59 protein-coding genes, 1 tRNA gene and 1 pseudogene (2 of these 61 only partly in view) are annotated in these 56,897 nt (G+C 48.9%); 38 read left to right on the forward strand and 23 right to left on the reverse strand.

Annotated features, from left to right (window positions below):
• Positions 1–160 carry the beginning of a DUF4126 domain-containing protein gene (locus tag IQE94_RS02355; protein WP_212715911.1) on the reverse strand. It extends 449 nt beyond the left edge of the window, so the window shows 160 of its 609 coding nt (coding positions 1–160); the start codon lies at positions 158–160; its stop codon lies beyond the left edge, outside the window.
• An 85-nt stretch (positions 161–245) separates the two neighbouring features.
• On the opposite strand from IQE94_RS02355, the gene IQE94_RS02360 reads away from it, so the two are divergent.
• From IQE94_RS02360 to urtD, 5 genes are all read left to right on the forward strand, one after another.
• On the forward strand, positions 246–1,271 hold the full coding sequence (locus IQE94_RS02360) for an ABC transporter ATP-binding protein (protein WP_212715912.1): 1,026 nt from the start codon (positions 246–248) through the stop codon (positions 1,269–1,271).
• A gap of 152 nt (positions 1,272–1,423) precedes the next feature.
• Positions 1,424–2,308, forward strand: coding sequence for an ABC transporter permease (locus tag IQE94_RS02365; RefSeq protein ID WP_212715913.1), 885 nt, complete (start codon positions 1,424–1,426; stop codon positions 2,306–2,308).
• A gap of 87 nt (positions 2,309–2,395) precedes the next feature.
• A complete protein-coding gene (locus IQE94_RS02370; RefSeq protein ID WP_223342641.1) occupies positions 2,396–2,755 on the forward strand; it encodes a hypothetical protein in 360 nt (119 codons plus the stop codon).
• 27 nt (positions 2,756–2,782) lie between these two features.
• On the forward strand, positions 2,783–3,466 hold the full coding sequence (locus IQE94_RS02375) for a DUF4340 domain-containing protein (RefSeq protein ID WP_223342642.1): 684 nt from the start codon (positions 2,783–2,785) through the stop codon (positions 3,464–3,466).
• 181 nt (positions 3,467–3,647) lie between these two features.
• Complete coding sequence (gene urtD, locus IQE94_RS02380) at positions 3,648–4,769, forward strand: urea ABC transporter ATP-binding protein UrtD (RefSeq protein ID WP_223342643.1); 1,122 nt, start codon at positions 3,648–3,650, stop codon at positions 4,767–4,769.
• A gap of 302 nt (positions 4,770–5,071) precedes the next feature.
• Here urtD and IQE94_RS02385 read toward each other — a convergent pair whose 3' ends face one another.
• Together IQE94_RS02385 and accC are read right to left on the reverse strand one after the other, a co-directional pair.
• A complete protein-coding gene (locus IQE94_RS02385) occupies positions 5,072–5,236 on the reverse strand; it encodes a hypothetical protein (RefSeq protein ID WP_212715917.1) in 165 nt (54 codons plus the stop codon).
• Positions 5,237–5,254: 18 nt separating this feature from the next.
• On the reverse strand, positions 5,255–6,601 hold the full coding sequence (gene accC, locus IQE94_RS02390; protein WP_212715918.1) for an acetyl-CoA carboxylase biotin carboxylase subunit: 1,347 nt from the start codon (positions 6,599–6,601) through the stop codon (positions 5,255–5,257).
• Between the two features lie 118 nt (positions 6,602–6,719).
• Here accC and IQE94_RS02395 point away from each other — a divergent pair, with 118 nt between their 5' ends.
• The 4 genes from IQE94_RS02395 to IQE94_RS02410 all read left to right on the forward strand — a co-directional run bounded on the left by IQE94_RS02395 (position 6,720) and on the right by IQE94_RS02410 (position 8,326).
• Positions 6,720–6,893, forward strand: coding sequence for a hypothetical protein (locus tag IQE94_RS02395; RefSeq protein ID WP_223342644.1), 174 nt, complete (start codon positions 6,720–6,722; stop codon positions 6,891–6,893).
• A gap of 3 nt (positions 6,894–6,896) precedes the next feature.
• Positions 6,897–7,301: an IS630 transposase-related protein gene (locus IQE94_RS02400; protein ID WP_223341982.1), complete on the forward strand. Its 405-nt coding sequence runs from the start codon at positions 6,897–6,899 to the stop codon at positions 7,299–7,301.
• 7 nt (positions 7,302–7,308) lie between these two features.
• Positions 7,309–7,791, forward strand: coding sequence for an IS630 family transposase (locus tag IQE94_RS02405; protein ID WP_249214025.1), 483 nt, complete (start codon positions 7,309–7,311; stop codon positions 7,789–7,791).
• Between the two features lie 184 nt (positions 7,792–7,975).
• Positions 7,976–8,326 (forward strand): hypothetical protein, encoded by a 351-nt coding sequence (locus IQE94_RS02410; RefSeq protein ID WP_223342645.1) that lies wholly within the window; start codon positions 7,976–7,978, stop codon positions 8,324–8,326.
• Positions 8,327–8,350: 24 nt separating this feature from the next.
• On the opposite strand, the gene IQE94_RS02415 is transcribed toward IQE94_RS02410, so the two are convergent.
• Positions 8,351–8,830: a nucleoside deaminase gene (locus IQE94_RS02415; RefSeq protein WP_212715920.1), complete on the reverse strand. Its 480-nt coding sequence runs from the start codon at positions 8,828–8,830 to the stop codon at positions 8,351–8,353.
• Positions 8,831–9,044: 214 nt separating this feature from the next.
• On the opposite strand from IQE94_RS02415, the gene fmt reads away from it, so the two are divergent.
• Positions 9,045–10,052, forward strand: a complete 1,008-nt coding sequence (gene fmt, locus IQE94_RS02420) for a methionyl-tRNA formyltransferase (RefSeq protein WP_212715921.1) — start codon at positions 9,045–9,047, stop codon at positions 10,050–10,052.
• 3 nt (positions 10,053–10,055) lie between these two features.
• Here the strand turns inward: fmt and IQE94_RS02425 are convergent, their stop codons facing one another.
• Positions 10,056–10,499, reverse strand: coding sequence for a DUF29 domain-containing protein (locus IQE94_RS02425; RefSeq protein WP_212715922.1), 444 nt, complete (start codon positions 10,497–10,499; stop codon positions 10,056–10,058).
• Positions 10,500–10,580: 81 nt separating this feature from the next.
• Here IQE94_RS02425 and IQE94_RS02430 point away from each other — a divergent pair.
• From IQE94_RS02430 to rpsD, 3 genes and pseudogenes are all read left to right on the forward strand, one after another.
• Positions 10,581–10,709: pseudogene (locus tag IQE94_RS02430) on the forward strand (methionyl-tRNA formyltransferase); the annotation flags it as partial.
• A gap of 35 nt (positions 10,710–10,744) precedes the next feature.
• Positions 10,745–11,548: an ABC transporter ATP-binding protein gene (locus IQE94_RS02435; RefSeq protein ID WP_212715923.1), complete on the forward strand. Its 804-nt coding sequence runs from the start codon at positions 10,745–10,747 to the stop codon at positions 11,546–11,548.
• Between the two features lie 236 nt (positions 11,549–11,784).
• Positions 11,785–12,393: a 30S ribosomal protein S4 gene (rpsD, locus tag IQE94_RS02440; RefSeq protein WP_028947099.1), complete on the forward strand. Its 609-nt coding sequence runs from the start codon at positions 11,785–11,787 to the stop codon at positions 12,391–12,393.
• 335 nt (positions 12,394–12,728) lie between these two features.
• Here the strand turns inward: rpsD and IQE94_RS02445 are convergent, their stop codons facing one another.
• The 3 genes from IQE94_RS02445 to IQE94_RS02455 are packed head-to-tail and all read right to left on the reverse strand — an operon-like array spanning position 12,729 to position 15,287.
• Positions 12,729–13,808, reverse strand: coding sequence for an AI-2E family transporter (locus IQE94_RS02445; protein WP_223342646.1), 1,080 nt, complete (start codon positions 13,806–13,808; stop codon positions 12,729–12,731).
• Positions 13,805–14,014, reverse strand: coding sequence for a hypothetical protein (locus IQE94_RS02450; RefSeq protein WP_194014722.1), 210 nt, complete (start codon positions 14,012–14,014; stop codon positions 13,805–13,807). The genes IQE94_RS02445 and IQE94_RS02450 overlap by 4 nt, the downstream gene beginning before the upstream one ends.
• A 10-nt stretch (positions 14,015–14,024) precedes the next feature.
• Positions 14,025–15,287, reverse strand: a complete 1,263-nt coding sequence (locus IQE94_RS02455; RefSeq protein ID WP_223342647.1) for a gamma-glutamyl-phosphate reductase — start codon at positions 15,285–15,287, stop codon at positions 14,025–14,027.
• Between the two features lie 431 nt (positions 15,288–15,718).
• Between IQE94_RS02455 and IQE94_RS02460 the strand changes: the two genes are divergently transcribed.
• Positions 15,719–17,965 carry an ATP-binding protein gene (locus IQE94_RS02460; protein ID WP_212715926.1) on the forward strand — a complete coding sequence of 749 codons (2,247 nt, stop codon included), beginning with the start codon at positions 15,719–15,721 and terminating at the stop codon, positions 17,963–17,965.
• A gap of 14 nt (positions 17,966–17,979) precedes the next feature.
• Positions 17,980–18,423: a response regulator gene (locus IQE94_RS02465; protein WP_212715927.1), complete on the forward strand. Its 444-nt coding sequence runs from the start codon at positions 17,980–17,982 to the stop codon at positions 18,421–18,423.
• A gap of 284 nt (positions 18,424–18,707) precedes the next feature.
• On the opposite strand, the gene bchE is transcribed toward IQE94_RS02465, so the two are convergent.
• Positions 18,708–20,204, reverse strand: a complete 1,497-nt coding sequence (bchE, locus tag IQE94_RS02470; protein ID WP_223342648.1) for a magnesium-protoporphyrin IX monomethyl ester anaerobic oxidative cyclase — start codon at positions 20,202–20,204, stop codon at positions 18,708–18,710.
• Positions 20,205–20,255: 51 nt separating this feature from the next.
• A complete protein-coding gene (locus tag IQE94_RS02475) occupies positions 20,256–21,380 on the reverse strand; it encodes a quinone-dependent dihydroorotate dehydrogenase (RefSeq protein WP_212715929.1) in 1,125 nt (374 codons plus the stop codon).
• Between the two features lie 252 nt (positions 21,381–21,632).
• Between IQE94_RS02475 and nuoH the strand changes: the two genes are divergently transcribed.
• The 4 genes from nuoH (at position 21,633) to nuoK (ending at position 24,604) form a co-directional block, all read left to right on the forward strand.
• On the forward strand, positions 21,633–22,751 hold the full coding sequence (nuoH, locus tag IQE94_RS02480) for an NADH-quinone oxidoreductase subunit NuoH (RefSeq protein ID WP_212715931.1): 1,119 nt from the start codon (positions 21,633–21,635) through the stop codon (positions 22,749–22,751).
• 127 nt (positions 22,752–22,878) lie between these two features.
• The gene (gene ndhI / locus IQE94_RS02485) at positions 22,879–23,460 is read left to right on the forward strand and encodes an NAD(P)H-quinone oxidoreductase subunit I (RefSeq protein WP_212715933.1); all 582 of its coding nucleotides are present in this window, start codon (positions 22,879–22,881) and stop codon (positions 23,458–23,460) included.
• A 94-nt stretch (positions 23,461–23,554) separates the two neighbouring features.
• Positions 23,555–24,151, forward strand: coding sequence for an NADH-quinone oxidoreductase subunit J (locus IQE94_RS02490; protein WP_194014733.1), 597 nt, complete (start codon positions 23,555–23,557; stop codon positions 24,149–24,151).
• Between the two features lie 147 nt (positions 24,152–24,298).
• Positions 24,299–24,604, forward strand: a complete 306-nt coding sequence (gene nuoK, locus IQE94_RS02495) for an NADH-quinone oxidoreductase subunit NuoK (protein ID WP_197525966.1) — start codon at positions 24,299–24,301, stop codon at positions 24,602–24,604.
• 55 nt (positions 24,605–24,659) lie between these two features.
• On the opposite strand, the gene IQE94_RS02500 is transcribed toward nuoK, so the two are convergent.
• The gene (locus tag IQE94_RS02500) at positions 24,660–25,832 is read right to left on the reverse strand and encodes an RNA-guided endonuclease TnpB family protein (protein ID WP_212715935.1); all 1,173 of its coding nucleotides are present in this window, start codon (positions 25,830–25,832) and stop codon (positions 24,660–24,662) included.
• Positions 25,833–26,151: 319 nt separating this feature from the next.
• Positions 26,152–28,884, reverse strand: a complete 2,733-nt coding sequence (gene valS, locus IQE94_RS02505; protein WP_212715937.1) for a valine--tRNA ligase — start codon at positions 28,882–28,884, stop codon at positions 26,152–26,154.
• Between the two features lie 214 nt (positions 28,885–29,098).
• On the opposite strand from valS, the gene IQE94_RS02510 reads away from it, so the two are divergent.
• From IQE94_RS02510 to IQE94_RS02530, 5 genes are all read left to right on the forward strand, one after another.
• Entirely contained in the window at positions 29,099–30,361 is a 1,263-nt protein-coding gene (locus tag IQE94_RS02510; protein ID WP_223342649.1) for an FIST N-terminal domain-containing protein, read from the forward strand.
• Positions 30,362–30,408: 47 nt separating this feature from the next.
• Entirely contained in the window at positions 30,409–30,570 is a 162-nt protein-coding gene (locus IQE94_RS02515) for a hypothetical protein (protein ID WP_223342650.1), read from the forward strand.
• Between the two features lie 119 nt (positions 30,571–30,689).
• Positions 30,690–32,021, forward strand: a complete 1,332-nt coding sequence (locus IQE94_RS02520; RefSeq protein ID WP_190596088.1) for an adenylosuccinate synthase — start codon at positions 30,690–30,692, stop codon at positions 32,019–32,021.
• 46 nt (positions 32,022–32,067) lie between these two features.
• Positions 32,068–32,364 (forward strand): 50S ribosomal protein L25, encoded by a 297-nt coding sequence (gene rplY, locus IQE94_RS02525; protein ID WP_041425930.1) that lies wholly within the window; start codon positions 32,068–32,070, stop codon positions 32,362–32,364.
• Between the two features lie 254 nt (positions 32,365–32,618).
• On the forward strand, positions 32,619–33,209 hold the full coding sequence (locus tag IQE94_RS02530) for a short chain dehydrogenase (RefSeq protein ID WP_223342651.1): 591 nt from the start codon (positions 32,619–32,621) through the stop codon (positions 33,207–33,209).
• Positions 33,210–33,232: 23 nt separating this feature from the next.
• Here IQE94_RS02530 and bfr read toward each other — a convergent pair whose 3' ends face one another.
• Positions 33,233–33,706 carry a bacterioferritin gene (gene bfr, locus IQE94_RS02535; RefSeq protein WP_212715939.1) on the reverse strand — a complete coding sequence of 158 codons (474 nt, stop codon included), beginning with the start codon at positions 33,704–33,706 and terminating at the stop codon, positions 33,233–33,235.
• Positions 33,707–33,895: 189 nt separating this feature from the next.
• On the opposite strand from bfr, the gene sipA reads away from it, so the two are divergent.
• From sipA to IQE94_RS02570, 7 genes are all read left to right on the forward strand, one after another.
• Entirely contained in the window at positions 33,896–34,141 is a 246-nt protein-coding gene (gene sipA, locus IQE94_RS02540) for a regulatory protein SipA (protein WP_212715940.1), read from the forward strand.
• A gap of 36 nt (positions 34,142–34,177) precedes the next feature.
• A complete protein-coding gene (locus IQE94_RS02545) occupies positions 34,178–34,603 on the forward strand; it encodes a hypothetical protein (protein ID WP_212715941.1) in 426 nt (141 codons plus the stop codon).
• Between the two features lie 209 nt (positions 34,604–34,812).
• Complete coding sequence (gene acpP / locus IQE94_RS02550; protein ID WP_190596080.1) at positions 34,813–35,046, forward strand: acyl carrier protein; 234 nt, start codon at positions 34,813–34,815, stop codon at positions 35,044–35,046.
• Positions 35,047–35,221: 175 nt separating this feature from the next.
• Positions 35,222–36,472 carry a beta-ketoacyl-ACP synthase II gene (gene fabF / locus IQE94_RS02555; RefSeq protein WP_212715942.1) on the forward strand — a complete coding sequence of 417 codons (1,251 nt, stop codon included), beginning with the start codon at positions 35,222–35,224 and terminating at the stop codon, positions 36,470–36,472.
• A 122-nt stretch (positions 36,473–36,594) separates the two neighbouring features.
• Positions 36,595–38,607, forward strand: coding sequence for a transketolase (gene tkt, locus IQE94_RS02560; protein WP_223342652.1), 2,013 nt, complete (start codon positions 36,595–36,597; stop codon positions 38,605–38,607).
• A 156-nt stretch (positions 38,608–38,763) separates the two neighbouring features.
• Positions 38,764–39,591, forward strand: coding sequence for a TPM domain-containing protein (locus IQE94_RS02565; protein WP_223342653.1), 828 nt, complete (start codon positions 38,764–38,766; stop codon positions 39,589–39,591).
• Between the two features lie 161 nt (positions 39,592–39,752).
• Entirely contained in the window at positions 39,753–40,865 is a 1,113-nt protein-coding gene (locus IQE94_RS02570) for a TRAP transporter substrate-binding protein (RefSeq protein WP_212715944.1), read from the forward strand.
• Here the strand turns inward: IQE94_RS02570 and IQE94_RS02575 are convergent.
• Positions 40,862–42,952, reverse strand: a complete 2,091-nt coding sequence (locus IQE94_RS02575; protein WP_212715945.1) for an EAL domain-containing protein — start codon at positions 42,950–42,952, stop codon at positions 40,862–40,864. The genes IQE94_RS02570 and IQE94_RS02575 overlap by 4 nt on opposite strands.
• A gap of 347 nt (positions 42,953–43,299) precedes the next feature.
• Here IQE94_RS02575 and IQE94_RS02580 point away from each other — a divergent pair, with 347 nt between their 5' ends.
• Entirely contained in the window at positions 43,300–44,253 is a 954-nt protein-coding gene (locus IQE94_RS02580; protein ID WP_223342654.1) for an orange carotenoid-binding protein, read from the forward strand.
• A 155-nt stretch (positions 44,254–44,408) separates the two neighbouring features.
• A complete protein-coding gene (locus IQE94_RS02585; RefSeq protein ID WP_212722170.1) occupies positions 44,409–44,738 on the forward strand; it encodes a fluorescence recovery protein in 330 nt (109 codons plus the stop codon).
• An 11-nt stretch (positions 44,739–44,749) separates the two neighbouring features.
• On the opposite strand, the gene ribBA is transcribed toward IQE94_RS02585, so the two are convergent.
• Positions 44,750–46,405 carry a bifunctional 3,4-dihydroxy-2-butanone-4-phosphate synthase/GTP cyclohydrolase II gene (gene ribBA / locus IQE94_RS02590; RefSeq protein WP_223343188.1) on the reverse strand — a complete coding sequence of 552 codons (1,656 nt, stop codon included), beginning with the start codon at positions 46,403–46,405 and terminating at the stop codon, positions 44,750–44,752.
• A 272-nt stretch (positions 46,406–46,677) separates the two neighbouring features.
• Between ribBA and IQE94_RS02595 the strand changes: the two genes are divergently transcribed.
• Entirely contained in the window at positions 46,678–47,409 is a 732-nt protein-coding gene (locus IQE94_RS02595) for a glycoside hydrolase family protein (protein WP_212715948.1), read from the forward strand.
• Between the two features lie 30 nt (positions 47,410–47,439).
• Here the strand turns inward: IQE94_RS02595 and hisF are convergent, their stop codons facing one another.
• Positions 47,440–48,237: an imidazole glycerol phosphate synthase subunit HisF gene (gene hisF, locus IQE94_RS02600; protein ID WP_212715949.1), complete on the reverse strand. Its 798-nt coding sequence runs from the start codon at positions 48,235–48,237 to the stop codon at positions 47,440–47,442.
• A gap of 156 nt (positions 48,238–48,393) precedes the next feature.
• Here hisF and IQE94_RS02605 point away from each other — a divergent pair, with 156 nt between their 5' ends.
• From IQE94_RS02605 to IQE94_RS02615, 3 genes are all read left to right on the forward strand, one after another.
• On the forward strand, positions 48,394–49,827 hold the full coding sequence (locus tag IQE94_RS02605; protein WP_223342655.1) for a YdiU family protein: 1,434 nt from the start codon (positions 48,394–48,396) through the stop codon (positions 49,825–49,827).
• 126 nt (positions 49,828–49,953) lie between these two features.
• Positions 49,954–50,160 (forward strand): twin-arginine translocase TatA/TatE family subunit, encoded by a 207-nt coding sequence (locus IQE94_RS02610; protein WP_212715951.1) that lies wholly within the window; start codon positions 49,954–49,956, stop codon positions 50,158–50,160.
• A complete protein-coding gene (locus IQE94_RS02615; protein WP_223342656.1) occupies positions 50,160–51,401 on the forward strand; it encodes a glycosyltransferase family 4 protein in 1,242 nt (413 codons plus the stop codon). The genes IQE94_RS02610 and IQE94_RS02615 overlap by 1 nt, the downstream gene beginning before the upstream one ends.
• A gap of 114 nt (positions 51,402–51,515) precedes the next feature.
• On the opposite strand, the gene IQE94_RS02620 is transcribed toward IQE94_RS02615, so the two are convergent.
• From IQE94_RS02620 to IQE94_RS02645, 6 genes are all read right to left on the reverse strand, one after another.
• A tRNA-Leu gene (locus tag IQE94_RS02620) sits at positions 51,516–51,596 on the reverse strand.
• Between the two features lie 73 nt (positions 51,597–51,669).
• Positions 51,670–52,668, reverse strand: coding sequence for a permease (locus IQE94_RS02625; protein ID WP_223342657.1), 999 nt, complete (start codon positions 52,666–52,668; stop codon positions 51,670–51,672).
• A 23-nt stretch (positions 52,669–52,691) separates the two neighbouring features.
• Positions 52,692–53,234, reverse strand: a complete 543-nt coding sequence (locus tag IQE94_RS02630; protein WP_223342658.1) for an anti-sigma factor — start codon at positions 53,232–53,234, stop codon at positions 52,692–52,694.
• Between the two features lie 186 nt (positions 53,235–53,420).
• Positions 53,421–54,092 (reverse strand): sigma-70 family RNA polymerase sigma factor, encoded by a 672-nt coding sequence (locus IQE94_RS02635; RefSeq protein ID WP_212715955.1) that lies wholly within the window; start codon positions 54,090–54,092, stop codon positions 53,421–53,423.
• A gap of 234 nt (positions 54,093–54,326) precedes the next feature.
• The gene (locus tag IQE94_RS02640) at positions 54,327–54,578 is read right to left on the reverse strand and encodes a hypothetical protein (protein ID WP_223342659.1); all 252 of its coding nucleotides are present in this window, start codon (positions 54,576–54,578) and stop codon (positions 54,327–54,329) included.
• A gap of 108 nt (positions 54,579–54,686) precedes the next feature.
• Positions 54,687–54,899, reverse strand: a complete 213-nt coding sequence (locus IQE94_RS02645) for a chlorophyll a/b-binding protein (protein ID WP_010872099.1) — start codon at positions 54,897–54,899, stop codon at positions 54,687–54,689.
• Positions 54,900–55,238: 339 nt separating this feature from the next.
• Here IQE94_RS02645 and crtR point away from each other — a divergent pair, with 339 nt between their 5' ends.
• Positions 55,239–56,180 (forward strand): beta-carotene hydroxylase, encoded by a 942-nt coding sequence (gene crtR, locus IQE94_RS02650; RefSeq protein ID WP_212715956.1) that lies wholly within the window; start codon positions 55,239–55,241, stop codon positions 56,178–56,180.
• On the opposite strand, the gene gntT is transcribed toward crtR, so the two are convergent.
• A protein-coding gene (gene gntT / locus IQE94_RS02655) for a guanitoxin biosynthesis MATE family efflux transporter GntT (protein ID WP_223342661.1) crosses the window boundary here: on the reverse strand, positions 56,173–56,897 show its 3' portion. It continues 643 nt past the right edge of the window; only the last 725 of its 1,368 coding nucleotides appear in the window; its start codon lies off the right edge, out of view; its stop codon occupies positions 56,173–56,175. The two genes, crtR and gntT, sit on opposite strands and share 8 nt — an antisense overlap.

The raw sequence follows: 56,897 nt of genomic DNA on the forward strand, positions 1-56,897 counted from the left end.
AGACCGCTACCACCACTTGGGGATTGACTCTCCAGAGTAGGGGCACTTCCGACCACAGATCACCCTGGATCAGGCCAACCATCAACAACGGTAGAGCAATGCGCATCCCAGCCGCCGCCGCCGCTGACAAAATTGCAAGGATTCCAAGGAGAGTGCTCATTAAAGTTCAAACCGAGAGGGCAAAACCGACCATATCAGGGATAATGTTAAGAAAAGTTGCAGATTAAACGGGAAGGAGTTACCTCATGGGCGTTGCTGTTCAAGTCAAACAACTCCGAAAAAACTACGGTTCTATCCCTGCGGTAAAGGACATTTCCTTTGCGGTGCCTAGGGGAGAAATATTTGGTTTACTTGGTCCCAACGGTGCCGGTAAGACCACCACGATCCGCTGTCTATGTACCCTCGCCAAGCCAGACGGAGGGGAACTATGGATTGATGGCGTAAACGTATTAAGCGATCCCCGCCAGGCCCGTCGCCGTTTAGGTTATGTGGCCCAGGAAGTTGCCATAGATAAAATCTTAACAGGTCGAGAATTGTTGCAACTACAAGCCTCCCTCTACCATCTGGATGCTAGTGGAACTCAAAAACGCATCGACCAACTTTTAGATATTTTAGGCTTAACAGCCTATGCAGATCAGAAAACTGGCACTTATTCCGGCGGACTACGGAAACGTTTGGATTTAGCAGCAGGTTTACTCCATCAACCGGCCGTGTTGGTGCTGGATGAACCTTCAGTGGGGCTAGACATTGAAAGTCGCTTTATTCTCTGGGAATTTTTGCGGCAATTACGAGATGCGGGCACCACCGTGGTGATCACAAGCCATTACCTAGAGGAAATTGACGCCCTAGCCGATCGCCTAGCCATCATTGACCAAGGCACAGTGATTGCCACCGGCACTCCCACGGAACTCAAAGACCGGGTGGGAGGGGACAGGGTAACCTTGAGAATTAAGGAATTTACGGAAGACCAGGAGGCGGAAAAAGCTAGCCAAATTCTCCGTTCCCTAGCTTTTGTCCAGGAAGTAATTGTTAACCACGCCCAGGGGAATTCCCTTAATCTGGTGGTGACGCCCCAGAGCAATCCCCTCAGTCAAATAGAAAAAGCCCTGCTTGCTGACGGTTTGCCGATTTTCAGCTTGGCCCAATCCCGGCCTAGTTTAGATGATGTGTACCTGGCAGCCACGGGCAAAACCCTCATGGATGCGGAGTTAGCCGCCGCTGCCCAACGGGATCTAAAAGCGGAGAAAAAACAAGCAATGAAAGCCAATTAACTGCGACGTTGATAAATCTCCTGGCAACTTTTCCGGGGCGATGAAAGCAAGGGTGGAAAAAATTTCCTACCATGGTCTCCAAGGCAAAACTTCCCCTCAGTAAATGCAAAGTTAAGCAAAATTAATTTAACTGCCGTCAACCCCAAAGTCTTATGAGCCAAACCCTCACCCCTCCAAAAATCACCTCCCTGCTAGCTCCCCAGGCCGCCCCAGCCAATCCCCCCAGCCTAGCAGCGGAGTTTTTCCAAGAAACCATTGCCCTAACCAAGAGGTTATTTATCCAATTGCAGCGGCGCCCCACTACCCTAGTGGCGGGCATCATCCAGCCCTTTATGTGGCTAGTACTCTTCGGTGCCCTATTTCTCAATGCGCCCCAGAGTCTATTTGGTAATGACCTCAACTATGCCCAATTTCTAGCACCGGGAATTATCGTTTTTACTGCCTTTTCTGGAGCGCTGAATGCCGGTCTGCCGGTGATGTTCGACCGGGAATTTGGTTTTTTGAACCGCCTACTGGTGGCCCCGCTGGCCTCTCGCTACTCCATTGTGGTCGCCTCCACGGTGTATATCATCAGCCTGAGTCTGATCCAAGCGGCGGTAATTGTGGGGGCCAGTGCCCTACTAGGGGCCGGCTTGCCTAATGGCCTTGGTCTGGGGATGATCGCCCTGATTGTTTTTCTGATTGTGTTGGGGGTAACGGCCCTAAGTTTAGGCTTAGCTTTTGCTTTGCCGGGACATATTGAATTGATTGCGGTGATTTTTGTCACCAATTTACCCCTACTCTTCGCCAGTACTGCCCTGGCGCCCCTGGACTTCATGGCCCATTGGTTGCAGGTGGTGGCCAGTTTAAATCCCTTAACCTATGCCATCGAGCCCATCCGATATATCTACCTCAATGGTGACTGGGGTTTGGGGAGTACGGTTTTAACGGCCCCCTGGTTCAGTTTGAATTTCGCCCAGGTGCTAGGGGCGTTAGTTCTGTTTGATGGTTTAGTATTGTTATTAATTCAGCCCTTGCTCAGACGTCGCTTTTTATGATTTTGGCTATCTTTGCCCAAATTCCAAACCCCGACGATTTTGAGTTGTAGAGTCGTAGACCAATTAATCACCTGGAGCCTGATGACTATGAAGACAGCCCAGCTAACCCGCTGTTTAACCCTCAGTGCCCTCGTCACTGGCCTATGGGGCATCAACCTAGCCCCAGTTCAAGGTCAGTCCACCGGCACCACCCCAGGGGAAGATCCCTTTGTTTCTAACAACGTTGACCCTAGTAAACAGGGCTTGGGGGGAGGTTTTGACCCCATGTCGTTGATTCACAATGCCAATTTGAGCCGCACCCGCAATGGGGCAGATTTTGCTGAGGATACCCAAAGAAATATCAATAAGGCCGCCGACCAATTCAAGCAACTGCAACAGCAACGGCTAATGGAAATGCAGCAACAACAGACCGATCCGGCGATCGCCCCTGTACCCGGATCTCCCTAGGTTAATTGATGGTTCTGGGCTTGACCTATGGTACTGAAACTAAAGCCGGGCACTCGGTTGCTCTGGGCCGTGGCGTTAACTATGGCGTTAGGGGTAGTGGCCTGGGAAATGGGTCGTCACTCCCAGAATCAGGCAACTGTTATAGAAAGCCAACCGAAAGCCCGTCATTTCGACTTCGGTGCTGATTTGGTGCAGTCGGTCACCATTACCCGCTCTGACCCGACCCCGACGAACGTCAAAATCTACCGCCAGTCCAAAGCCAACCATGGCAAGTCTGTTTGGTTGATGGATAATCCCGACCCAGTGGCCGTGAGTACCCCGGGAGTGGATTTTCTGCTGAGTGTAATCTTAGGCAGTCAGAATGGCCGGGATTTTGAGGTGCCAACAGTAGAGTTGAAAGACTATGGCCTCAGTCCTGCCGAGATAGAATTAACCATTCAATTGGTCAATGGCAAAACCCACCGCCTCCAACTAGGTAACCCGGATTTTGCGGGGGATTCTCTCTACGCCCTAGTTGACCCAGTGGAGAATGCTGACATTCCGGTAGAAAAGCAAAAAGTTAGCCTCGTACCCCGTTCCCTAGAGGAATTAACCAGGCGATCGCCTACGGATTGGCAACAAGCAGATTTAGAAACTGATAGCCAGAATGGGGAAAATCAAGATGGCGATGGCTCTGAAGGTGGCGTTTCCTCAGAATCCCTGGAAAGATAACTAGGTGATTTTTTCTCTTCGATGGCGGCCAAACTGGCCAAATTAGGCACCAGAATACGGCAGTGCAAAAAATTTCGTTCCTGGTAAACAGTTTTCCACCCCGGCCCTTGTTTGAATTGACAAGCAGGAATGTTTGCCCCGGCTTTGTCCCGCCCCAACTTTTAGGTTGTCCCCATTGCCCATGACCAGCAAAATCTTAGAAATTCAAGACCTGACGGTGAGCTTTGACGGCTTTCGGGCCCTCAACCATTTAACTTTTTCTATGAATCCAGGGGAGTTGCGGGTCATTATTGGCCCCAACGGCGCAGGAAAAACCACTTTTTTGGACGTGATCACCGGCAAAGTTCAACCAACGGAAGGCCGGGTTTTATTCCAGGGCAAGGACATTCGTAAAATTCCGGAATATCGCATTGCTCGCCTGGGGGTGGGGCGGAAATTTCAAACGCCGAGGGTCTATCTGAATCTGACGGTGGCGGAAAATTTAGACTTGGCAGTGAATCGCAACAAATCGGTTTGGGGTACCTTGATGGGACAAGCGACCGGAGCTGAACGACGTAGTGTGGGAGGACTGTTGGAAACCGTTGGTCTGACTCCCAAAGCTCACTTGGCGGCGGCCCTGCTCTCCCACGGGGAAAAACAGCGGTTGGAAATTGGTATGTTGGTGGCCCAGTCCCCTACGCTGCTATTGGTGGATGAACCGGTGGCAGGATTGACCGATGAAGAAACTGAAAATGTGGGAGATTTGCTCTTGGCTTTAGCAGAAAGCCATTCCATCATTGTGATCGAACATGATATGGAGTTTGTGCGCCAAATTGCCCGCAAGGTGACGGTGCTCCATCAAGGTTCTGTATTGTGCGAAGGCAACATGGATCAAATTCAGAATGATCCCAAGGTAATTGAAGTCTACTTAGGAGAAGCTCCCAGCCTTTCGCCCCAACAGTTTAAAATTCTCCGCACAGTGGCCGCTGTGGCTGCCGCCGATGGCAAAATTTCAGAGACAGAAATGGCCATTATTTTGGATAATCTTAGTCAGGTGTTCAAAGGTACCGTATCCGATCCTCAACATTTGCGACAGGAGTTGCAGGATTACTTGTTGCAAGGGGTTGAAGTGGACTTTGCTAATTTAACCGAAGAGATTCCTAAGCAGGAGGATCGGGAATTGGTGTTGCGGCTGAGTCGAGAAATTGTAGCGGTACACCGACAAGAACCAGAACCTTTTTGGGAGTGGCAGGCCTATCAGGAATTACTGCGGGGTCTAAATTTACCCATCACTGCTATCAGTATTGATGAAGATGGAGATTAGCGGACTCAAACTGTTGAAGTTCGTAATCAGTGAAACAGTAGCAGTAGCCACTGGGTGCAATCGGGCAAGCACCAAATGAGTAAAAGATTGGGCTTAGGGGTTGGGCGTAAAGCCAAACTTCACAGCGGCAGCTAGGCAGCTATCATCGCCCCAATAATGGCCACAATATAACGCCCATATCTGATGGTTTTAACTGTCCTCTAGGCGATTAACTCGGCCATTCGAGTCTTCCAACTTTTCTTCTATGCGGGGAAGGGCTTCTAGCTTTTGCTCGATCCGGTCTAGTCTCTCATCAATTTTGGCTAGAATGTCTTGTCAGGATCACTATCGGAAATAGTAAGATAGCGCCAATCCCACCACGGATAAGTATCCTGGGCTGGGGTGACGTAATAACCCTCGTCAAAATCCCGCAGGAGCTCATTGCTCAAACCGGCGATCGCCAAGCAAATTGCCGGCAAGGGTTCCATGGCCGCCCTGGTTTAGCATTAGGGCGTTAAATGCTCTTCAATAAAATTGGTGTACACATCCCCGGCCAGAAAAGCTGGGGTTTGTAATATGCGCTGGTGAAACTCCAACGTGGTGGGCACTCCAATGATGGCACATTCCCGCAAGGCCCTCTGCATTCTTTTGATGGCCGAAGGGCGATCGCCAGCCCAGACAATTAATTTGCCAATCAGGGAGTCATAATAGGGGGGAATTTCGTAGTCGGTGTAAACGTGGGAATCGATCCTTACCCCAGGACCGCCGGGAGGAAGATAGGCACTGATTTTGCCTGGATGAGGTCGGAAATTTTGTTTGGGATCTTCAGCGTTAATACGACATTCGATGGCATGACCCCGGATTTGTATATCCCCTTGACGGAAGCGGAGTTTTTCCCCCATGGCAATGCGAATCTGCTCCGCAATTAGGTCATAACCGGTAATCATTTCCGTCACCGGATGTTCCACCTGAATACGGGTGTTCATTTCCATAAAGTAGAAATTGCCGTTGCCATCCACCAAAAATTCCACCGTGCCGGCTCCAACATAGTTAATAGATTTGGCCGCTTTCACCGCCGCTTCCCCCATTTTTTTCCGTAGGGAGGGGGTCAAAAAGGGACTGGGGGCTTCTTCTAGTAACTTTTGATGCCGCCGTTGAATGGAACAATCCCTTTCCCCTAGATGCACCACATTGCCGTGGCTATCGGCCAAAATCTGGAACTCGATATGGCGGGGTTTTTCGATGAATTTTTCCAGGTAAACTCCTGGGTTACCAAAGGCCGCCCCCGCTTCCCCCTGGGCCGCATGGAATAGTTTAAGAAAATCCTTTTCCTCCTGCACCAGGCGCATACCCCTACCGCCCCCCCCGGCCGTAGCTTTAATAATCACCGGGTAACCAATTTCTGCCGCAATTTTTAGAGCTGTGGCTTCCGATTCAATCAATCCAGGACTACCGGGCACACAGGGTACCCCGGACTTTTGCATGGTTTTCTTGGCGGTGGACTTGTCCCCCATGGCCGTAATGGCTTCGGGGCTAGGGCCAATGAAGGTAATTTGATGGTCAGCGCAAATTTCGGCAAAGCGAGCATTTTCCGCCAAAAAGCCATAGCCTGGGTGAATGGCAGTGGCATTACGGGTTAAAGCGGCCGCAATAATGTTGGGAATGTTGAGATAGCTTTTGTTGCTGGGGGGCGGCCCAATGCACACACTCTCGTTGGCTAGTTGCACATGGAGGGCATGGCGATCGATGGTGGAGTGGACTGCCACGGTGGGAATGCCCAATTCTTCGCAACTGTGAATGATGCGTAAGGCGATTTCTCCCCGATTGGCAATTAAAATTTTGGCGAATTGCATTGGCCCACCCAGCTCTAGCGTTGGTAAAACGATGTGTTTAGTCTTTTAGTAGAATATCGGGTTTTGTTGACTAGGCGATCGCCGATATACTGACCCCGCGCCCCCATCCCCATTGCCCATGACCTCTCCACCTACCCCAGACCAGGCCGCTGATGAATATTTTGAATACCATTTTGCCCACCGGGTAGCCCCAGACCACCACCCAATTTTTCTACGGTGCCAGGAAGAATTAAGGGCACTGATCAAACAATCCCCAGGTTATATAGCAAAGATTGCTAAGATTAGGACATAATGTATGGAAAGAGTTAGGAAAAAAGCGATGCCAGCCCCCTACAGTGTAGATCTAAGAGAGAAAGCGGTAAGTGCAGTAGAAAAAGGAGAGAAGAAAAGCCATGTCTGCCGAACACTGAACATTAGTCGCAACACCTTAGACCTATGGATAAAAAAGAAGAAAGAAACAGGAAGTGTAGCCGCGAAGAGAGATTATGAGCGTGGTCCACGACCGAAAATAGATGATTTGGATAAATTCAGAGAATTTGCGGAGGAGAACGGTCATTTAACGCAAAAACAAATGGCAGAAAAATGGCCAGAGCCTGTAAGTAGAATAAGAATAAGTAAGGCTCTAAAGAAAATAGGGTTTACTAGAAAAAAAAACTTATATTTACAGGGAAATAGAAGAGGAAGAGAGAAAGGCATTTGAAGATGAAATCAAGCAATATGCGGCAGAAAAACTGATTTATATGGATCAAGCCGGTCTAGATGACACTCTAGACTACCCCTATGGGTACTGTCATAAATCAGAGAGATTAAAGGCGAGCAAATTAGGACATAGAACCAAGAGAGTCAGCATAATAAGTTGTTGGTGGAATGGAACAACAATAGCTCCAATGATATTTGAAGGATACTGTAACGCTCAAGTAGTATGCACGTGGATAGAAGAAATGTTATTACCAGAGTTAATACCAGGTCAGATACTAATCATGGATAATGCAAGCTTTCATCCGAAAGAAAGAATAAAGGCATTGGTAGCAAAAGCTGGGTGTGAGGTTATATTTTTACCACCATATTCACCAGACTTGAACAAAATTGAGAAGTTCTGGGCGAGACTAAAACGTTATGTTTCCCAACTTGTTAGTAATGGAGAATCGCTGATTTCTGCATTGGATATAGCGTTGAGAGAACTGTCCTAACTATCTCGTCCTTTGCTATATCTATGAGCGGTCCACCGAATTACGCCTCGAAGAAGGTATTTTTGTCGGAAAAACGGTTATTAGGTTTGATACCCTAGAAAATTTAATTGGTTGGCTAGATAACCCAGAAAGAAGAAGGGTAATTCATTTAGAGGAGAATGCGGGCTATAAGTTTCAAGGCCAAGTGAGTACGGAAGGTTACAGCCGTTGGCTAAAACAAAAACTGAGCCAGCCATCCCCCGTATGGAAAATAAACTTGTTGGTTTTATTGGTACTTTACCCCACTGTTATGGGGCTGAATTTGTTGCTCCATAAACCAGATTTGATTGATTTTCCCACCTGGATGCTGTTCAGTAACTTTTGTAGCGTGGCTATTACGGGTTGGTTTGCGGTGCCCTGGGTGAGTGGCATTTATCAACGTTGGCTAGAGGGGCAAGGTACAAAAAAAGAGCAATCTTTGGCGTTGGCGTCCATTATCCTTGCTCTACTTTTGCTATTACAGTTTTTTCGGGTAATTTTCAGTCAAGTGGGATAGGAATTGAATAACTTACACCACTGGCTAGTAGCGAGCACCATCCGGTAACTGACGAAATTCCTCCCAAACTACTTGAGCTTCTTCCTGTAAAATTTGCTCCGGTGCCAATAGTCTTTCTGGGTAAGGTTTTTCCAAATCTTTACTGATATTGCTGTCATCAAAAAGATCTTCAAAATCGCTCCAACCAGCAGCGTAGTAAATTTTGTCAATCCTGGCCCAGTAGCTGGTGGCGTAGCACATGGGGCAACATTCGCAACTGCTATACATCACCGCTCCTTCCAAATTCCAGGTGCCCACTGTTTTACAAGCTTCCCGGATGGCATTGACTTCCGCATGGGCAGACGGATCATTATCTTTAATCACACTGTTCCCCGCCGCCCCAATTACTTCTCCATCCTTGACTATGACTACGCCGAAAGGGCCGCCAGTCTTATTGACCACCCCCGCATCCCTCATAATGGCGATCGCCTGGCGCATGTATTCACGGTCTTGTTCGGTAACCATTCTGGCTATATCCTCGAAAAAGGTATATTTAGTTCAATGAACTATTATTGTACTTGATTGTGATTTGCTTAACTATCGGCCCGAATTGTACTTTTAATTAACTAGAAGGATTAATGTAGAGATGCCGTTTCTCACAATTCTTTACATTATTAAGGGGAATTAAGACCATGGTCGTTAAAGGTGTAATGAACTGGATAGACTTTTTAGATATTTTGTGATGAAAATTATTTTCTTTGGTACACCAAACTTCGCTGTTCCCACCCTGCAAGGTCTTTTGGGACAAGGAGATATTGATGTGTTGGCAGTGGTAAGCCAGCCTGATCGCCGACGAGGGAGAGGCAGTAAATTGATCCCTTCTCCGGTTAAGGAAGTGGCAATGCGGGCAGGGGTTCCTGTGTGGCAACCGGAACTGGTGAAAAAGTGTGGGGAAACTTTGGCTAAGTTAAAAAATTGCCAAGCGGACTTTTTTGTTGTGGTGGCCTATGGGCAATTACTTTCCCCGGAAATTTTAGCCATGCCCCGGCTGGGCTGTGTCAATGTCCACGGTTCTCTACTGCCCAAATACCGAGGAGCGGCCCCCCTGCAATGGGCGATCGCCAACGGAGAAACGGAAACTGGCGTCACCACCATGCTGATGGACAAAGGCATGGACACCGGAGCCATGTTACTAAAAACTTCCACCCCCATTGGTCTCATGGACAATCTAACGGCGATCGGCGATCGGTTGGCCAGGTCAGGCGCAGAATTGTTGGTGCAAACCCTCCGGGAATTAGATGGAGCCCAACTGCAACCCACTCCCCAGACTGAAATGGAAGCCACCTATGCCCCCCTGCTGAAAAAAGCCGATTTTGTTATTGACTGGCACCGGAGTGCCCTAGAAATCCATAACCAAGTGCGGGGTTTTGCACCAGCATGCCACACAGCTTGGGGCGAACAGATTTTGAAAATAATTAGCACTGTTCCCCTCGGAGCCGATTTTTTTCCCCCTTTACCGGAAAAGTATCAAGATTTAGCCACCGCCTACCTAAATTGCTCATTAGATGCAGGGGAACCAGGCAGCATAATCACTATTATCAAAAATTGGGGTCCCGTGCTACAAACTGGCGACGGCTACTTATTGTTAGAACAAGTCCAGCCCCCAGGCAAAAAGCCTCAAAGCGGTTGGGATTTCATCAACGGCAACCGGGACACCACAAGTTTTGGTCTGCCCAATGCCCCTTAATAATCAATCAGTTAGGGAAACAGCACGATTCAACACTTCCCCAATATCGTAGGGACACTCCGCCGGAAAATCTAACCCCGTTTCCTTAAATGCTTCTAGCTTGGCATTGCCATAAATTTCCCCCAGCCATCCATCCGTCAAATACCGCCGCAGGCTAGGACTGTCCTTAAGGTAAAAACTGATATTATTTCGTTCCCGTTGAATGGTTACTAGCCAACTGCGGGAGCGTCTCTGGGGTTGATAATCCCACTTCAGCAAGTGATGAACAATCAGCCGTAGACTACTCAACAGGCGGTCCCTTTCCCGCTTGGACAAATCCCGCACCTCCTCCACCAAGTTTTCGATATCAAGTTCTGTAAACTTACCTGATTCGAGTAAATCGGCCATAGTTTCCGCCCATTGGCTATAGTCCCGCTCGTATAGTCGTTTTGTCTTGACCTTATCCATGGCAATCTATCGCTGAATCTTGGCGGAATTCAATTTCTGGGCTGAGCAAGGAGAGATTCGATCTTATCTTCGTGTAAACCAAATTGCCATCCCGTCTGGCAAACCGGCAACGGCCATTTATTATTGGAACAAGTTCAGCCCCCAGGCAAAAAAAACCAAAGCGGTTGGGATTTCATCAACGGGAACCGGAGCACCATTAGCTTCGCCTAAATCACAGTAATTGAGCGGTAATTGACACAGTTTCCATGAGCGATCGCATCACCCCGGCAGAAAATCTCGGTAGTCCAGATAGTTCTTTACTCCTCGCCCAGGGGCTATGTAAAAATTTTGGCGGTCTGCGGGCGGTAGATCACGCCGATATTGTGGTTAAAGAAGGCAGTATCACCGGCTTAATTGGCCCCAACGGTGCCGGTAAAACCACCCTATTTAATCTGCTCTCTAACTTCATTCGTCCCGACCAAGGGGAAGTGCTTTTCAATGGAGATTCCATCGGCCAGCTTGCACCCCACCAAATTGCCCTGCGGGGTTCCGTGCGGACTTTCCAGGTGGCTAAAGTACTTTCCCGCCTCACAGTACTGGAAAATATGCTACTGGCGGATCAACATCAAACTGGGGAAAAATTTCTGCCCCGACTAATTAATTTTCAACGGGTAAAAAAGGAAGAAAGGGCCAATCGGGAAAAAGCTATGGCCATGCTGGAATCGGTAGGTTTAGGGGCTAAAGCCCAGGATTATGCTGGAGCCTTATCCGGGGGACAACGGAAATTGCTAGAAATGGCCCGGGCCTTGATGAGCAATCCGAAACTAATTTTGCTGGATGAACCCGCCGCTGGGGTTAACCCCACCCTAATTGGACAAATTTGTGAACATATTGTCAATTGGAACCGCCAGGGCATCACTTTTCTGGTCATTGAACACAATATGGATGTGATCATGACCCTCTGTCATCATGTTTGGGTATTGGCGGAAGGGAGAAACTTAGCCGATGGCACTCCCGAGCAAATTCAGTCTGACCCTAGGGTTTTGGAAGCTTATTTGGGCGATTCCTAGCTCGTTAGTCGTTAGAGAGTCTTGTCTGAAAACTGATGTTAGTCAAGGGGTCAATTCAAGTCCTCACCGTTGTCTTCATCTTAAGCAAATCGACCGGAAGACATTGATCATTGATGATCCATCGTAAAGTTCTTCAAGATGCCCGATGGAGAGGACTCCACTGGGTAGCGGTAACGCACCTCACTAACCTATAATGGGACGTTTGGGAATTATTGATTAGGAGATGACCAACTAAGATGTCTCGTTATAGAGGACCTCGTCTGCGGATCGTCCGCCGCCTTGGGGAATTACCCGGTTTAAGCCGTAAATCCCCTCGCCGTGCCTACCCCCCCGGCCAACATGGCCAAGCCCGTCGCAAACGTTCTGAGTATGCCATTCGGCTAGAAGAAAAACAGAAACTACGGTTGAACTACGGCATTACGGAAAAGCAATTGGTCCGTTATGTGAAAAAAGCCCGTCGGGCTACGGGTTCCACCGGACAAGCTCTGTTGGAACTGCTGGAAATGCGCTTGGATAACACTGTGTTCCGCTTGGGCATGGCTGGCACCATTCCGGGGGCTCGGCAGTTAGTCTGCCACGGCCACATCACCGTTAACGGCCAAGTAGTGGATATTCCTAGCTACCAGTGCCGTCCTGGGGATGTTGTCAGTGTCCGTGATCGGGATCGTTCCCGTAAATTGGTGGAAACCAATATGGAATTTCCGGGTTTGGCCAATGTGCCTTCCCATCTGGAGTTCGATAAAAATACGTTTACTGGCAAGGTCAACAGCGTTATTGACCGTGAGTGGGTGGCGTTGCAGATCAATGAACTGCTTGTAATTGAATATTATTCTCGGAAAGCGTAGATCTGTCTGGGGAAATGGGGGAGGTTTTACTTTCCCTTTCCCTAACCACGGAAGGGTGGCATTTTTTTGAACAAGTATAGAGTTAAAAACTGCGAGATTTCTTTGGAAGTTAATTATTTAGCATTTCCTGGCTGATTCAACTTAGATCGAGTTGATGTAAACTTCATGGGAGTTTGCAGGAATATTATTCTCGTCTTCGAGTTTATTTCACTATTACAGCAAATTCCAAATCAGCTTGATACAAGCAAAGCAGTCGTAACACTCATTTTGCCAGGATTTTGTTGTGCCACTTAGATACAGAAACCGCTGTAACTTAATCTACTGTGACTATTTCCCTAGGATTCTGGTAATGCAGGGGAAGTTTGTGTTGGTTTTTCTCCCCCAACTTCTTCTGAGTTTTGGCAACGATCAAGAATGTCTTTGATCAATATTTCTTGCACTAACACTTGGGCAACTAAGGTTAGGGGCACGGCTAACCACAGCCCAAAAAGTCCAAATACACTGACAAAAAACACCTGGGCTAACAGTAAAACTCCCCGCAAAATTGGCCGAGGTTTGCCCATGCAGTGCAGAGTGATCCAATGAAATTCAAAGTAGTTGATCACCCCATAGAGCACCAACACCACAAAGGGTTTCCAAGCATTGTCCAACAGGGCGATCGCCATGGCGGGGACGAGACTAATCAGGGGGCCAATGTTGGGAATAACGACGAAAATACCGGCAACAAGGGCTAGGGCCAGGGGAAGCCGCACCTGGAGCAAAACTAAACCTAGCCAAGTAGTGGCGGTGACCACCACAGCACTGACTACCATTAGCCGTAGCCAATCCTCCAATAAAATTTCCGACTTACTAAGAATTAGATCAACCCGGGCTCGGTAAAAAGCGGGAAAGCAACGGATGAAACCCTGACGGTAGGCTCTGGGATTGGCTAAAAACATTAAACTGAGCACGATCAGCAGTAAAAGGGTGAGGGGTAAACCCAGGGTGCTGTAAAACAATCCCAAACCGTTGCCGGCCAATTCCTGCAAAATAGGTCTAATCTGCCCGGCGATTTGTTGCCAATTGGGGAGGAGGGGCGTTAATTCGGGGTCGATCGCCCTGGCTATTTTCCGGAGCCATTGTAGGGTGACATCAATGCTGGTGGGGACAAGGGTCAGGAGTTCCTGGAATTGCTCCACAAAGGGGGGAATGATCAGGGCCACCACTACTACGAGGGCAAATAGTAGAATGATCACCGCCAAGGGAATGGATAATTGTTTTTTTACGCCCCGCCGCTGGAACCATTGGGAAAGGTGGTTTAAACCATTGGCTAGCACCACAGAAGCAAACAACAGTAACAATAATTGGCGGATCTGCCACAGCACCGCCCCCATCAGCAGGAGACTGATAAAGCCAGACCATTGGGCAAAGGTCACGGTGTTTTCCTCCCCTGCCATTCCTGTAGCCCCAACCAAACGGCGATCGCCAGCACTGGAGTGAACACCAATAGCAAGGCCCAGGGTAACTCCGGTGGAGGAGCAAAGGCCGGCACAATAAATTTAATGCCCCAGGAGATAAAGAACGAAGGGAGCAATACTTTCAGGGCCAACAATGCCAAACGACCTAACTGTGACTGTGACATGGGCAATGGCTCAACTGCGACTTTCCCCCTGGACAATTTGCTTGGGAGTCATAAATGCTTCTAAGCCAATTAGGCCCCGCCGTTGACCTTTTTGGCTCGATACCCCCAAAAATAATGATTCCCCCTGGTGGGGATTGCGACAGAAAGAGGGCGGAATATTGACATAAACTAGGGCGCTGTCCACCCCCATGGAAAACTGTCGACTTTCCTGGTAGGAGTCGGTGGCAATACAATCCCCGTGGCCACTGCTATGGCTATTGATCCAGGCGATCGCCGTTTTCAGGTTCTGGGTGGTGCGGAAGGCCACTGTCCGGTCTAGGTAAGCCTTACCCCATTCGTTCTCCTTGGCCAGGGTAAGGTGGTCGGGAAATTGTTCACAGAGTTCACTGTCTCCCCGGAGCTTGAAGCCCTTGGCCTGTAGGTTATTCAACAGTCGTACCAACGGCGCTGGATTTTGCCCCGGACTAACCAGGACTTTTTCAATGGCATTGACCGGATCTGGATGTCCCACATGGCTGTCGATGATCATTTGCCGCACCATTTCCAGATCCCCCTTACTAGACCAGTAGAGGTAACAGTTACCCATGGCGGCCCTCAACACCGGGGGGGTACATTGTTGGCTAATTTGTTCCACAAAACTGGGGCGGCCGTAGGGAATAACCAAATTAAGCTGGCTGGCACTGCCCACTAAATCCTGCACATTAGGTAGCGTTTCGCTGGCAATATGGTTAACACTGTCCACCGGTAAATCTGCATCCAGTAAACCTTCCCGCAAAATTTCACAAATGGCCGCGGCGGAATGGCTAGAGGCACCGCAACTCCTCAAAACTAGACTGTTCCCGGTTTTCAGGCAAAAGCCTGCAGTGATCGCCGCTAATTCAGGAAAAGCCTCATAGACCAGGGCCACTACTCCCAGGGGCATCAACTGGCAATAGGTCTGGGCCAGGTTAAATTGGTAGGGGGAAGCCATCACCCGCTGGAGGGGATCAGGCAGGGCAGCTAAACGCTTCAGGATAGCCACCGTATTTTGTAACCTTTCCGGGGTGAGCTTGAGCCATTCACAGAGACAATCCGCCACGGACATTTCCCGACTAACCACCAAATCCAAGGTATTGGCTTCCAAAATTTGGGCAAAGGAACGCTCCAATACCTCCGCCATGGCCAACACTGCCCGACTCCGGTCATTGCCGCCATAGGAATCGAGGGCAAGGAAAGCTCCCTGGGCAGAATCGAGAACCCTTACTAAACCGGCCGCGGCATCGTCGCTAGTCATCGAAAATTCTAGGGGGCAAAGCCCGCCTGCAAAGATGGGTTTATTTCAGACAGGTTGTTTGACGGAGACCCAGCCAAGGTAACCAAAGGGCCAGGGGGAGCCAATTACTAGATTGACAGTTACAGACAATTAAACAATCAAAGCTCAGATTTAGTCAAAATGGCGATTGCCAAGGGCCAGTTCGAACCGTTGATTATCTAGCTAATCATTAAGAAAAATTGCGAAACGGTTTCGTTGTGTAACGTTGCGGTTGGGAAATAAAAAAGCTCCGTTAGGATAAAAGCACCCAGAATATTCAGTCATTATTACTCCAGTGACGGAGATGGAATTATCAGTTAGTCCAGCATTGTTGCAAGCCAGTTAAAGCCAAAGTCGCGGCCTCGGTCGTGATTGACATCAGCCTCACCCATAGATGGAAAAAGAAAAAGCCCATGGCCACTACCCTACAACTCAGCGACCAGTCCCTCCGTCAGCTCGAAACCCTTGCCATCCATACCGCTCACCTAATTCAGCCCCACGGTTTAGTGGTGGTCTTGCAGGAACCGGATCTGATCATCAGCCAAATTAGTGCCAACTGCACCGGTATTTTGGGGCGATCGCCAGAGGAACTGTTGGGCAAAGGCCTAGGGGAAGTATTTGATAGCTTTCAGATTGAGCCCATCCAGAGTCGCCTAACGGCCGGACAAATCAGCAGCCTCAACCCCAGTAAATTGTGGGCACGGGTAATGGGGGATGACTTTGTCATTTTCGATGGGGTTTTTCACCGCAACAGCGACGGTCTATTGGTGTGTGAACTAGAACCAGCCTACACCTCCGATAATCTACCGTTCCTCGGTTTTTACCACATGGCCAACACCGCCCTCAATCGGTTGCGCCAACAAGCTAATCTGCGGGATTTCTACGATGTCATCGTCCAAGAAGTACGTCGTATGACCGGCTTTGATCGGGTGATGCTATACCGCTTTGATGAAAATAACCACGGTGACGTCATTGCCGAAGATAAACGGGATGATATGGAACCCTATTTGGGTCTGCATTATCCTGAATCGGACATTCCCCAGCCCGCTCGTCGGTTATTTATCCATAACCCCATCCGAGTTATTCCCGATGTTTATGGCGTGGCAGTGCCCCTAACCCCCGCCGTTAATCCCCGCACCAACCGAGCGGTGGATTTAACAGAATCCATTCTCCGCAGTGCCTACCATTGCCATCTCACCTATCTGAAAAATATGGGGGTGGGGGCTTCTTTGACCATTTCCCTAATTAAGGACGGCCATCTCTGGGGCCTCATTGCCTGCCACCATCAAACGCCCAAGGTAATTCCCTTTGAACTGCGTAAAGCCTGCGAATTTTTTGGTCGGGTAGTGTTTAGTAACATTTCTGCCCAGGAAGATACGGAAACCTTCGATTACCGGGTGCAATTGGCGGAGCATGAAGCGGTTTTGTTGGACAAAATGACCACGGCGGGGGATTTCGTCGAAGGATTAACTAATAACCCCGATCGCCTGTTGGGACTAACGGGCTCCCAGGGGGCTGCCATTTGCTTTGGAGAAAAATTAATTTTGGTTGGGGAAACCCCGGACGAGAAGGCAGTACGGTATTTACTGCAATGGCTGGAAAATCGGGAAGTCCAGGACGTGTTTTTCACCTCCTCCCTGTCACAAATTTACCCCGATGCCGTTAACTTTAAATCCGTAGCCAGCGGTTTATTGGCCATTCCCATTGCCCGCCATAACTTTTTGCTCTGGTTCCGCCCCGAAGTATTGCAAACGGTTAATTGGGGGGGAGATCCTCACCATGCCTACGAAGCCACCCAGGAAGACGGAAAAATCGAACTCCATCCCCGGCAGTCCTTTGACCTCTGGAAAGAAATTGTCCGACTGCAATCCCTACCGTGGCAAGCGGTGGAAATTCAGAGTGCTCTGGCCCTGAAAAAGGCGATCGTCAACTTAATTTTGCGCCAGGCGGAAGAATTGGCCCAGCTAGCCCGCAACTTGGAACGATCCAACGCTGACCTCAAGAAATTTGCCTACATTGCCTCCCATGATTTGCAAGAACCTCTCAACCAAGTCAGTAACTATGTGCAACTGCTAGAAATGCGCTACAGCGAAGCTTTGGACGAAGACGCTAAGGACTTCATTGACTTTGCCGTAACAGGGGTTTCCCTGATGCAGACCCTGATTGACGATATTTTGACCTATGCCAAGGTGGATACCCAGTATGCCCAACTAACTTTCACCGACGTGCAGGAAGTGGTGGATAAAGCCCTGGCTAACCTGACGCAGCGGATTGAAGAAAGCGGAGCGGAAATTGAAGTTGGTTCCATGCCCGCAGTAATGGCAGATCAAATCCAGCTCATGCAGGTGTTCCAAAACCTGATCGCTAATGGGATCAAGTTTGCCGGGGAGAAGTCACCCAAAATTAAAATCTGGGGCGATCGCCGGGAGGATGCCTGGGTATTTGCGGTCCAAGATAACGGCATTGGCATTGATTCCCAATTCTTCGAGCGCATTTTTGTTATTTTCCAACGACTCCACACCAGAGACGAGTATAAAGGCACCGGCATGGGTCTGGCTATTTGCAAAAAAATTATCGAAGGCCATCAAGGAAAAATTTGGGTAGAGTCCAACCCAGGGGAGGGCTCCACATTCTACTTCTCTATCCCCATTGGCAACTAAAAAGGTATTGAACCATGTCCGATGAATCTAATCCCCCCAAGGTCATTCTGCTGGTGGAAGACAGCAAAGCCGACAGTCGCCTTGTGCAGGAAGTCTTGAAAACCAGCACCATTGACCACGAACTGATCATTCTCCGGGACGGTTTGGTGGCCATGGCTTTTTTACAACAAGAGGGGGAATACGAAAACTCCCCCCGCCCCAACCTAATTTTGTTAGATTTAAACCTTCCCAAAAAGGATGGCCGGGAGGTGTTGGCAGAAATTAAGCAAGACCCGGCCCTGAAAAGAATTCCCGTGGTGGTATTAACTACTTCCCACAATGAGGATGATGTAATCGCCAGCTATGAACTTCATGTCAATTGTTATCTCACCAAATCGCGCAATTTGAAGGATTTATTTAAAATGGTGCAAGGTATTGAGTCCTTTTGGCTGGAAACGGTTACCTTACCGGCCAGTTAACCCCAGCGCATTGTCATTGGTGGCAAAAGACATAATTAACCGTGTGCTTTATCTAGAAATGGATAGGTCACTCCGTTTTGAAACGATGCCAAGCTCAGACGCGGGCCAATAAAAATTAGACCAACCAATCAATAACTTGCGAAGATTGACTACGGGTTAATCCAGGAGAAAGAATCAGAGCTAAATTCATAACAACATCATCTCTCGACCTTGAAAGGCAATTGCTCTTAGTACTTTTTGTTGTATCCTAAATCTGCTTAAGCTTGACAAAAACTCAGTCTCCCCTAACGAGATATGCTGAGGGGAATTTCTTGGTGGTCCTGGGGGGCACCCCAGAATTGTTCCAGTGTTGGCCCGTTGCTAACCCGAAAATCGCCGAAGAAGAAGTTTCGCAATTCATGGATTAAAACGCGCCGTCCCATACGGGTAAACCAACCCATTCCATGGCGTGAAGCCCGATCTGGCTGGAAGAATGATCTCCATAACGCTATAGGGCGAGTTTGCAAAATAATTTCAATGAATTTCACCCATAGAAAAATGCGCCAAGCCGGTATGTAACGGTTTTCTAACACTTGGTGCTTATAGTCCCACTTACTCTGATTGAGTTGAATGACTCGCCTTTCAGAAGCGATGCGATAATACCCAGTCCAGCGATGGGGCGTCACATACAACGACATAATTTGGTCTGGATCGTACCAAAGCAACTGTCTGAGGGCATGGATGAAGTCCCGGTCGGTGACCTCTTCAAAATCAGTTACCCACGTAGCGAGGGAAAGAATGCCGTGTTGTCTCAGTAGGCGGATAGCTTCACGGTCGGTGGTTGTCTTACTTCCTTTTCGAATTTTTTTGAGTGTGGATTCATCGGTATTTTCCATACCCAGTAAAAACCTCTCTACCCCTGCTTGGCGGTACAAATGTAAGATATCTGCATCCCTTACAATGTCATCTGCACGGGTCGAACCGATAATGGTGACCGGTAGGTTTTCGGCAATGATAGCTTTGCATAGTTCCCGCCACACGGCCTTATTGACTGTTGGATTTTCGTCGGCCAAGTTGAACAATTCGACGCCATGGGTGTGATGGAGCCAGGCAATTTCCTTGGCAAATTTCTTTGGGTCACGGTGTCGCCAGCGAGCCCAGAAACCCCTTTGTCCACAGTAATTGCATAGATGCGGGCACCCTCGGGAAAACTGCATAACAACGGCCTGCTTGCCACCGTAGTAGCTATATTTTTTTAGATCAACGAGTTCCCAACCAACTCGATAGGCATCTAAATCTTGAATCATCGGAGCAGGTAAGGTCTCAACAATCTGATCATGGGAGCGGAAAGCAATGCCTTCTACGTTGGCAAGGTTATCGCCGTTCTCAATGGCAGCTATCAGCTTAGGAACGGTGGCTTCGCCTTCGCCACGAACAATGACATCAATCTGGGGTTCTTGGGTGAGTATGTCGTGAAAATGATAGGTCGGAAAAACTCCACCGTAGACAATGATGAGGTTTGGTAATTCCCTGCGGAAGCGACGGGTCAATTCGACCACGATTGGATGGGCTGAGGTGGAACCGGAGTGGCCGATCAGGAGAATCTGGGGCTGGTGGGTAAAAACTTTTCCAACAATCTCACCATGGGAAAGGGGGCCAAGTTCGGCATCAACCAGAGTGACATCATGGCCAGCATCCAATAAAGAACCGCCCACTAACAAAAGTCCGAGGGGGGGAAGTTGCTCCTGCGGAATACGGCTGCCAATGGCTGGATGGGGTGGATTGACAATGAGGATGCGCATGTAAGGTCTACATTAACGACAATGCAAAATCTCTGTCTAGGTTAGGTATGTCTATTCTGATCCCACTACTTGGCTGATATGGGAAAAACCCTCTGCCGCTAACTTTTCCCCCAAGCCCTGCAAGATATCCGGGACTACCCAGGGACCCCCATAAATCCAGCCCGTATAAAGCTGTAACAAACTTGCCCCTGCTTGAATTTTTTCCCAGGCATCCTCAGCGGTGAAAATGCCCCCCACACCAATGATGGGAATGGTGCCGCCGGTTTGTTGATAAATATAGCGAATTACCTCTGTGGCCCGGTCTCGGATTGGTTGACCACTCAGTCCTCCGGCTTCCTCTTCTATGGGTTGGCCGGTTTGGGGCAAAATTTTTGTCTTTAACCCCGATCGCCGGGTGCTGGTGTTGGTGGCCACGATGCCCGCTAAGTTATGTTCTTTGACTAAATCAATGATGACGGCGATCGCCTCCCAGGAAAGATCCGGAGAAATTTTCACCAAAATTGGCTTTTGCCAATGATTCGCTGATTGCAAGCCAGCAAAAATGCGGAGCAACTCATCGGATTCCTGCAAACTACGCAACCCAGGGGTGTTGGGAGAACTGACATTGACCACAAAATAATCCGCCACTGGGGCCAAAGTCTGGAAGCTGAAAACGTAATCATCCACCGCTTGGTCGAGGGGGGTAATTTTTGATTTACAGAGATTAATGCCAATGGGAATGGTGCGGGGATAGTACTCCCAGGTACGTTTCAACTTCGCCGCCATGGCCACAGCCCCTTCATTATTGGCTCCCAAACGGTTAAGCACCGCTTGGTCTTGCGGTAGACGAAACAGGCGGGGACGGTCATTGCCCGGTTGGGCATGTTTGGTCACAGCTCCCAATTCTGCAAAACCAAAACCCAATGCAGGCCAAACAGCGGCGGCCTCTCCCTCTTTATCACAGCCGGCGGAGAGACCGAGCACGTTGGAAAAATTCAAGCCCCAACAAGTTTGTTGTAAACGGGGGTCTGAATGGGTAAAAGCTTGCTCCAGTTGTTCCATGGTCACAGCAAAGCCATGGCGATGCATGATATCCACTTTTTTTAAAATTTGGATAAGGCGTTGATGACCCTTTTCCGGATCATTTTTGGTTACCCATAAAATCAGGGGATAGAGAGAACGAGCAAAACGCAACATAGGCCGGCAAAAGGGAGTTTTGATGGGGACAGGACTGGTTACTAGATGCCTTTCAATGGTAGGAAAGCCCCTAGAAGCATCAAAGAACTAGAGCACCATTGCCCGAAAAATAGCGACACACTTCAAGAATCCCAATCATAACCATCAAAGCTATTGGGACTATACTAAGCAGGTAAATTTCATTACAATAATCGGCAAGCTTGCTGAGTTGAGACTCAGTTACTCATTTCAACCCTCCCAGCGGACGGCACCATGACTTCAGGCATTGATCTTCAGAATAGTTTTCTTCAGTCACTGCAAGGTTTCGGCCTGCCCCCAGGATTAGCGAAGCTGTTTTGGATTCCCCTTCCCTCCATTTTGATGATCATCGGAGCCACCGTGGGGGTGTTAGTGGTGGTTTGGCTAGAAAGAAAAATTTCCGCCGCCGCTCAGCAGAGGATTGGGCCAGAATACGCCGGTCCCTTGGGGGTGTTACAACCTGTGGCCGATGGCATCAAGCTGGTGTTTAAGGAGGATGTGGTGCCGGCCAAGGCTGACCCTTGGTTATTTACCATTGGCCCCGTGCTGGTGGTACTACCGGTTTTCCTTTCCTATCTCATTGTTCCCTTCGGCCAGAATTTGGTCATCACCGACATTAACGTTGGTATTTTTCTCTGGATTGCCCTGTCCAGCATTGCGCCCATTGGGCTGTTGATGTCTGGTTACGCTTCCAACAATAAGTACTCCCTTTTGGGGGGGCTAAGGGCGGCGGCACAGTCCATTAGCTACGAAATTCCCCTCTCCCTAGCGGTGTTAGCGATCGTGATGATGTCCAACAGCCTCAGCACCATCGATATTGTTGAACAACAGTCTGGCTACGGCATTTTGGGGTGGAATATTTGGCGTCAGCCAGTGGGCTTCCTAATTTTTTGGATTGCGGCCCTGGCAGAATGTGAACGCCTACCCTTTGACCTACCAGAAGCTGAAGAGGAATTGGTGGCAGGTTATCAGACCGAATATGCTGGGATGAAATTCGCCTTGTTCTACCTTGGTTCCTACGTTAACCTTGTACTTTCTGCCCTGGTATTTTCGGTACTCTATCTGGGCGGTTGGGATTTCCCCATTCCCCTAGAAAATGTGGCTGATTGGCTGGGGGTTGTACCCACCACTTCCTGGTTACAGGTGATAATGGCAGCCCTAGGTATCACCATGACGGTATTGAAATCCTATTTTCTGATCTTCATTGCCATCCTACTGCGCTGGACTGTGCCCAGGGTGCGGATTGACCAATTATTGAACCTAGGCTGGAAATTTTTACTGCCCGTTGCCCTAGCAAACCTTCTAATTACCGCTGGACTGAAGTTGACCTTTCCCATGGCCTTTGGCGGTTAGTTTCGACGGGGCGGTGCAGATGGGTTTCGAGATAACTGATATTGCTTGATTCCGGCTTCTAACTTTTTCCAACTGCCTCTAGGTTTGTTTGACTTTTTACCCTCTACCCTTTTCCCTTCTGAAAGCTATGTTCAACAATATTCTCAAGCAGGTTGGCGACTACGCTAAAGAGAGTTTGCAAGCGGCTAAGTACATCGGTCAGGGGTTAGCAGTTACCTTCGACCACATGAGTCGTCGGCCCGTCACAGTGCAATATCCCTACGAAAAGCTAATTCCTTCGGAGCGGTTCCGGGGCAGAATTCATTTTGAGTTTGATAAGTGCATTTCCTGTGAAGTTTGTGTGCGGGTCTGTCCCATTAACTTGCCAGTGGTGGACTGGGAATTTAACAAGACAGTTAAGAAAAAAGAACTCAAACATTACAGCATCGACTTCGGAGTTTGTATTTTCTGCGGCAACTGTGTGGAGTACTGTCCCACCAACTGTCTCTCCATGACAGAGGAATATGAGTTGGCGGCCTACGATCGCCATGATCTGAATTATGACAACGTCGCCTTGGGCAGGTTGCCCTATAAAGTAACTGAAGATCCGATGGTGACCCCCCTGCGGGAGCTAGGCTATTTGCCCAAAGGAGTGCTAGAACCCCATGATTTGCCTAAAGACAGTCAACGGGCCGGACAGCATCCGGAAGATTTGGTGAAAGCGGAATAAATTTGTGCTTTATTCCTTGGCTTTACCCGTTAAAGTAAACTCGTTGTGACCTGATTTTGTTCTTCCACTATCCCTACCTAGGAGATTAACCACTGTGAATTTAGCTGAAGGTGTTCAGTACATATCCTTCTTAATACTGGCTTTTTTAGTCATTGGGGCGGCCCTGGGGGTCGTACTGCTCTCTAATATTGTTTATTCTGCCTTCCTGTTGGGGGGGGTCTTCCTTAGTATTTCGGGTATTTATATCCTGCTCAATGCGGATTTTGTAGCGGCGGCCCAAGTGCTGGTTTATGTGGGAGCGGTTAGCGTACTTATTCTTTTCGCCATTATGTTGGTCAATAAACGGGAAGATTTTTCCAAAATTCCCGGTCGTTGGCTGAGAAATCTTTCCACCGCCCTGGTCTGTGCCGGCATCTTTGCCCTGTTGAGCACCATGGTGTTAATTACTCCTTGGCAAATTAATGAAACGGGGCCTTTTGTGGAGAACACCCTGGTCACCATTGGGAAACACTTTTTCAGTGATTACCTCCTGCCCTTCGAGTTGGCTTCCGTTCTGCTCTTGATGGCTATGGTGGGGGCAATTATTTTGGCCCGTCGGGACCTAATTCCCGAACTATCCCAGGAAGATAAAACCTCCACTGCACTCACTTTGCCAGAGCGTCCCCGGGAGTTAACTTCTGCCTCCAAATAGGCGTTGGCTAACGAAGGTTAGTGGGAGTTTTTTGAGCCCGGCCGGTTGATTGGGCAAAATTTAAGCAAAAATCTTCCTCTCTAACCTAATTTTATTTACGATTTTATTCATTAACTCTAGTTAAATTTCCCTTACCCCACTATGCATTTGCAACTCCAATATTGCTTGATTCTAGCGGCCGCCCTGTTTTGCATTGGCATTTATGGTCTCATCACTAGCCGTAATGCCGTGCGGGTGTTGATGTCCATTGAATTGTTGCTGAACGCAGTTAACCTCAACTTGATGGGCTTTTCCAATTACCTTGATCCCAGCAACATTCGGGGCCAGGTATTTGCTATTTTTGTCATTACCATTGCCGCCGCTGAAGCTGCTGTGGGTCTGGCGATCGTGCTGGCCATTTACCGCAACCGGGAAACAACCGATATGGAACAATTTAATCTACTGAAGTGGTAGAAGATATCAGGATTTTGACATCCTCCCCGCCGCAAGGGACGGGGATTCCTAAGACTCACGACTTAGGTTTCTGCTTCATAGCACCTACCTTCACAGACTTACTCTGTTCGGGTCTTACGGTCGCTCCACAGACTGAAACGGCAAGCCCTGCCGCCAAAATGTTCTTCCCAGCATTGATGTCACGATCATGGGTTGTCCCACAACTTGGACATTGCCAAGAGCGAATATTCAAGGGCATCTTATCGACGATATGCCCACAGGAACTACATCGCTTGGAAGAAGGGAACCAACGGTCAATCTTGACCAGATTCCTTCCATACCAACGACATTTATAGTCCAATTGACGAACAAACTCGCCCCAGCCACTATCGCTAATGGAGAAGGCGAGTTTTCTGTTTTTGACCATATTTTTGACGGAGAGATCCTCAACTGCAATCGTTTGGTTTTCACGAACGAGTTGAGTAGTCAATTTATGGAAGAAATCTTTACGGGAATCAGTAATTTTAAGGTGAATTTTGGCAACTTTACGTCGTGCCTTCTCCCTATTCTTAGACCCCTTTTGTTTACGGGCAAGGCGTTTTTGCGCCAGATTCAAACGACGGTGATGCTTCCTGAATTGTTTAGGGTTGGCAATCTTGTCACCATTACTGGTAGCAATCAAGCTTGTTACCCCTAAATCAATACCAATGGCATTGCTATTAACAGGTAATGGTTTGATGGTTAAGTCATCAAAACGAACGGCAATATGCCACCGGCCTGATGGATGGAGCCGCACTGTTAGACTGGTTGGTTCACACCCTTTCGAAATCTGCCTTGACCAGCGAATATCCAGAGGTTCGGAACACTTGGCTAAGTAAACTTGCCCATCCCTAAATCGGAATGCGGCTTTTGTGAATTCTGCACTACCTCCTTGATGTTTCTTCTTAAAGTTGGGGTATTTCGCCCGACCCGCAAAGAAATTAGTGAAAGCAGTTTGAAGATTCCGCAGACCTTGTTGAAGAGGAACGGAGCTCACTTCATTAAGAAAGTCTAATTCTTCCTCTTTTTTCCATCCAGTCAACATTAAGGATGTTTCGTTATAGCCGATGCGTTCTTGACGCTCGTACCACCCCTGGGTTCGTTCATGGAGAGCCTTGTTGTACACCAACCTTACGCAACCCAACGTGCGGCGCAAGAGATTCTCTTGTTCCGGTGTCGGGTAGAAGCGGTAGCGGTGTGACTTTTCCATACCTTACAGTTTAACACCTTGCTTGTAATATTGGGTGGCATGAGTCTGACTAGCAAGGAATTAAGGCACTCGGCGCATCCCAGCCCTAAAGGACTGGGTTTTCCCGTGCCATATGTCGATAAAGTGTTTTACCCCCCCTAGCCTCCCAATTCTGGGGTCAATAGTGTTCAAATTCCCCCAAACTTGCCGACGCTTTAGTGAGGATATTTAGGGGGCGGATCATGACTTTTTAAACAAGCTCTTGGATAACGATAAATAAGCTGAAAGTGGTGCTCTGTTTTGATCCAAAGATTGATCTGAAAGGGCACCACAAGCTTTTTTAGCCCAACATTTTCAGTCGTTCCTGGAGCATTTGCCGTTGAACAGCAGCGGCGTTGAGGGATTCCCGAGCTCCGGCAATTACTTCCTCCGGTGCTTTATTGACAAAACCGGGATTGCTGAGGCGTTTTTCGATGCTTTCATATTCTTTGCTGACTTTGTCCAAGGTTTTTTGGATTTTATTGCGGAGAATATCCAAGTCCACTAGTCCGGACAGGGGAATCAATACCTGGACTGTGTCCACCACTCCGGCGATCGCCTGGGTTTGTTCTGGGGGGAGTTGGGGCACAACCTGGAGATTTTCCACTTTGCCGATGTCCTGAATATAGGTTTCCCCTAGTTGTAGGGTTTGTCGTTCCTGGTCATTTTCACTTTGGAGGATAACTGTGACTATGTCCCCTGGTTTAATGCCCGCTTCCGCGCGGAGATTGCGGATGGTGCGGAGGGTATTGATCAACAGGTCGAACTGAGCTTCCAACCCTGGATCGATTAGGGACTGAATTACCTCTGGATAGTTTTGCAACGCGAGAAATTCTCCCTCGGCCTGGTGCAGAGTTTGCCATAGTTCCTCGGTAATGTGGGGCATAAAGGGATGGAGCAACTTAATAATGCTGTCCAACGTGTGGGCCAAAACTTGGCGGGCTACCTGTTGACGTTGTTTACCAATTTCGCCCCCTTCCTTATTCCAGAGTCTGGGTTTAGCTAGCTCAATGTACCAGTCGCAAAAATCGCCCCAAATGAACTCGTATAGACCTTTAGCCGCTTCCCCTAAGCCATAATTTTCTATTTGCCCACGGGTTTGCTGAACAACTTGATTTAGACGGGAGAGGATCCACCTGTCCGCCAATTCCAGATTTTCCACGGCGGCTAGACCCAATTGCTGCGGAGTTTGACCATCCAGGTTCATCATCACAAATCGAGCCGCATTCCACAGTTTATTGGCAAAGTTACGGGACGCTTCCACCGACTCCGATTCGTCTTTTTGGCGATCGTATTGCAGGCTAATGTCCTGACCTGCCCCGGCCACTTCCCGAATCAGAGTGTAGCGCAGGGCATCGGTGCCATATTTATTGATTAGCAACAGGGGATCAATGCCGTTATTGGCAGACTTAGACATTTTTTTGCCATTTTCATCCCGCACCAAGCCGTGGATATAGACATCCTTAAAGGGCATTTGTCCAGTGAAGTGGCCCGCCATCATGGTCATCCTGGCCACCCAGAAAAAGATAATGTCAAAACCCGTTACTAGGGTGCTGGTGGGGTAATACTTAGCTAAATCATCGGTCTGTTCGGGCCACCCCATGGTGGAAAAGGGCCATAGCCCCGAAGAAAACCATGTGTCCAACACATCGGGGTCCTGTTGCAATTGCACCGTCGGGCCATATTCTGCTTCCGCTTTAGCTAAGGCTTCCGCCTCATCATAGGCCACAATGAAAGAGGTATTATCGGCAATTGCTCCATTGGTTTCACTGACAACGTACCAAGCGGGAATTTGATGACCCCACCACAGTTGCCGGGAAATACACCAATCTTTGAGTTTTACCAACCAGTCCCGATAAACCTTACCCCACCGTTCCGGCACAAAATTAGGAGAATTGTCCTCATCCAAACAGGCCAGGGCATTCTGGGCCAGGCTTTCGATTTTGACAAACCATTGGGTGGATAACAGCGGCTCCACTGGCACTTTACCTCTGTCACTGTAGGGGACGGAATGACGATAGGGTTCAATTTTGACGAGAAAACCCTGGGCTTCTAGGGCTTGCACCACATTTTTGCGGGCTTCAAAGCGGTCTTGACCAGCAAAGTCCCCACCATTCTCATTCAGGGAACCGTCTTTGTTGAGCAGATTAATAAAAGGTAAATTGTGCCGTTGCCCCATGACAAAATCGTTGGGATCGTGGGCAGGAGTTACTTTCACGCAGCCGGTGCCAAATTCTGGATCCACCAACTCATCGGCCACAATGGGAATCTCCCGATTCATTAAAGGTAGGGTGATGGTTTTGCCCACCATGGCAGCATAGCGTTGATCATGGGGATTAACCGCCACTCCCGTATCTCCCAGCATGGTTTCTGGTCGGGTGGTAGCCACCACTACTTCTCCACTGCCGTCGGTGAGGGGATAACGGAAATACCAGAGATGACCGTCCACCTCTTGGTTTTCCACTTCCAAATCCGATACCGCTGACTGGGAGGCCGGACACCAATTGACCAGATAATTTCCTCGGTAAATTAACCCTTCTTCGTACAACCTAATAAATGCCGTTTTGACTGCTTGGGAAAGTCCTTCATCCATGGTGAACCTTTCCCTAGTCCAGTCCACGGAAACTCCTAAGCGGCGCAGTTGATTGACAATGGTACTGCCGGACTCCGCTTTCCATTGCCAAGCTAGCTCTAAAAACTCCTCCCGTCCCAGGTCATGCCGAGTTTTTCCCTCCGCTTTTAACTGACGCTCCAAAATAGTCTGTACAGCAATGCTAGCGTGATCAGTCCCCGGCAACCAGAGAGTGTTGTCCCCCCGCATCCGGTGGTAACGCACTAAAGTATCAATGAGGGAACTCTCAAAGGCGTGGCCCATGTGCAAACTGCCTGTCACATTAGGGGGAGGAATTACCACACAATAGGGTTCTCCTGGGGCTTGAGGATCGGCTTGAAACGCATGACTTTCTTCCCAAGCTGTTTGCCATTTGGCTTCGGTCACGGTGGGATCGTATTGGGGAGGCAGGGAGGTGGTCATGGGGTGGAGTTCACTGTTAGGCCTTCATCATTTTGCCATAGGTTAGGAGGGGGAATTGGTGAGGCTAAGGTTGGGCTAGGGCAAAATTTCCCCCATGGTTTTCTGCAATTTGATCCGAGAAGTTACGATGGTAGTCTGAACCAGTCTCAATTTTGGGCAAGGTTTTCAGCAACCGTTGGAATTCGGTCGAGTATCCAATTACTTTATTTTTGCCATGACACATTCTTTGCAGTGGGTTAATGCCCTTTCTACCAGGCCATCCCTGGAGGGGGCATTGGATGAGGCGATCGCCAAGGTGAGTGGTTCAGGGCAGGGGGATTGGGATTTAGCAATTTTGTTCCTTTCTTCTAGCTTTGCTTCCGATGCGGCCCGGTTAATGCCCCTGGTGCAAGAAAAGTTGTCAGTGCCCAACTTGATTGGTTGTTTGGGGGGAGGCATCATTGGTATGGCAGATCCCGATGCGGTGCAGGAAGTGGAAGGAAAAGTGGCGCTGAGCCTAACGGTGGCCAGGTTGCCAGGGGTAACGGTGACTCCGTTCTATGTCCATGGGGAAGAGTTACCTGATTTGGACGCATCGCCCCAAAGTTGGGTGGATTTGGTCGACGTCGATCCTGCCAGTGGAGCCGATTTCCTGATCTTGGCTGACCCAATGGCGGCAGGCATAACGGACTTTTTAGCCGGGCTAGATTTTGCCTATCCCCAGGCAACAAAAGTGGGGGGCTTAGCCAGTGGAGAAAATATGGCCATGGGGGGCAGTTTATTTTTGCAATCTCCCCACCATGCCAGTGGACGCTACGGGGAAGGTTTCATTGGGGTTGCTCTGGCGGGTAATATTCGTCTCGGTAGTGTGCTAGCCCAGGGCTGTCGGCCCATCGGTGAACCGTTTGTGGTTAACCAGGGAGAAAGAAATATCATCACGGAAATAGAAGGCAAAGATACAGACAGTGGCACGGTGGTGTTGGAAAGTCCCCTGGCCAGTCTGCAAAAACTGATTCCCACCCTCAGCCTCAAGGATCAGGAATTGGCCCAAAGTTCCCTCTTTGTCGGCGTGGCCAACGATGAATTTAAGCTGACTCTCCAGCCGGGGGATTTTTTAATTCGTAATTTATTGGGGGTGGATCCCCGTCAAGGGGCGATCGCCATTGGAGACCGGGTCAGAAAAGGCCAGAGGCTACAATTCCACCTCCGGGACCGGGAAACTTCCGCCGATGATCTGCGAATTTTATTGCGCCACTACACTGACGGCGAACCAACTCAGTCCCCCACCACGGCGATCGGGGCGTTGATGTTTTCCTGTTTGGGCAGAGGCTATGGCCTGTATGGTACCCCCAACTTTGACAGCCAAGTGTTCGGGCAATATTTTCCGGGGATAGCCCTGGGGGGTTTCTTTTGTAATGGTGAAATTGGCCAGGTGGGCAGTCAAACCTTTTTACATGGCTACACTTCTGCTTTTGCCATTGTTCACAGAGCTAGTTAATTGAACGGCGATCGCCTCTTACCATCGGGCTTTGGACGTGGAAGTGGATGACGACTATAAACTATAGCTGTTATGAAATTGCCCTTTGCCAAGTACTGCAAAAAAATTACGAAGATGCAGTTTATGCCCTGGGAAAAGTTTTGGAATGGTACCCTGCTATCTACCTAAGCCTGATTGAAGGGGAACCGGCTTTTGTCGACCAAGGCTAACTAAAGGATCCACAAAAGTAGATTGATGCTTTCTGAAAGGACAAGACTGGAAATATTGACACCAATCCCCAAAAGTGCAATAGTGATAGTTTGTGTGAACTTTCTTATAATAAAAGCTCTTGGCTAACGTTATTGTTATCGGCGCTCAGTGGGGCGACGAGGGAAAAGGTAAAATCACCGACTTATTAAGTCGATCAGCGGATGTGGTGGTGCGGCCCCAGGGGGGAGTAAACGCAGGCCACACAATTGTAGTTAACGATCAGACTTTTAAGCTCCACCTCATTCCTTCGGGTATTCTCTATCCAGATACAGAATGTATCATCGGTTCGGGGACGGTCATTGACCCCAAAGTCCTATTGCAGGAATTTGACCAGTTGGAAGCGTTAGATGTTTCCCTTGATCGCCTGTATATTTCCCAGACTGCCCATGTGACCATGCCCTTCCATCGTTTGCTAGACCAGGCATCGGAGGAAAAAAGGGGAGAACATAAAATTGGCACCACTGGGCGAGGCATTGGCCCAACCTACGCCGATAAATCAGAGCGCATGGGAATTCGGGTGGTGGATTTAATGAACCCCGAAATTCTCCGGAAAAAATTGCTTTGGACCGTTGAGTATAAAAACGTTGTTTTAGATAAACTCTACGACCTGCCTCCCCTGGATCCGGAAACAGTGATCGCAGAATACACCACCTACGCCAATCGCCTACGCTCCCATGTGGTGGACAGTTCCCTGAAAATTTACGAGGCCATACATCAAAGGAAAAACATTCTCTTTGAAGGGGCCCAGGGCACCCTCCTAGACCTAGACCACGGCACCTATCCCTACGTCACCTCCTCCAATCCCATTGCAGGGGGAGCCTGTGTGGGCGCTGGCATCGGCCCCACTATGATTGACCGGGTCATCGGCGTCGCCAAAGCCTACACTACTCGAGTGGGAGAAGGCCCCTTTCCCACCGAATTGGATGGAGAACTAAACCAACATCTCTGTGACCGGGGAGCGGAATTTGGCACCACCACTGGTCGGCGGCGACGCTGTGGCTGGTTTGATGGGGTGATTGGGCGCTACGCCGTGCGTATTAACGGTTTAGATTGTTTGGCCATCACCAAACTGGATGTGCTAGACCAACTGGAGGAAATTAAGGTTTGTGTTGCCTATGAACTAGATGGCAAAACCTGTGACCATTTCCCCGGCAACGCGGCGGAATTTGCCCGGTGTCAGCCCATCTATAAAACCCTCCCTGGGTGGCAATGTTCCACAGAGGAATGTCGCACCCTGGAGGATTTGCCTCCCCAGGCCCTGGACTATTTGAAGTTCCTGGCGGAATTAATGGAGGTGCCGATCGCCATTGTTTCCCTGGGGGCCAGTCGGGATCAGACAATTATTGTCGAAGACCCCATCCATGGACCAAAACGAGCCTTGCTCCATGCCAATGGCGACCCAGTGGCTTAGGATTGCCCCTTTGTTAACCCTGATTATTATTTTTACGAGTATTACCATGGCCCTTTCCATTGAATGTCAACAACGCCCCGAAAAAGTCAACCCTAGAGCCTTGCGTCGGGAAGGTTTAATTCCCGCCACCCTCTATGGTCACAATGGTGCTGAGTCCATTTCCCTGGTGGTAGACCACAAAACAGCTATTACTATGTTGCGGAGTGTCACCGTTAAAGAAACCCCCATCGAAGTTAAAATTCCCCATCTTTCCTGGGAAGGGGAAGCGGTAGTTCAGGAAATTCAGTGCCATCCCTGGCGCCGGAATCTTTACCACTTGGCTTTTTTTGCCGGTAAAAAATAACGGTATTCCCTAGGTTCCTGGGGATGATGAAACACGTTAGAAAGCATTAGAAAAAATAGTTGGGTTGGGGATGTTGACGGACTTTGTCCAAATCTCAACCCTGAATTTACGCGTCCCCTTAGTCGGCCAGATTAGGGGGAGTTTTTTATTGGCAGCTTAATGAGTTTTTACCCCATGGTGAATTGTTGTGGGTTGCGGGGGACAGTGGTACAGTGCCAGACTGGACTAAGAATAATCTCCCACAAGATTTTTCCATGCGCATCCTGATCATTGGCGCCACCGGTACCATCGGCAAGGCTATTGTCACCAGTCTTCAAGGTAAACACGAAGTGTTACAGGCCAGTCGCCAGGGCAGTCATTTTTCGGTAGACCTCACTGATCCAGCGTCTATCCAGGCTTTGATTGAACAGGTAGGGGTATTAAACGCTATCGTTCCGGCGGCAGGGGAAACTCGGTTGAAGCCCCTGGCCGATCTGACGGACCAAGATTTTGAATTTTGCCTGGGCAGCAAACTCATGGGACAGGTCAATCTGATCCGCTATGGTTTACAGGCGCTGACGGACAATGGTTGTATTACTCTTACGTCCGGGGTTTTGTCCCAAAAACCCATTCCCGGAGGCAGTGCTGTCAGTCTCACCAATGCTGGGTTGGAAGGCTTTGTGCGGGCAGCGGCATTGGAAGCCCCGAGAGGAATTCGCATTAACGTTGTTAGTCCTCCCTGGGTCAACGAAACCTTGCTCTCACTAGGAATGCCCCTGGGCAACGGATTACCAGCCGCAACGGTGGCCCAAGCCTATGTTCATAGCCTAGAAGGCACTATGACCGGAGAGGTGCTCTATCCGTAGTAACCAAGTAACCATATCTTAGTTTACTCTTCCCCCATCATGGATTGGAGATAATTTTCCAGTCCAGAATTGCTGATTAGCCATTGCTGGGACTCCAACCAATCAATTTGTTCTTCGGTTTCCTCAAGAATTTCCGACAAAACGTCTCGGCTTACATAATCCCGTTGGACTTCAAAGAAAGCAATGCTGTTGACTAAACCAGCCCTAATGCCCTGGTTCAAGGTCAGGTCATTGGCCAGGATTTCCGGTACCGTTTCACCAATGAGAAGTTTTTCCAAATTCTGTAGATTGGGCAGTCCTTCCAAAAATAAAACCCGCTCGATCAGGTTATCGGCCTGTTTCATGGCCTTGATGGATACCTTGTATTCGTACTTATTGAGGTGATTTAGTCCCCAATTTTTGCACATGCGGGCATGGAGAAAATACTGGTTAATGGCGGTAAGTTGCAGTTTTAACGCTTGGTTGAGATGTTGTCTGACTTCTAGGTTGCCTTCCATACTGTTATCCTCTGATGTGGAGTTTTGTTTGATGTTGTCGTCTCCATTTTTACCCATTCACGGTTCAGTGACGGGTTTATTTACCCCAACAGCAACAAATTGTTTAAATTGTTTTAATGTTTTGCCCCTGGAAAAATTGCTTTTCCCTCCAAATCCATTTCTCCCCCCTAACCCTAAACTGAACCAATTATGGCTGATTTGTTTGTCGGTGCTCAAGTTCGTTTAATTTCCCGTCCCCCCTATCTAAAAACAGCTGACCCCATGCCCATGCTCCGTCCCCCGGATTTGTTGGCGATCGCCGCGGAGGGAATGGTGGTGGATCGTCGGCCGGCGGGTTATTGGGGGGTCAAGTTTGACCGGGGCATTTTCCTTTTGGAAAGTCAATATTTAGAAGTAATTACGCCCCAAGAGAAAAAAAACGAAGTTTCTGGTTAAATGAATTGGAAAAATGCCCAAATTCAGTCTTAATGTATGGCATTAACCGCAAATAATCTTTTTTTGTCAATTTTAACCATATCTGGCTTTAGCCTTAGTGGAGGTTATGGCAGTATTCCTGGGGCGATCGCCGCTGAGCCTTGGCCTTCGGCAGCGCCAGTACCTAATACTTTGGACAAAATTCAATTTCCCCTGGGGGCCATCGACGTCCATGGATTGATTGGCCCGGAGGATGGTAAACGTTCCCAAGGCTATGAGTTTTGCATTGTGCCGGAGAAAAAAAGTGCAGTTTTGGCGATCGACCCTTTATTAACATTTTCCTCCAGCCCTGGCCGCATCGGTTGCACCAAGGAACAATTACTGTGCCTGGGGGACACCAAGCAAAAAAATTGGCGCCCCATTCTCTTTGCCCTGGCTCGATTGAGCTACATAGAAAAAATTTTGCCCCACTGGGGAGAATAGAGTCCCTTGTTAGGAACTGTTTTGTGTCCATGGACAGGAGAAGCATCTAGTGCAAGGGATACCTTTCCGTTAAGATAGTTAACGCTGAACAATTGAGTGCATTGCTAACCAAGCGGCTAAGCGACAGCCCCCTAGCTGTCCCCCGTTTTGCTGGCGATCGGCCGTTGACCCAGCTTCCAAAATCTTCTTCTATAGTTAAAGGTATTGTAATGAATCAAGAAATTTTTGAAAAAGTAAAAAAAATCGTCGTGGAACAGTTGGAAGTGGATCCCGATAAAGTGACCCCCTCCGCTACCTTTGCCGAAGATTTAGGGGCCGATTCCCTCGACACCGTGGAATTAGTCATGGCCCTGGAAGAAGAGTTTGATATTGAAATTCCTGATGAAGTGGCAGAAACCATTGACACCGTGGGTAAAGCCGTTGAGCACATCGAAAGTAAATAAATTTCGGCCATAGCCTCTACTCCCCCCCATAGGCCTTTGGAGCCCGTTTCCCAGAAGGTTTAAGCTGCTGTTTGGGCCAGCCGGTTTGCCCTCTGGGCCAGGGTCTAACCCCATCGCTGTATTTTTGCGGAGAACCCTAGGGGAGTCCCTCCCCCGATTTTATCTATTAAGTACCATGGCAAATTTGGAAAAAAAACGTGTTGTTGTAACGGGATTGGGAGCCATCACTCCCATTGGTAATACCCTCCAAGATTATTGGCAAGGCTTAATGGAAGGTCGCAATGGCATTGGCCCCATTACCCGTTTCGATGCCAGTGACCAAGCCTGTCGCTTTGGGGGGGAAGTTAAGGGATTTGATGCAACCCAGTTTCTTGACCGCAAGGAAGCTAAGCGCATGGACAGGTTTTGTCATTTTGCGGTTTGTGCCAGCCAACAGGCAATCAATGACGCTAAGTTGGTCATTAATGATCTCAATGCCGATGAAATTGGGGTATTAATCGGTACAGGCATTGGTGGTTTGAAAGTGTTGGAAGATCAACAAACTATCCTGTTAGATAAGGGGCCCAGCCGTTGCAGTCCTTTTATGATTCCGATGATGATCGCCAACATGGCTTCGGGGTTAACTGCCATTAACCTAGGGGCAAAGGGCCCCAACAACTGCACTGTGACTGCCTGTGCGGCCGGTTCAAATGCCATTGGGGATGCGTTCCGTCTGGTGCAAAATGGCTATGCCAAGGCGATGATTTGTGGCGGAACAGAAGCGGCCATCACTCCCCTGAGTTATGCCGGTTTTGCTTCAGCTCGGGCTTTATCTTTCCGCAACGATGATCCCCTCCACGCTAGTCGTCCTTTTGACAAGGATAGAGATGGGTTTGTCATGGGAGAAGGGTCGGGTATTTTGATTTTGGAAGAATTTGAATCCGCCTTAGCCCGGGGAGCAAAAATTTATGGGGAAATGGTGGGCTATGCCATGACCTGTGACGCTTACCACATCACGGCACCGGTACCTGATGGTCGGGGGGCTACCAGGGCAATCGCCTTGGCCCTAAAAGATGGGGGCTTGAAACCGGAAGCAGTAAGTTATATCAATGCCCACGGCACTAGTACCCCAGCTAACGATGTGACGGAAACTAGAGCTATTAAACAAGCTTTGGGGAATCATGCTTACAATATTGCTGTTAGCTCGACCAAATCCATGACCGGCCACCTGTTGGGCGGCTCTGGGGGCATTGAAGCGGTGGCCACTGTAATGGCGATCGCCGAGGACAAAATACCTCCCACCATTAACTTAGAGAATCCGGATCAGGAATGTGATTTGGATTATGTGCCCGGTCAAAGTAGGGCCCTAAAAGTAAATGTGGCCCTGTCCAATTCCTTTGGCTTTGGGGGCCATAACGTCACCTTAGCCTTCAAAAAATATCAATAGCCCACCAAAAAATTTCCCGAACCGTGGGAAGATGGTAGCAATTTGGCCTGCCTTGGCCCCTACCATTACCGCCCCCCGGTGGATATTGACCCAATTATTGCTAGTTTATTTTTCCAAACATTATGGTCGTTGCTACCCAGTCCTTAGACGAACTTTCTATTAATGCCATTCGCTTTTTAGCCATTGACGCCATTGAAAAGGCCAAATCTGGCCACCCTGGCTTGCCCATGGGAGCAGCGCCTATGGCCTTTACCCTGTGGAACAAGTTCATGAAGTACAACCCCAAGAACCCGAAATGGTTCAACCGGGACCGCTTTGTGTTGTCCGCCGGCCATGGCTCCATGCTGCAGTATGCTCTGCTCTATTTACTGGGCTATGACAGTGTGACCATGGAAGACATTAAACAGTTCCGTCAATGGGAATCTTCTACCCCCGGTCACCCGGAAAATTTCCTCACCGCTGGGGTGGAAGTCACCACCGGCCCCCTGGGTCAAGGTATTGCCAATGGTGTTGGTTTGGCCCTGGCGGAGGCCCATTTAGCCGCCACCTACAATAAGCCCGATGCCACCATTGTGGACCATTACACCTATGTGATTTTGGGGGATGGTTGCAATATGGAAGGTATTTCCGGGGAAGCTGCTTCCATTGCCGGCCATTGGGGCTTGGGTAAACTAATCGCTCTTTACGACGATAATCATATTTCCATTGATGGCTCCACCGATGTGGCTTTCACCGAGGATGTGAGCAAACGCTTTGAAGCCTACGGCTGGCACGTGCTCCATGTGGAAGATGGCAACACTGACCTAGCGGCGATCGCCAAGGCCATTGAAGAAGCCAAGGCCGTAACCGATAAACCCACCATGATTAAGGTCACTACCGTCATTGGTTATGGTGCCCCCAAAAAATCTGGTACTGCTGGCATTCACGGGGCTGCGTTGGGCACCGATGAAGTGGCAGCCACCCGCAAAAATCTGGGTTGGGACTATGCCCCCTTTGAAGTACCCCAGGAAGTGTTGGACTACACCCGTAAAGCGATCGACCGGGGCGCCAGCTACGAAGCGGAATGGAACCAAGCTTTTGCCCAGTACAAAACTAAATACCCCACTGAGGCCGCAGCTTTTGAACGGCAACTGAGCGGTAAGCTTCCCGAAGGTTGGGAAAAGAACTTGTCCAGCTTCACCCCTGCAGATAAAGGCTTAGCCACTCGTAAATATTCCGAGGGTTGCTTGAATGCCCTAGCCCCCGTTTTGCCAGAATTGATCGGCGGTTCGGCGGATTTGACCCACTCCAACTTGACGGAACTCCACTGCTCCGGCGATTTCCAAAAAGGGGCTTACCAAAACCGTAACATCCACTTTGGGGTACGGGAACACGCCATGGGTGCCATCTGTAATGGCATTGCCCTCCACAGTTCCGGTTTACTGCCCTTCGGTGCCACTTTCCTAATCTTCACCGATTACATGCGGGCCGCCATTCGCCTTTCTGCTCTTTCCGAAGCGGGGGTAATTTGGGTGATGACCCACGACTCCATTGGCCAAGGGGAAGATGGCCCCACCCACCAACCGATTGAAGTGTTGGCTTCCCTCCGGGCTATTCCCAACTTGACCGTGATTCGTCCCGCCGATGGGAATGAAACCTCCGGTGCTTACAAAGTGGCGATCGCCAAAGCCAAGGAAAATGCCCCCACTCTCCTGTCCCTCACCCGGCAGGCTGTACCTAACTTGGTAGGAACTTCCCTCGACGGAGTCGCTAAAGGAGCCTACACCATTGTTGATTCCGAAGGGACTCCTGAGTTAATCTTGATAGGTACGGGTTCCGAAGTACAACTTTGTGTGAGCGCCGCTGAAAAGTTGGCCGCCGAAGGCAAGAAAGTCCGGGTAGTTTCCATGCCCTCTTGGGAGCTGTTTGAATCCCAAGACGCCGCCTACAAAGAGTCAGTGCTGCCGAAGGCTGTCACCAAACGTCTTTCCGTAGAAGCCGCCACCAACTTTGGTTGGCACAAATATGTGGGCACGGAAGGAGATACAGTTAGTATTGAAACATTTGGTGCCTCGGCCCCCGGTGGGGTTTGCCTAGAGAAATTTGGTTTCAGCGTTGATAATGTGCTGGCCAAAGCTAAAACTCTCCTGAGCTAGTCCCTCGCCCCCAAGCTTAAAACTCCTCACTGTCCCCTCTCCTAATTGTTAGGGGGCTTTTTTTTGTGCAGAAAAGATCGGCCAGTGTGAAAATTTAACGGAGGCAATACCTTAAAATAAGGTAAACAACTGTGAAGAAACTTAAAGAAAAACTCTATGGCCGCCCATTTGCCGTCCTCTGCTAACCGTTTCAGCAAAAATTTTGCCTGGCTTTTGGCCGCTAGTTTGTCTTTAGTGTTGTGGTGGGCACCGGTGGGCACCGCCCAGGCAGTAAATAACCCCGAGTTATTGCCGCAAAAAAAAACTCCGGTGGTGGACTTGGCCAACTTTTTACCGGAAATCCAAGAAGCTCAGTTAATTGACGATCTGAACAGCTTTGAGGTGGAAACGGGATGGAAATTGCGGGTCTTAACCCAATACGACCGTAGTCCGGGGCGGGCAGTGATTCCTTTTTGGGGTCTGGACGACAAAAGTATTTTATTGGTGGCCGATGGCAGGGGGGGTAACCTATTAGCTTTTAGTATTGGGGATGAGGTGTATGAGCTGATGCCCCGCACCTTTTGGATTGAGATGCAGGCTCGCTTCGGCAATATATACTATATTCGGGATAACGGAGAAAATTTAGCCATTACCAAAGCCTTGGAGACCGTTAAGGGCTGTCTGGTCAAAGGGGGTTGTAACGTTGTGCCTGGATTACCCAGGGAACAGTGGATTTTAACCTTGGTAACGTCCATTGTGGGGGGATTAATTTTTGGTTTTGCGGCCATTCCCCGATCGCCGAATCAGACCTTTGCTTGGCAATGGGTATTAATTATGTCGCCCCTGTGGGGAATTTTAGTGATCGCCTTTGGCATTGGCCCTGTGGTAACTCGCACCAGCGACTTTTTGCCCCTGTTCCGTAATTTGATGGGCTTTAGCCTCGGGGTTTTGGTGGCGTACCTTTCCCCCATGTTTAGCCAAATCAACAATAATCCCCAAACTTAAGCATTCGACTAGGGTAATTATGATAAAAAAAACTCAAAACTGAAGTCATACCGGTTCCCGCATTAAGAAAGCTGAGTTAAAGAGAAGTTTTTGGCATCAACCAATATAGCCGCAAACCTATGGGAAAATCCCTTAGATTATCTCTTTCATGACCTGCTCCTATGAAACGTCGTCAACTCCTTGGCCAATCGGCGATCGCCGCTGGAACCGCCGCCAGTTTGGTTGCCTGTGGTAAGGCCACCACCTCCAATAATCAGGCCACCACTGGAGGAGGACTACCCAATATTCGCTGGCGTATGGTCACCAGTTGGCCCAAATCCCTTGATACTCTCTATGGGGGAGCCCAGGACTTCTGTGAAGCGATCGCCGCCATGACCGGGGGAAAATTTCGCATCACCCCCTACGCCGCCGGGGAAATTGTGCCGGGGTTAGAAGTCCTAGATGCAGTGCAAAATGGCACCGTTGAATGTGGTCATACCGCCAGTTACTACTACATTGGCAAAAATCCGGCCCTGGGCTTTGCCTGTGTAATGCCCTTTGGTTTAACTGCCCAACAACAAAACGCCTGGCTCTATGCCGGAGGAGGGCTGGAAATGATGCAAAAAGTTTACAGCGATTTTAACATTATTAACTTTCCTGCCGGTAATACCGGAGCCCAAATGGCCGGTTGGTTTAAAAAACCAGTGGAATCCCTAGCGGATTTGCGGGGCTTAAAAATGCGGATTCCCGGCCTGGGAGGACAGGTAATGGCCCAACTAGGGGTCAATGTCCAGGTAATTCCTGGGGGAGAATTGTTTTTAGCCTTAGACCGGGGCACCATTGACGCAGCGGAATGGGTAGGGCCCTACGACGACGAAAAGTTAGGGCTAAATAAGGCGGCCAAATACTACTATTATCCCGGTTGGTGGGAGCCAGGTCCTAGCTTAGACGTATTGGTAAACCAAAGCCAATGGGCGAAATTGCCGCAGGAATATCAAACTATTTTCCAGGAGGCGGCCCGTAGTGCCAATCTATTGATGCTATCCCGTTATGAAACTTTTAATAGTATTGCCCTGAAAACATTACTGGATGGAGGAACTATTCTCAAATCATTTTCTCCAGAGATTTTAACAGTGGCCCAGGAGACATCCCAAGCCTTACTAGCCGAATTTGCCAGCAAAGATGCCCAATTTAAGGAAATTTACCAACAATGGCAAACATTCCGTACCCAAATGTTTAGTTGGAATGCAATTAACGAACTTAGCTATACAAAATTCGTCGAAAAAGCACCCTAACCAAGGCAAAATCTTTGAAAATTACCTTCCGCTAGAAAAGCCGTAATTTCTGCTTCTGAAAGGGGATGACTAAACCAATAACCCTGCATTTCTCGACAGCCTAAATCATAGAGGCAACGGGCTTGGGATTCCTCTTCTATACCTTCAGCGATAATGTTTAAGTTAAAACCATTGCCCAACAGCAATATGGCTTGAATAATCGCAGCATCTTTGGGAGTGTGGAGAATATCCTTAGTGAAAGAACGATCAATCTTTAGGGTATTGAAAGGAAAGGTTTTGAGATAGGAAAGGGAAGAATAGCCAGTGCCAAAATCATCCATGGAAAGCCGAATGCCCTGGGATTGGAGCGCATTGAGCAAATTTTGGGTGGCAGTGACATTCTGCATGACAATGTTTTCGGTAATTTCCACCTCAAGGCGATGGGGAGGCAAAGAAGATTCTTCCAAAATGCGTAAAATTGTTGGCAATAAGTCCGGCGCCTGGAACTGTTGGGGAGAAAGATTAATGGCAATGCGAAAATCATCTTCCACCGCCGGAGCCCAGTGATGAAAATGTTGAAAAGCTGTGCGCATAATCCATTCCCCCACTGGAATAATTAAGCCAGTGGTTTCCAGCAAGCCAATGAACAAACCTGGGGGTACCAAACCCTGAATTGGATGTTGCCAACGGATCAGGGCTTCCACTCCACAAAGGCGACCAGCTTGCACATCAATAATCGGTTGGTAATAAAGCAAAAATTCATCTTTTTCCAAGGCTTGGTGCAGGGCATGCTCCAGTTGAATCCTTTCTAAATGGTCACTGTTCATGGACTCTTCATAGAAGCAGTATTGCCTACTGCCGATGTCCTTAACTTCGTTTAATGCTACTCCCACTCGGTTCAGCAAAGTTTCCACGTTATCGCCATGGTTGGGATAACAGGCAATGCCCGCATAGCCCTGGAGGTAAAGGGGATTATTGGCAATGAAAAATGGTCTTTTTAGCACCGCCAACAGTCGTCGCACAAAAACTTCAATTTCGTCGAGGTTACGGCAGGATTGAATTAACAGCACAAAAGTATCTCCCCGCCAACGACAAAGTAAGTCTTCTAATCTCACATGGGCGGACAATCTCTCAGTGATAATTTTGAGTACTTCATCGGCGACGCTGTGCCCCAATAAATCATTTAAAGATTGCAGTTCTCGAAAACCTAAAAGCACTAACCCTAAAACACTACTTTGGTTTTGAACGTTACTTAATACTTTGCCCAATTCTTGCTTGAACAAAAAGCGGTTGGGCAAGTCCGTTAAGGGATCATAAAAAGCCTGGTAATGGATCGATTGTTCAATTACTTTGCGCTCCGTGATATCGAAAATATAACTACGAATAAATTGACTTTCGGCAGGGTAGTGAATATGTTGCTCGTAAAACTTATCTCCTATTTGTACCTCTCTAGTGCGTATATAGTAAGTGGGAGCGTCTTCCCGTTGGGGAATAATATCTCTGAGCAGGGGATGGGTCATGGAATTTTCCCGAATGGAGGGGAATTTTTCCTTAGTAGCAGTGTTCAAATAGGTCAAGTTACCGAAGTAATCGATCTCCACCATGGGGTAGGGACTATATTCAATACAAGCGGCTAGCTTAGACAATTGTTCGTGGCTCAGTTGGGACAGGTCATCCTCGTGTCCGATCAGAGTAATATCCCATTGTTCCTGGGGGAAATGCTCCGACAGATCCGGGGTTAGCCGCTGGCGATCGCCGCCGCCGGAGATAGTATCTTTGGGGTCAGTGGGGATGGCCTGATAGAAGATTTGAATATCTTCCGATAGGGCGATGACGTCCCCGTGTACCAACTCATAATCTAAATGGGATTCACCATTAACCCACACTCCATTGCGACTGCGATGACCTTCTAAATCGCCATCAATGATATGGAAGGAAATATCTAGATTAGGATTAATTTTTTTGATTAGGGTGGCGTGACGGCGGGAAATTTGAGGGGAAGGAATAACAATGGTGTTGCTCGGATGGCGGCCAATGGAATAACAAGAATTTTGTAAACGAATGACCTTCTTAAACGAGGGCGAATCAACAACCAATTGATAAAGCATAGGAGCGTTACAAGGGAAAAAAGTCGAGCCTGAAGAAAATATAGTCCTAGACAGTGATCATTGTTGTAATTACCGAGCAATTATTGATCACCACCCCAACCAGCTACCACTAAGGGTAAATAAGTAAGAGAACAATCTGATTTGTATCCATTGCTGCCATCATTTAATTTCCTCAACCAATGGTAGCCTATACAATAATTATTCAGCCACTATATTCTTTGTCCTATTATTGTCAAGCTAGGACAAATTTTTAGAAAAAATCTTGGTTCCCATTCGGTTTTCCGATCCCAAAGGGGCCCACCAAACCATGGTAAATTCTGGGGAAAGTTGATTCATGTATAAAACCTATGCCATTCACCATTGATTCTGCCCGGGGAATTTTCCCTAACACCCTAGCTGCGGACGTTGTTCCGGCTACGATCGCCCGTTTTAGCCAACTTAATGCCGAGGATCAGTTGGCATTAATTTGGTTTGCTTACCTAGAAATGGGTAAAACCCTCACCATTGCCGCCCCTGGGGCCGCCAGCATGCAACTGGCAGAAAATGCCCTCAAGGATATTCAAGCCATGGGCCCCCTCCAACAAACCCAGGCCATGTGTGACTTGGCCAACCGGGCTGACACTCCCCTGTGCCGCACCTACGCCAGTTGGTCCCCCAACATTAAATTAGGCTTTTGGTACCGCCTAGGCGAATTGATGGAACAGGGTTTTGTTGCTCCCATCCCCTCTGGCTACCAACTCTCCGCCAACGCCAATGCGGTGCTGGCCACTATCCAAGGTTTAGAATCCGGTCAACAGATTACCGTATTACGGAACGCGGTGGTGGACATGGGCTTCACTGCTGGTCAAGATACCAAACGCATTGCCGAGTCTATAGTTCCTCCCCAAGACACCGCCAGCCGCACTAAAGTTTCCATTGAAGGGGTAACCAATGCCACTGTTCTCAATTACATGGACAACCTCAATGCCAATGATTTTGAGACCTTAATTGAACTATTTACCCCCGACGGTGCTCTACAACCTCCCTTCCAACGGCCCATTGTTGGCAAAGAAAATGTGCTCCGCTTTTTCCAGGAAGAGTGCCAAAACCTGAAATTGATCCCGGAACGGGGCGTTACTGAACCGGCAGAAGATGGTTTCACCCAAATTAAAGTTACCGGTAAGGTGCAAACTCCTTGGTTTGGTGGCAAAGTGGGCATGAACATTGCCTGGCGTTTCCTCCTCAACCCCGAAGGAAAAATTTTCTTTGTGGCGATCGACCTGCTGGCTTCCCCTAAAGAATTACTCAATTTTGCTCGCTAGAATAACTCCTCTGGGCTTTTTGTCTTTCCCCCAGGTGAAGACCATCAGCGGAAGGATAATCAGCCAAAATACTAATAAATGTGGGTTTCTCGTTGCAGAGCAAGCTCACTTTTTTTATTATGGTAATGATAATTACAAATCAATATCATAAGTTAATGTTACAAACCGCTGAAGCACCTTGGTCCCAAACTGAAACCCAGTCTGCCCACGCCCTTTTCCGAAAGGCCTATGAGAGAGAATTAGATGGGCTGTTGGCAACGGTGCAAGCCCAGGCTTCCCAGATTACGAAGATCGATGACCTTTGGAAACTCCACGATTTTTTGAGTGCAAAACGCCACGAAATAGATGGGAAATACGATGATCGCCAGTCGGTGATTATTTTTGTCTTTGCCCAACTGTTGAAGGAAGGTCTGGTGCAGGCAGAGGAGTTAACGTTTTTGGCTCCTGATAAGCAATCTAAAATCAAGGCCTTGGCTCGCCTGTGAATCCCGGTAAATCACTGCTCCATAGCTTTGCCATAGGTATAAACCGTTTGACACTGCCATTGCTCTAGGGCATCAGCAGTTAGATCGGCAAAAGCTAAATTTTCCCGATCTAAACTGACCTGGAGGGTTTCCATGGGGTCTTCCCCTTGGGCCACCAGGAAGGCCAGGGCCTGTAGGTCTGGCCATTCTTTTAGTTGGACGAGGAAATCTTTCACCAAAGCAGGGTAGGGAGAATGAGAGTTTGTTTGCCAGGGCTGGCCCGACGGTAAATTTTGGTCTAGGCCGACGTGGAAAATGAGACCGTTTTTACCAAATAGGGCGATCGCCACGGGTCGGTTATCTTCATGCACCATCAGGGGAGTTCCCTGCAATAGGGCCCGGATTTTTTCTAATTTTTCGTACCGTTGCTGGGCTGAAGCTAAATTGGGAGCAAATTTGACGGCGATCGCCAGCAGATAGGTTTTGACTAACCAGTGCCCTAATTTTTCCGCTTTGGTGGTCAGGTAATGAGAGTTATAGTCGTTGGCTTCGATTAACAGGGGTACCCGTTCGACAATTTCCAATCCATAGCCTTTTAGTCCGGCAATTTTCCGGGGATTGTTGGTGATCAAGCGGATTTGTTTGACCCCCAGATCGTTGAGCATTTGCGCCCCCATGCCGTAATCCCGCAGATCCGCTGGAAAACCTAGCCGTTCGTTGGCTTCCACAGTGTCGTAGCCCAAATCCTGCAGAGAATAGGCTTTGAGCTTGTTGACCAAACCTATACCCCGGCCTTCCTGGCGGAGATAAACCACCACTCCCAAGCCGTGGTTTTCCAGCATTTTAAGGGCCGCTTGCAGTTGCATGCGACAGTCACAACGGAGGGACCCCAGGGCATCCCCCGTCAAACATTCTGAGTGCATACGCACCATCACCGGCTGTTGACCAAAGGCCGCAGGATCGCCCTTCACAATGGCAATGTGTTCTGTTTGGTCTAATAAATTGCGGTAGGCATAGAGCTTAAACTCCCCAAACTGGCTGGGAAACTGACAAATGGTTTCCCGTTGCACAAAACGGTCGTGCTGGAGGCGGTAACTGATTAAATCGGCAATGCTGATCAGTTTGAGATCATATTTGCGAGCATACTCCACCAATTCTGGTAAGCGGGCCATGGAGCCGTCGGCATTTTGAATTTCGCAAATTACCCCTGCCGGATAGAGCCCTGCCAAGCGGGATAAGTCCACTGCGGCCTCCGTGTGGCCAGCCCGTTTCAGTACTCCCCCAGTTTTGGCCCGTAGAGGGAAAATGTGCCCAGGGCGAGAAAGATCTTCCGGGCGAGTGACGGGGTTAATGGCAATCTGGATCGTCCGGGCCCGGTCTTCAGCGGAAATACCTGTGGTTACACCTAGATGGGGAGCCGCATCAATACTGACAGTGAAAGCGGTTTGGTTGCTGTCAGTGTTTTTACTGACCATCAAGGGCAAATCTAATTCGTCCAGGCGATCGCCAGTCATGGCCAAGCAGATCAATCCCCGGGCTTCCACAGCCATAAAGTTGACCAGAGAAGGGGTGGCAAATTGGGCCGCACAAATTAGATCCCCTTCATTTTCCCGATTTTCGTCGTCCACCACCACCACGGCCTTGCCCGCTTTAATATCAGCTAGGGCCGCATCAATGGCATCGAACATCGGTAAATCGGACAGGACATGGGGGACAGAAACGTTCAAGGTGCAGAAAAGGAAAAAGTTAAACTTAGAGAAGTTGGCAGGGAATGGACCACGGTGGCCACAGGCCGCCCATTGGTCGAAACACCCCCGCCCTATTGACTATTTTAGAGCTTTTCTGGGGATGCCTTGGCTCTATTGCCTTGGAGGATTAATTTCTGTGGAAAAAGGAAACTTATTTTGCCTTGGTGGGAGTCCTATGATGGAAAGCGCCCTGGTTTCGCTGGCCCCCATCCATGATTGACCGCGAATTTTTACTTGACCCCAATTCCCAGTCCCCATCCGACCTTTCCTTGGTTAAAAATCGCCATTGGTTAGCTTCCCCTTGGCCCTGGACCCTGGCGATCGCCGTTTTGTTGGGCTGGGGAGGCATGGCTCTGTGGCAGTCCCCTTGGTCGAGGCTAAAACTGCCTTCTTTTTCCAGTGCAGTGGAAATTGCTCCCTTAGTGATGGAAGGGGGAGATCCCTATCTACGGGCCCTAATGCGCACCATCAGCGCCAGTGAAGCCAACACAGCCCAGCCCTATAACGTCATTTATGGGGGACAGCATGTGCGGGACTTGAGCGAACATCCCAACCGTTGCGTCAAAATTTTTATGGGGCCGAATCGAGGCAATTGCAGTACGGCCTCTGGACGTTACCAATTTTTGAATACCACCTGGGCTGAAAAAGCGGGTAAATATCATCCCCAGCCCCAGAAATTTTTGCTCTGGAAAAATTACAGCTTTGAGCCGGAGTACCAAGACCAAGTGCTTTACCGTTGGCTCGCCGATACCAAGGCCTGGGGAATGGATATTGGGGCCCAATTACGGGCGGGCAATCTAGACCAGGTTTTGCGCCATCTTTCCCCGACTTGGACTAGTTTGGGCTACGGTATTGAGGATAACGTCATGACTAAGCGTCTGCCGGAACTTTACCAACGGTTGTTGGAAGAGGAATTACTTTTGACCCACCATCACCAGGATTGAGGACATTTGGCAAAAGCAGGGAATCTTTTTCTAGTCACCCCCTTGGCCAAGGACCGCAGCGTGCCTGACTGGAATTTGTCTCGCCTGTAAAAAGGCTTTCAACTCCCCAATGGTTAGTTGGCCATAGTGCAACAGGGAAGCCAACAGCGCCGCTTCAGCCTTACCTTCCGTAAACGCTTCATACACGTGCTGACAATTACCCGCCCCCCCGGAAGCAATCACCGGGATTTCCACTCGTTCGGCGATCGCTGCTGTGAGGGCTAGATCATAGCCTGCTTGGGTACCATCCCCATCCATGCTAGTGACCAGCAATTCCCCCGCTCCCCGTTGGGCCACTTCCTCTGCCCAGGCGATCGCATCTAAACCCGTATTTTCTCGGCCACCCCGCACATACACATCCCACCCAGGATTGTCCGCATCTAGCCGACGACGGGCATCGATCGCCACCACAATACATTGCCGGCCAAACCTATCACTGGCCCGACTAATAAAATCCGGATCCCTTACAGCGGAGGAATTCACACTCACCTTATCTGCTCCAGCCCGGAGCAAATTTTTGATATGCTCTAACGTGGAAATGCCACCGCCCACTGTGAGGGGAATGAAGACCTCTTCCGCCGTGCGATAGACCACATCAATGATGGTGTCCCGTTGTTCATGGGTAGCAGTGATGTCCAAAAACACCAATTCGTCCGCCCCCGCTTCGTTATAAGCCCGGGCTAACTCCACCGGATCCCCTGCATCCTGGAGATCAACAAAATTGATGCCTTTGACCACCCGCCCTGCATTGACATCTAAACAAGGCAAAATCCGTTTTGCTAAGGTCATGGCTATTTTTCCCGAAAACTATAATCACCGGCCAACCTTTGACTAGATTTGATTAGAGTTGATGCAAAACCTAGCAAAATTGAGGACGGCATAGGGATAATACCATCAATCCCCTTGGCCCATTCAGTCTAACTTTCTCCACTTTGCCCAACCATTGTGACTAATCCCTTTTTAAATTTAACCTACGAACCAGCCCTAGAATCCTTGGGCAATGAATTTTTCGATGCGGTGCCAGCGGCCACTTTTCCTGAGCATAAACTGAGATTCCGTAATGATCGTCTTTTGCCGATGTTGGATCTAGAGCCGAGTCAGGTTAAGGATGATGATTTTGTGGAAGCTTTCGGTTTATTCCATGGGGTAAGACCATTTTTAGCCCTGCGCTACCACGGTTACCAATTTGGTGAATATAACCCCAATTTGGGCGACGGTCGGGGTTTCCTCTACGGCCAAGTGCGGGGAGTAAACGGGGAATTATTCGATTTTGGCACCAAAGGCTCTGGTCAGACTCCCTACTCCAGGGGTGGTGACGGCCGTTTAACCCTCAAAGGTGGGGTGCGAGAAGTGTTGGCCGCTGAAGCCCTACACCGTTTGGGAGTTAATACTTCCCGCTGTTTGAGTTTGGTGGAAACAGGGGATGCCCTCTGGCGGGGGGATGAACCTTCCCCTACCCGGGCTTCGGTAATGATCCGCTTTAGCCGCTCCCATATTCGCTTTGGCACCTTTGAGCGACTCCATTACCACCACCAACCAGAACAGATTCGGCAATTACTGGATCATGTTATCCAGACCTACTACCCAGAGATTTCTGCCCCCAGCCTCGATAGTTCAGCCCATATTGTCTTTTTCCAAGCTTTGGTGGAACGGGTGGCCAAGTTAGTAGCCCAGTGGATGGCGGCGGGCTTTTGCCATGGGGTATTGAACACCGACAACATGTCCATCACGGGGGAAAGTTTTGATTACGGCCCCTACGGTTTTGTGCCCACCTACGATTTAAATTTCATTGCTGCCTATTTTGACTATGGTGGTCGCTACCGTTTTGGTAATCAACCGGCTGTGTGCCGCTGGAATTTAGAACGTTTGCAAGCGGCCTTGACTTCTGTTGTTCCCAGTAAAGCCATGGCCGAGGTATTGGAAGACTATGAAAGGATTTATTTAGGTCATTACATCACTTTGATGGCCCAGCGCCTTGGCCTTTCCCCAACCCTTGGCGATCGCCTGAACCCGGAGTTACGGGAAAAATTAGTGGGTCAAACCCTGCAGTGTTTAGCCCAAAGCCAATGGAGCTACCCGGATTTCTTTACCCAATTGCGGCTTAATTTCAGCCCCAGTTGGCGGGATAACGCTGATTTAATTTTGGAAAATGTTGATTTACTAGGTGCAGATTGGTCAACTTGGCGACTAACCTATCACCAGGCATTGAAGCAACTGTCCCCAGAATCCTTGGTGGCAGTGCCCACTGTGCTTGAGCAAGCCACCCCCCTTACCGATCTACTCCGTCCCCGCATTGAAACTGTTTGGCAGGCGATCGCCGAAGAGGATAACTGGCAACCTTTCGATGAACTAGTCAAAAAATTGCAAACCGGGGAGTAATTGGGCTAATGCCGCAAGTGCCTGGAGCCAGGGCCCCGGAGGAGGATAGTCAAACCATCGAAAACTCAACTTGGGTAAACCTTCAGAGTATGATGGGAGGACGTTGTGACCCTCCAGGAGCAAAAAATGTTTGGATTAGGTTGGCCAGAAATTCTGCTGATTTTAGGGGTAGTAATCATCATTTTTGGTCCCAAGAGAATTCCGGAGTTGGGGGGAGCACTGGGCAAAACCCTGCGGGGCTTCAAAGAGGAGTTACAGACCCAGGATGTGGATAGCACTGAAGTGGTAGATGTAGACCTAGAGGAGAGCGATACTGCGGCCAGCAAGAAATAATGAACGTTCTTTTTCTTCACCAAAATTTTCCGGGGCAATTCAAACATCTGGCTCCTGCCTTAGTGCAGCAGGGGCATCAGGTGGTGGCTATGATCATGCAAAAAAATGCTCCCCCCCAATGGCAAGGAGTAAAGTTAATCAACTATTTTCCCAATCGGGGCAGTACCCCAAACATTCATCCTTGGCTGGTGGACTTTGAGACCAAAACTATCCGGGCAGAATCCGTTTTTCATCAGGCCTATCAGTTGAGAGAACAGGGTTTCAATCCCGACGTTGTTATTGCTAACCCCGGCTGGGGGGAAAGTTTGCTGATCAAAGATGTGTGGACTGAAACCAAGCTAGGCATTTACTGCGAATTTTTCTACCATGCATCGGGGTACGACACCACCTTTGACCCGGAATTTGCCAGCATGGACGAGACCGAGGTTTGTCGCATTCGCTGGAAAAACCTGAACCATTACCTTCATTTTGACATTGCCGACGGTGGACTGGCCCCCACTCGATGGCAAGCGGATTCATTTCCCGAACCTTTCCGCTCTAAGCTGACGGTTATCCATGATGGCATTGACACCAATCTGCTACGCCCTAATGCCAATGCCAGGCTAACTTTCAATAGTCAGATTAACCTCAACCGCAATGACGAGATTATCACTTTCGTCAATCGCAACTTGGAACCCTATCGGGGCTACCACAGTTTTATGCGATCCCTGCCGGAAATTCTCACTAATCGTCCCAATGCCAAGGTTTTAATTGTGGGGGGCAATGGAGTTAGCTATGGTGCCAAGCCCCCTGGCGATCGCCCTTGGCGGGACATTTTTCTTGAGGAAGTCAAGGGTAAACTAACACCGCAACAGTTAAACCGCCTCTATTTCCTGGGTACCATTCCCTACAACTATTTCATTAATCTGCTACAAATCTCCACCGTCCATGTTTATCTCAGTTATCCCTTTGTGCTGTCCTGGAGTTTATTGGAGTCCATGGCCTGTGGCTGTGCCATTGTCGCTAGTAACACCGCCCCGGTACGGGAGGTAATTACCGATGGTGAAACGGGCCGGTTGGTCGACTTCTTCGACTATTCAGCCATCGCCACAACCATCTGCCAGTTGTTAGAAGATAAAGAGGAAAGACAAAGATTAGGAACCAATGCCCGCCGCCTAGTCCAGGCTAAATATGACCTACAGACTATTTGCCTACCCCAACAACTACAGTGGCTAGGGGAGCTAGTTTCTCCCCAGCATTAACCAGCAGAGAAATTGTATTGTTTTGTTTGTAAAGTGAATAATCCTACGGAAAACTCCACCAATCTTGTGAAAAGGCGGGGTATTTTCTGTTGCACTTTATATTATTGGCAAAAATGCGGATGGCGAGACTCGAACTCGCAAGGCAAAGCCACACGCCCCTCAAACGTGCGCGTATACCAATTCCGCCACATCCGCGTTACTTGTAATAATATCATGGCAATCCCCCCAATTAAACACCCTCAAAGGACAAATTTTTTCACAACTGAGCTTAGCTTAAGTAGTAATTGGTCACCATGGCAAAAAGAAAGACCGATAAACCGACCAAGAACACTAAATAGCTCAGGGGGCGTAGTCTTAAGGTCACTAACCAGAGCCCAATGGTCTGTAAATTGAACAGGCTCCCCCATAGTAAAAAGGCAACCATGGATCCCCGCCAGAGTTGTTCCCCCAGGGGTGCTAATAAATCTGGGTTACTAAAATTTCCCAGGGGTAAAATCAACGACCAACCCATCATCAATACCGTTTGCCGCACGGGCCCCAGCCCTGCCCATTGCAATAGCCATGCTTGGGGAAGGAAAAAGACAATGCCACAGGCGATCGCCGTGCCGATGACCAAAACCCCACCGAATTCCTGAAATTCCTCAATAATGTTACGGCCGAAAAGATGTAACTTTTGCCGCCACGAAAAGTCAGCCACAGGATTAACACCGTTAGCAAAAACTAGCCCTCCCTGCCTTGGGGACGTCTCCATGGAAGACTGGAGCATAATTAAAGCCCCCGACCGCAATAGCGGAATATTGAGCAGGGCCGTTTCCCCCTCCTCCTCTGCCTGTTGACGGGCCAGTCGATAGGGACTAAACACCAACCCCATCACGATCGCCATCAACCAACTGAAAGAAATACAAAGGAAAATTAGACCGTACTGGGATTGACGAGAAGACAAAACCCTGACAATAGCAAAGATATTTAAAGTGGGCGCCGCCACTAAAAAGCTGATAGCTAAAGGAATAGGGGCTCCCTGCAAAAGCAACCGCCTTACTAAAGGCACACTGCCAAAGGCACCCAGAGGTAGCAGAAAACCGAGGGCGCTCCCGACTAAACTACTGAGCAAACGATTGCGGGGAAAATTAGCCACCCATTTTTGCTCATCGGTCCAAATTAGGAAAGTACTAGAAACGATAATTCCCAAAAGGAGCCACGGTAGAGAAAGCAACAGAGCACTACCGAGCAAATTAAAAAACAGATTCAATGCAGCCAAATTAGTCATCCAGGGGCAAAGCAACAATCAAATTAATCCACCCCTTGTTTCGCTCCTCCATTTTGGAAACCATGGCCAGGATCCACTTTGGTTAACACTTCAAACATCGGCTCGTGGATTGCAATCATCAAAGGATCTTCATCCATGGCCACGATTGCCGGGTCTAAATTGGCCTGACTTAGAGAAGGATCCAAGGGTTTACCCAGGATACTAGAGTAGGCGGCCACCACCACTGCGGCGACAGTCACACTGCCCCAGAACCAAATACCCCGCCAACGATTTTCCTGCTCCAGCTTGGCAAATACCTTCTGGGTCAATACGTCAGTGTCAATGACCGGCGGCACTGGCACCTGGGGCAAAGCATTCTGCAAACGAATCAAGCCCAGGTAAGTCTGCTTAAACTCCGGGTCACTATCAATCCAGCCTTGTACCTGTTTCCTCTCCTGGGGGCTCACCTCCCCGTCAATGTAAGCACTCAACAGCTCAAATTTTTCATCAAACAATAAATCCTCATTCCCAGGCTCAGCTCCATCCCAAGGCTGCCGTGGGTAATCAAAGTCAAATTTTGAATTCATAGTAAACCTCTTCGGGGGAATCTCCACCGACAAGTAATAGTGAATTAGCTGTCTGCTATTAACTTTGGCCGATTCACTCCTCACAAAGTTGGACACTCCCTTAACCAAGGGTGACGGGACTAACACCAATAATCAAAGCCATTGCTGGTGGCGGAAGTTAGGTAGGATTCAATGTTTAGGATCAGTTTAGGAAGCCAAATAGGGCTGTAAAAAAGTCTGCAACTTTGCCCGGGCCCGGGCGATGCGGGATTTAACCGTCCCGAGGGAAACCCCAGTGATTTCGGCAATCTCCTCGTAGGCTAAACCGTCAATTTCCCGGAGGATAATGGTGGTGCGGAAAGCTTCAGGCAAGTCTTTGATTGCCGAACGTAAACATTCATAAAATTCAGCGGTGGATAAAGTTTCATCGGGACTGGGGTAATCAGATTCAATGTCCCAATCAATTTCGCCGTCATCCATGCGCCGGGGGGCATCCAGAGAGATGGGATGACTAACCCGTTTGCGCTTGCGTAACTCGTCGTAGAAGAGGTTAGTGGCAATGCGGCTGAGCCAACCCTTAAATTTGACTGGTTCGTTCAAGCGATGGATGTTACGGTAAACCCGGATCCAAACCTCCTGGGCTAAATCCGCCCGGTCTTGCCAGTCGGGGGCCAAGTGGTAAAGAATTTTATCCACATGGGACTGGTAACGCCGCAGCAACTCATTAAAAGCGGTACTATCGGGGCGGGTCTTTTGCTGACAGAGCAAAATCAGGTCAACATTGGTTAACGATTCCGGGGGCAGGGCACCTAGTTTGCCTCCGCCACTTTCGATCGCCCAGTTGGTATTGACGGCTTGATTCATGGATTTACCCAACACGGCTGACTCCTCACATAGGCTAGTTGACGTAAGGATACCGTAAGAGTTTCTAGAATCACAGGTGTTTGCTAAAAAAATTAAAATTTCTACCTGGCTGTGTCGATTTTTCCCGTCCTCTGCCGACAAAATATTGTCATATTGCCAAAAAAATAACACCCGGTACCAGGGGTGTCAGTGGTGCTATGGCAGAAGGTACCATGGGGCGAATCTAGGGGCGGTGAGCCACAGATATTCCTAGAGAAAGTCAGCCCAACGACTGAAGAAGTAACCCCAGATGAAAGTGGCAGCCCCAACGGCTAAGAGGGTATTGGTGAAAAAGCGGCCCAATTCAGGACTGTTGCCCAACTGCTTATCTTCCTGCCCGGCGGTGAAAAATAAAGACCAGGCTTGGTTGCTATTGATGGGAGCAAATTGGTTGAAGTCTCTGCGGAAGACAACGGGGGCAAATAAATCTTTGTTTTGATAAATATCGGTGTCGGCGTTCATAGTTTTACCTCTTACTTGTTCATTTTCCAGGGGGTGAAGGATGCTCCTTCGGCGATCGATGGGGCTAAGCCCTGATTCAGTAAATTGCTTGGCTATCTACTCGGTTAATTAGAGAGAGAGTAACCAACCCACAATGCCGTGGCCAGTGATTACTTCCATTGCGAGGAGGGAAACAAAGCCGATCATGGCAAAGCGACCATTCATTTTTTCGGCATATTCAGTCCAACCGGCTTGAACGCTGCTGTCAACGTATACAGGGGGTTCAATGGCGAAGTTGTTGAGACGGTTGTCTTGGTCGAGGCGAAATCCGCGGCTAGTCATAAATTGGTCTCCTTTGATTTAGGTGTTTAAGGTTTTTGTTTTGTAACCTTATGTAAATAAATGTAACGTATTGTTAAGATTTTTGTCAAGTCCGTTGACCAAATGAACTTTTTGTGAGTTGGCGAATTGCTTGCCTGGGCTGGGTTTGGGCGCTTTGCCTAAATTCTGAGAGGGTCAATATTTTTCGTTACATTTGCGTAATATCGCAGGTGTCGAGTGTGCTCAGGCAATGGCGCCAGGGCTCAAGGACTGCGCCTTTGTTGTCCTGGGCTTTTTCTCTGACTGTCTTCCTTTCCCCAGCATTTTTGCTATAAACTGACCAGAAGTGCGTCCCATTTCGTGTGCCAGGAGTCCGTCATAGTAATGCAGGCGACCCAACCGCTGCAAACCGTTTCCCAAGCTGTCCCAAAGAAATTTTTACAGGCGGACGGCGGCTTCAATCCCAACGTAGCCATGTTTGGGATAGCCATACTCTTAATGCTTGCTAACATTTTTGGCTACTGGCAATGGGGACTGCCCCACTGGCTTTGCTTTTGTTGTTCAGTGCTGGCGTTACACCTGTCGGGCACAGTAATCCATGATGCGTCCCACAATGCAGCCCACCGGAACACCATTGTTAATGCGGTGCTCGGCCATGGTAGTGCTCTAATGTTGGGCTTTGCTTTTCCTGTCTTTACCCGGGTCCATCTCCAACACCATGCCAACGTCAATGACCCGGAGAACGACCCAGACCATTTTGTTTCTACCGGTGGCCCCCTGTTTTTGATTGCGGCCCGGTTTTTCTACCATGAGATCTTTTTCTTTAAGCGGCAACTATGGCGTAAGTATGAGTTGCTGGAGTGGTTTTTAAGTCGGCTGGTGTTGTTCACTATTGTTTTTCTCGGCATTCATTACGGTTTTATCGGCTTTGTAATGAACTATTGGTTTGTACCGGCTTTGATTGTCGGCATTGCCCTGGGACTATTTTTTGATTACTTGCCCCACCGGCCTTTTCAGGAACGGAACCGCTGGAAGAATGCCCGGGTTTATCCTAGTCTCATTTTGAATTGGCTTATTTTCGGGCAAAATTACCACCTCATCCACCACCTGTGGCCTTCTATTCCTTGGTACCACTACCAAAATACCTATCACATCACCAAGCCAATTTTGGATGAGAAGGGCTGTGCCCAGTCCCTGGGGTTGTTGGAAGGGAAAAATTTCTGGAGCTTCCTCTATGACGTTTTCCTTGGTATTCGCTTCCACGGTCACCATGGTTCCCAGTCCTCCGACAAACTTAGCTAGGCTGTTTGGCTTCCAATGCTAAAATTTGCGGCGAAAATCGGGTAATTAATTGCCAGCCCAGATAAATCACTAGCCCCAGCATGTAGGAGACAAGGGAAAACCAGAGTAGGTTGTTGCTCTGTTGCCAAATGGCTAGTCCAAGGCAGGGCAGATAGATCAGGAAGAAGGCAAACAGTACTCCGTTCCTCAGGGGTTGGGAAGCTTTAAGCCCGATGAAATAGCCTTCCAGCATAAAGGCGAGGGCGGTGCTCTCCAACAGGGGAATCAGCCAGATGGTGTATTGACGGACGCTGTCGTTGATTTCGGCGTGGTTGGTTAACAGTCCAAATAGGGTTTCAGGGAAGGCGATCGCCACGGCGGCAAATCCCAGGGCCATAACTAAGGTGGTGCTAATGGCGGTGAGTAAAACCGGCAATAATAATTGATAGTCTCCTTTACTCTTGAAATTACCAGTGAGGGTTTGGCTGGTCATACCCACCCCCTGGATGGTGAATTGGCTGAGCAGGGCAATTTGCAACAGCAGACCATTTTGGGCCAAAACTTCCGTGCCAAAGCTGGAACTGATATTGGTAAACAAAGAATAGGTGGTGATCAAGACCACAAAGCGGATCAAAATATTTCCTTTCAGGGCGATGGTAGACCGTAATGCTTCCCAGTCCGATAATTTGGCGATCGCCGCTTTAAACTCTCCCTTAGCTTTCCCCTTCTTGGCTAAGG

This window comes from Synechocystis sp. PCC 7339 (genome assembly GCF_019924095.1).
Taxonomy (GTDB): Bacteria; Cyanobacteriota; Cyanobacteriia; order Cyanobacteriales; family Microcystaceae; genus Synechocystis.

Coding starts and splice junctions, on each gene's coding strand:
- IQE94_RS02395 (WP_223342644.1), top strand. CDS start 6,720: ATGACCTCTCCACCTACCCCAGACCAGGCCGCTGATGAATATTTTGAA.
- IQE94_RS02415 (WP_212715920.1), bottom strand. CDS start 8,830: ATGGTTACCGAACAAGACCGTGAATACATGCGCCAGGCGATCGCCATT.
- IQE94_RS02400 (WP_223341982.1), top strand. CDS start 6,897: ATGGAAAGAGTTAGGAAAAAAGCGATGCCAGCCCCCTACAGTGTAGAT.
- IQE94_RS02455 (WP_223342647.1), bottom strand. CDS start 15,287: ATGACTAGCGACGATGCCGCGGCCGGTTTAGTAAGGGTTCTCGATTCT.
- bchE (WP_223342648.1), bottom strand. CDS start 20,204: ATGCGCATCCTCATTGTCAATCCACCCCATCCAGCCATTGGCAGCCGT.
- IQE94_RS02575 (WP_212715945.1), bottom strand. CDS start 42,952: ATGCTTTATCAATTGGTTGTTGATTCGCCCTCGTTTAAGAAGGTCATT.
- sipA (WP_212715940.1), top strand. CDS start 33,896: ATGGCTGATTTGTTTGTCGGTGCTCAAGTTCGTTTAATTTCCCGTCCC.
- IQE94_RS02625 (WP_223342657.1), bottom strand. CDS start 52,668: ATGACTAATTTGGCTGCATTGAATCTGTTTTTTAATTTGCTCGGTAGT.
- IQE94_RS02370 (WP_223342641.1), top strand. CDS start 2,396: ATGAAGACAGCCCAGCTAACCCGCTGTTTAACCCTCAGTGCCCTCGTC.
- IQE94_RS02615 (WP_223342656.1), top strand. CDS start 50,160: ATGAACGTTCTTTTTCTTCACCAAAATTTTCCGGGGCAATTCAAACAT.
- IQE94_RS02450 (WP_194014722.1), bottom strand. CDS start 14,014: ATGTCACAGTCACAGTTAGGTCGTTTGGCATTGTTGGCCCTGAAAGTA.
- IQE94_RS02515 (WP_223342650.1), top strand. CDS start 30,409: ATGACGACTATAAACTATAGCTGTTATGAAATTGCCCTTTGCCAAGTA.
- IQE94_RS02460 (WP_212715926.1), top strand. CDS start 15,719: ATGGCCACTACCCTACAACTCAGCGACCAGTCCCTCCGTCAGCTCGAA.
- IQE94_RS02385 (WP_212715917.1), bottom strand. CDS start 5,236: ATGGAACCCTTGCCGGCAATTTGCTTGGCGATCGCCGGTTTGAGCAAT.
- IQE94_RS02610 (WP_212715951.1), top strand. CDS start 49,954: ATGTTTGGATTAGGTTGGCCAGAAATTCTGCTGATTTTAGGGGTAGTA.
- acpP (WP_190596080.1), top strand. CDS start 34,813: ATGAATCAAGAAATTTTTGAAAAAGTAAAAAAAATCGTCGTGGAACAG.
- IQE94_RS02375 (WP_223342642.1), top strand. CDS start 2,783: ATGGTACTGAAACTAAAGCCGGGCACTCGGTTGCTCTGGGCCGTGGCG.
- IQE94_RS02435 (WP_212715923.1), top strand. CDS start 10,745: ATGAGCGATCGCATCACCCCGGCAGAAAATCTCGGTAGTCCAGATAGT.
- IQE94_RS02360 (WP_212715912.1), top strand. CDS start 246: ATGGGCGTTGCTGTTCAAGTCAAACAACTCCGAAAAAACTACGGTTCT.
- IQE94_RS02510 (WP_223342649.1), top strand. CDS start 29,099: ATGACACATTCTTTGCAGTGGGTTAATGCCCTTTCTACCAGGCCATCC.
- fabF (WP_212715942.1), top strand. CDS start 35,222: ATGGCAAATTTGGAAAAAAAACGTGTTGTTGTAACGGGATTGGGAGCC.
- rplY (WP_041425930.1), top strand. CDS start 32,068: ATGGCCCTTTCCATTGAATGTCAACAACGCCCCGAAAAAGTCAACCCT.
- accC (WP_212715918.1), bottom strand. CDS start 6,601: ATGCAATTCGCCAAAATTTTAATTGCCAATCGGGGAGAAATCGCCTTA.
- IQE94_RS02545 (WP_212715941.1), top strand. CDS start 34,178: ATGGCATTAACCGCAAATAATCTTTTTTTGTCAATTTTAACCATATCT.
- IQE94_RS02585 (WP_212722170.1), top strand. CDS start 44,409: ATGTTACAAACCGCTGAAGCACCTTGGTCCCAAACTGAAACCCAGTCT.
- IQE94_RS02500 (WP_212715935.1), bottom strand. CDS start 25,832: ATGGAAAAGTCACACCGCTACCGCTTCTACCCGACACCGGAACAAGAG.
- IQE94_RS02640 (WP_223342659.1), bottom strand. CDS start 54,578: ATGAACGCCGACACCGATATTTATCAAAACAAAGATTTATTTGCCCCC.
- bfr (WP_212715939.1), bottom strand. CDS start 33,706: ATGGAAGGCAACCTAGAAGTCAGACAACATCTCAACCAAGCGTTAAAA.
- IQE94_RS02465 (WP_212715927.1), top strand. CDS start 17,980: ATGTCCGATGAATCTAATCCCCCCAAGGTCATTCTGCTGGTGGAAGAC.
- valS (WP_212715937.1), bottom strand. CDS start 28,884: ATGACCACCTCCCTGCCTCCCCAATACGATCCCACCGTGACCGAAGCC.
- IQE94_RS02595 (WP_212715948.1), top strand. CDS start 46,678: ATGATTGACCGCGAATTTTTACTTGACCCCAATTCCCAGTCCCCATCC.
- hisF (WP_212715949.1), bottom strand. CDS start 48,237: ATGACCTTAGCAAAACGGATTTTGCCTTGTTTAGATGTCAATGCAGGG.
- IQE94_RS02425 (WP_212715922.1), bottom strand. CDS start 10,499: ATGGATAAGGTCAAGACAAAACGACTATACGAGCGGGACTATAGCCAA.
- IQE94_RS02580 (WP_223342654.1), top strand. CDS start 43,300: ATGCCATTCACCATTGATTCTGCCCGGGGAATTTTCCCTAACACCCTA.
- tkt (WP_223342652.1), top strand. CDS start 36,595: ATGGTCGTTGCTACCCAGTCCTTAGACGAACTTTCTATTAATGCCATT.
- ribBA (WP_223343188.1), bottom strand. CDS start 46,405: ATGTTCGATGCCATTGATGCGGCCCTAGCTGATATTAAAGCGGGCAAG.
- nuoH (WP_212715931.1), top strand. CDS start 21,633: ATGACTTCAGGCATTGATCTTCAGAATAGTTTTCTTCAGTCACTGCAA.
- IQE94_RS02645 (WP_010872099.1), bottom strand. CDS start 54,899: ATGACTAGCCGCGGATTTCGCCTCGACCAAGACAACCGTCTCAACAAC.
- rpsD (WP_028947099.1), top strand. CDS start 11,785: ATGTCTCGTTATAGAGGACCTCGTCTGCGGATCGTCCGCCGCCTTGGG.
- IQE94_RS02475 (WP_212715929.1), bottom strand. CDS start 21,380: ATGTTGCGTTTTGCTCGTTCTCTCTATCCCCTGATTTTATGGGTAACC.
- IQE94_RS02630 (WP_223342658.1), bottom strand. CDS start 53,234: ATGAATTCAAAATTTGACTTTGATTACCCACGGCAGCCTTGGGATGGA.
- urtD (WP_223342643.1), top strand. CDS start 3,648: ATGACCAGCAAAATCTTAGAAATTCAAGACCTGACGGTGAGCTTTGAC.
- IQE94_RS02565 (WP_223342653.1), top strand. CDS start 38,764: ATGGCCGCCCATTTGCCGTCCTCTGCTAACCGTTTCAGCAAAAATTTT.
- ndhI (WP_212715933.1), top strand. CDS start 22,879: ATGTTCAACAATATTCTCAAGCAGGTTGGCGACTACGCTAAAGAGAGT.
- IQE94_RS02365 (WP_212715913.1), top strand. CDS start 1,424: ATGAGCCAAACCCTCACCCCTCCAAAAATCACCTCCCTGCTAGCTCCC.
- IQE94_RS02570 (WP_212715944.1), top strand. CDS start 39,753: ATGAAACGTCGTCAACTCCTTGGCCAATCGGCGATCGCCGCTGGAACC.
- IQE94_RS02530 (WP_223342651.1), top strand. CDS start 32,619: ATGCGCATCCTGATCATTGGCGCCACCGGTACCATCGGCAAGGCTATT.